We start from the raw sequence: 57,671 nt of genomic DNA on the forward strand, positions 1-57,671 counted from the left end.
CGTAGGTCACGCAAGGTTTGCCGTCTTTGTCTTTGGCAGAGATTCGTCCGAGAAAGTCTTCCACCATCGCATATCCTTCGGCATTGCCGCCGGGCATGATGGATGGGCCCTTTCTGGCACCTTCTTCTCCTCCGGACACTCCCATAGGCAGGAAGTGCATGCCTGATTCATGGAGTCTTGCGACGCGCCGATCCGAATCGAGATAAAAGGAGTTTCCCCCGTCGATCACCAAGTCATCCTTCTCCAGGATCGGGATCAACGCGTCTAGCTGTGCATCAATCGCCGCTCCGGCGGGGATCATCATCAAAATCCGGCGTGGCTTCTCAAGTGAATCCACAAACTTTTGAAGGTCCTCGAAAGCTTGCATATTGGAGAATTCCGGATTTTCATCGACCACCTTCTGAGCGATGCCTTCTTCTTTTCCGGCTACAAATCGGTTGTAAAGTGAAACCGGAACGCCATTTTCGGCGAGGTTGAGCGCAAGGCTTTTGCCCATCACACCCATTCCGATCACTCCCATTTTCATTTTCATAGGTTGAGATTTAAGGTAAGTAAGAGACTCTTCGAGCTGTTCTTCGGGAGTCCCGGAAATGTCAAGTTCGAAACCAAAAAGCGGTTTTTCCCAAACTGCAATCTGGGAATCCAGCATTCCGGCTTTCATGTAATGGTTTTTTCTGGCAAGCATCCGCTCCCAGATCAGATCCCGGGATCCGACCATGTGAATCCATCGGAGATTTTCGGAAACGGATAGTTTCTCCCGATAGGAATTTTTGAGTGCTGAGCATGCCAAGACAGCTCCGCCCTTGAACTCCGATTCTTCCAATTTATCAGCCAAAGCCTGAAGCCAGGGAATCCTATCCAAGTCATCCAATGGGTGCCCTGCACTCATCTTGGCAATGTTTTCGGCAGGATGAAAATGATCTGCGTCGAAAAAAGGAAGCTGAAGCCTTTCGGCCAAAAGAGACCCGAGTGTGGTTTTACCCGTACCCGAGACACCGGTGACGATTACAAGCATGGGGCGAATTTAGCTTTTTTTGTAGTCAACTGACCACTGTCTACGGCCCACTGCCTGTTTTTTTCATTTGATTTAGCTCAATATTAACAGTGAAACGTCAGTATCCTGTCACGGTCCGTAAACAGTGCACCGTCTACTAATTTTCCAACCTTTCAATTTTTCAATTTTCCAATCCCTACCTTTGCACCTTCAATTCCAAGATTCATGATTTCAGTCGATAACGTCTCCGTGATCCACGGCGGCAGCCCGCTTTTCAGCAACATCACCTTCAACATCAACGAAACCGACAAGATCGCCCTTATGGGGAAAAACGGAGCAGGGAAATCCACTTTGCTCAAGATCATTGCCGGGCAAAACAAGCCAAGCTCGGGAGCTGTTTCCGCGCCAAAAGGCTTCGTGGTCGCTTATCTGCCCCAGCATTTGCTGACCTCGGATGACTGCACGGTGATGGAGGAGACGTCAAAGGCATTCGCTTCTTACTTGGGAATGAAAACCGAAATCGAACGGATCAATGAAGAATTGACCGTTCGCACCGACTACGAATCAGAAGACTATTACAAACTTATTGAGCAGGTATCAGAGCTGAGCGAGCTGTTTTATGCCATTGAGGAAGTCAACTACGAGGCCGAGGTAGAGAAAGTGTTGTTGGGTCTGGGTTTCATCCGTGATGATTTCCAGCGCAACACGTCTGAGTTTTCTGGAGGATGGAGGATGCGGATCGAGCTGGCCAAGATCCTGTTGCAAAAGCCGGATTTGATCCTCCTCGATGAACCGACCAACCACCTGGACATTGAGTCCATCCAGTGGCTGGAGGATTTTTTGATCAACAAAGCTAAAGCCGTCGTGGTGATTTCCCACGACCGGGCCTTTGTAGACAACATCACCACCCGCACGATCGAGGTGACAATGGGTCGCATCTACGACTACAAAGCGAAATACAGCCATTACCTGGAGCTGCGCAAAGAGCGTCGTGAGCAGCAGCAGAAGCAGCACGAGGAGCAGAAGCGCGCCATGGCCGACATTCAGGAATTTATCGACCGCTTCAAGGGCACCTATTCCAAGACCCTTCAAGTACAATCCCGGGTGAAGATGCTGGAGAAGATGGAGATCATCGAAGTGGACGAAGTCGACAGCTCAGCCTTGAAACTCCGCTTCCCTCCTTCTCCCCGATCCGGGAAATATCCGGTGATCGTGGACGAGATGAGCAAAAGCTACGGGGATCACGTCGTCTTCAAAGACGCAGCGATGACCATCGAGCAGGGTCAGAAGGTAGCTTTTGTAGGAAAAAACGGGGAAGGGAAATCCACCATGATCAAGGCGATCATGGGTGAGATCGACTTTCAGGGCAAATGCGAGCTGGGCCACAATGCGATGATCGGCTACTTCGCGCAGAACCAAGCCTCTCTATTAGACGAAAGCCTGAGCATCTTCGAAACCATAGATCACATCGCTGTCGGCGAAGTCCGCACCAAGGTCAAAGACATCTTGGGAGCATTCATGTTCAAAGGCGATGACATCAACAAGAAAGTGAAAGTGCTCTCCGGCGGGGAAAAAACCCGACTCGCGATGATCAAACTTCTACTCGAGCCGGTGAACTTGCTGATTCTTGATGAACCGACCAACCATCTGGATATGAAGACCAAGGACATCATCAAGGATGCGTTGAAAGCTTTTGACGGCACCTTGATCCTGGTTTCCCACGACCGGGACTTCTTGGATGGCTTGGCTACCAAAGTCTTTGAGTTTGGCAACAAGCGGGTCAAAGAACACTTCGAGGACATCAATGGCTTCCTGAGAAACAAGAAACTGGAGAACCTGAGAGAGGTAGAGAGGAAGTAATCAGACGCAGTGATCAGTATTCAGTGAACAGAAAAAATCCGAAGTCAACCGCTTCGGATTTTTCTTTTTATCCCAAAACAAAACCCTCCAAGGATCTGAAACCTTGAAGGGTAGTATTTTCTAACGTCTGGATACTTCTGTCTTATATCTTCTTTTACAGTCCAAACATTCTAGGCAGCCAAAGCGAGATCTCAGGGAATATCATGATCAGAGCCAAAGCTACGATCATTGCCAAGAATAGCGGCAGGAGCGGTTTGATCACCTGCTGAATCGAAATCTTCGCAATCCCCACACCGATAAAGAGCACTGATCCCACCGGTGGGGTACAGAGTCCGATGCAGAGATTGGTTACCATCATGATCCCAAAGTGAACCGGATCCACACCCAGCTTGGTCACTACGGGCAGAAATATCGGCGTGAAGATCAAAACCGCAGGGGTCATATCCATAAAGATCCCGACAAACAGCAGGAGCAGATTGATCAAGATCAGGATGACAATCTTGTTGTCACTGAGTGAAAGCAAGGCCGAAGAGATGTTTTGCGGGATATCCTCGCTGGACATCACCCAAGACATCGCCATGGAGGTAGCGATCAGGAGCATCACCACGGCGGTCGTCTCGGCAGACTTGAGCAAAACCTGAGGCAAGTGCTTCCATCCAATCTCCCGATAGAAAAGCGATAATACCAAGCTGTAAACAACGGCGATCGCGGAAGCTTCCGTCGCTGTGAAAACACCACCGACGATACCGCCGATCACCAAGACCAGCAAAAACAAACTCGGCACAGCGTGGAAGAACGTGCTCGTGATCAATTTGAACGAAGTCGGTTCTCCGGCAGGAAGCTTGTTTGCCTTGATCAAAATCGCTGCGGTGATCATCAGCAACAGGCCTATCAGAAGTCCCGGAAGATATCCCGCCACGAAAAGTGCCGCGACAGACACCCCGCCAGACGCTAGCGAATACACGATCAGCACGTTAGACGGAGGAATGATCAATCCAGTAGTTGACGAGGTGATATTCACCGCTGCGCCCAAGGCTTTGGGGTAGCCTTCTTTTTCCATTCTTTTTCCCAAAATCCCGCCCATGGAAGAGGCTGCAGCCACAGCCGATCCGGCGATCGCCCCCATCAGCATGGCCGCCACGACGTTCACGTGCAAGAGACCGCCCGGCAGTCTTCCGGTGAGTGACTTGGCAAACTCGATCAGCCGGTTGGCAATGCCTCCACGATTCATCAGCTCTCCTGCTACGATGAAAAAGGGAATCGCCAAAAGCGAAAAACTGTCCAATCCCGCTCCCATCCGCTGCGCGACGGTGGTAATCGCAGGCATGGTCGCCACCGTCACCATCAGCGTGAACATACTGGACAGGCCCAGACTCCACGCCACCGGAACGCCAAGTCCCAGAAAAAACAAAAAGGTGATAACAAGAATCAACACACTTAGTACTTCCATTATTCGGCGGTTTTGAGGGTTTGCGTGAGGTGGACGATGGAGTAAGCCTGGTAGTAGGTGACCAAGATTCCACTAAAAGGAATGATGCCGTAGACATAGGCCAGCGGAATCTGTAGGGTGGCGGATTTTTGCCCAAGGATAAAGGTGATGTACACCAAGTTGGAGCCGCCGATCATCATCGCCGTCACCGCAAATACCAGGACGCAGACGTTGATCAAGATCATCAGTTTTTGCTGGGCTTTGCCCTTCAGCTTGGTCAAAAGGATGTCCACGGCCAAATGTTCGTTTTTGCCGGCTACGTAGGCCGACCCGAGCATTCCCACCCAGATCAGCATGTACCGCGACAGTTCGTCGGTAAAGGAACTTGGACTCTGAAAGACATAGCGGGAAGTGACCTGCCAGGTCACGTTGAGTACCATCAGTGCCATGAGGATGACCAAGAGGTGGGCAATCACGGCGTCCAATTTGGATTTGGCTTGAATCGAAAACATAAATGGGATCTGTTTTGGGTTGTGCTATTGAACTTCGCGGATAGCTTGTACCACCGCATAGATTTCGGGCTGAGCGACCTTGAGATCCTCGTAGACACCTTCGACCGCTTTGCGGAAAGGCTCCTTGTCCGGACGGAGGATAGTCACCCCTGCGGCCTCAAGTCCGGCCATGGATTCGGCGTCGGATTTTGCCCAGAGCACAGATTCGTATTCGGCGGATTCGTCAGCAGCCTCCTGTATCCACTTTTGCTCCTCGGGAGTAAGCTGGTTCCAGACCTTGGTGCTCATGATGACCACGTCCGGGATGGACGTGTGCTCGTCCAGACTGTAGTATTTGCAGACTTCGTAGTGCTTGGAAGTATAAAGACTCGGCGCATTGTTTTCCGCTGCATCGACGATGCCCTGCTGGAGCGCCGTATAGAGCTCTCCGTAGGAAACCGGCGTCGGCGAACTTCCCATGGCTTTGACCATGTTGGAGGCAGTGGGACTTTCCATCACGCGGACTTTCAGACCAGCGAGATCTGCAGGCGTATTCACAGGCTTGTCTTTAGTATAAAAGCTTCTTTTGCCAGCGTCATAATAGCACAGCCCACGAAGCCAAAACTCCTCTCCATCCAGCAAAAGCTGCTTGCCAATCGGGCCGTTCAGCACTTTCTTTTGGTGGGCATCATCGCGAAAAAGGTACGGCATCCCATACACTTGCATCATCGGAGCGAAGCCTTCCAAGGCAGCTGCGGACACCTTGGTCATCGCCAAGCTGCCCACCTGTAGGAGCTCCACCAGTTCCCGCTCGGATCCCAGCTGCTGATTGGGATAGACTTTGACCTTGATCTTGCCGCCGGATTTCTCCTCGATTTTTTTGCCCATGAACAGCATGGCTTCATGGACCGGGTGATTCACCACTTGCGCATGGCCAAGCTTGATGACTCTGACACCCAGCTGATCCGCGCAGGAGTTCAGCAGTCCGAGGGTCAAAATCGAGAGGAAAACAAGGAGGTATTTATTCATGGGTTTTTGTTTTGCTGAATGAGGCTAACAATATTACTCTTTCCATTTTTAAGGTGCTGAGAAATTACGGAATCGATTTAAAAGCGCTTAGGTCAACTTTTTCTATTGTCTTGAATATTCATCCGGATGAATATTCTGAAGGTTTTTGGCCCCCAATTTTCTCCGATAGTCAGCCAGTCGATACTCGTAGATAGATCCGATCACTCCTCCCAGCCGCTTGTCCTTATAATCACTGAGGCTCGCGATGTAGGTATTTGCCGCGGGAGACGGAGAGAGCAAGACCTCTGTCGGGAGGGTAAAATCGGGAAACATCTTTTTAAAATGCTTCTCTACAAACCTGCTGGTAAACAGGACTCTGCCGATCGTCGGAGTCAGACATTGGAGGATTCCGGCTTTGTTGTGTTCGACGATCTTCAGGTTGACGTCACTGCAGTTGTTTTTTGTCCGGATGACCTTGTAGGCGACATCCGAGAGAGCCAAGCGATTTTGAATACACAAGTCCCGCTTTTGCTCAAGGGTCTGCACCGGCATGCCGAAGGTATCCGACAAAAGCCTCCACAACTCATTTTTCCCGCTTCCGCAGTAGAACCAATCTCCGTAGTCAAGGCCATTGAAGCAGGGAAAGCTTCCCAGAATCAAGGAGCTTGCATCGTCGGGGCAAAAGGGCTCAAAGGGATGGGTTTCGATCTTGGTCATGTCATTTCTCAAAGGGAAATTGGCTGGCCGAGCTGTGAGGATTCGTAGATCGCGCGGATCAATGCGACAGACTTTCGGGCGATTTTCCCATCGACGACGACGGCTTGATCCCTGTCCAAAGCTTCCAAAAACAGTTTCCATTGATCCAAGTGAAGTTGGATACCAATCGCATTTGGATCGGACGAACCACTTCCCGAGGCCGCTTCAGCAGCTACTTCCATCGGAGGCTGTCCCTTCACATTCCATGCGGTGAGTTTTCCGCCTTCGAGGATGGCACTTCCTTCTGTGCCAAAGATCTCGATCCGCTCGGGATATCCGGGATAAAGCGCCGTCGCTGCCGTGATATTTCCCAGAGCTCCATTCTGAAAATTAACCAGCGCAGCGCCCAAATCCTCTCCCTCGATCGGATAAAGTGTCGTCTGCACCTGACCATAGACATTTTTTACCTCACCCATTAGATCCAGTAGGAGATCAATCGTGTGAATGCCCTGATTGATCAGCGCTCCGCCACCGTCGGCTTTGAGGGTCCCTTTCCAAGCGCTGGTGGAGTAATACGCGTCGTTTCTAAACCAGTTCACATACGCATTTCCCATCAGCAACCGTCCGAAAACCCCGGCGTCGACGGCTTGCTTCAGCTTTTGATAATCCGAAGAAAAGCGGTTTTGGAAGATCACGGCAAGCTTGACGCCTTTTTGTTCCGCCGCCTCGATCATCTCGTCTGCACGGTCGGTGTTGATCTCAATGGGTTTTTCCACCACCAAATGTTTTCCGGCCCGAATCGCCTCCAGTCCCGGCTCCAAGTGCTTCCCACTCGGGGTGCAGATGCAGACGATGTCCAGTCCTTCGATCGCCAGAAACTCATCCATGTCCGAAAAAACGGGCTCGGAAAAACGGGTTCTTGCCGCTTCCGCACTCGCAGGATTGGGGTTGAAAAGTCCCAGCAGTTTTGCGCCTTGCAGTTCTGCAATCGCCTGCGCATGCTTGATCGCGATGGCTCCGGTTCCGACGATTCCTATTCCTTTCATATTTCTTCGTTCAGTTCTTTGAGTAGTTTTTTCCAAGTTTCGGATGCCACTGGGACGCCATTTTCGAGGTTTTTGATCCGGGTTTGCAAGGTCTGCTGGCCGGGGTAAAAAATCGATTTCCCAGCAAAAGCTTCCGCTCCAAGGTAGTCGGCAAGGATGGCCTCGGCTTTATCCTCAAACCAATCTTCTAAACCAAGCACGCTTGGATCGAGAGAGATGAAGACCTGCGAAAGCCCGCTTTCAAGCTTCTCTTTTCCGATGTCGTTTGTGCTTTTGCCTCCTGAAAGCAAAGCCGCCAGCAAATCAATCATCAGCGACAGTCCGGCTCCTTTCCAGAGTCCCATCGGCACGGCCGATTGATTTTCCAACACAGTCTGTGGATCGTCGGTCAACTCTCCTGCGGAATCAAAACCCGCCGGAAAGGCTGCCTTTTCTCCCGCTTGCGCCAGTCGACTGAGTTTACCATAGGCAAACTGTGACATCGCCATATCGAGGACCACCGGGCCGATTTTCCGGGGAATTCCGATCACCAGGGGATTGTTGCCCAGCTTGGATTCTTTCGCTCCCCAGGCAGGCATATTGGGCATCGTGTTGGTGAAGCAAATCCCGATCTTTCCCTGATCCACCGCCTGCCAACCATAGCTCCCGCCGCGCATCCAGTGATTCGTATTTGCTAAGGCCACGCATCCGATTCCAGATTCAGCAGCCAGCTCCATCGCTCGGTTCATGGCACACTGCGCGTTCAAATTTCCCGGCCCGAGTTGTCCATCCCAGCGCTCGAAGAATCCGGCTTTGGAAAGTAAGAGCGGACCCTTTTCAGGAAAGACAACGCCTTCGCGGATGTATTTAAGCAGCCGCTCGAAGCGCTCGATCCCGTGAGACCGGACGCCGTCGAGGTCCGTCTTGGCAAAGAGTTCGGCGCACTGCGAAGCCCTTGTGGCAGAGAATCCAACTTTCTCCAGCGCCTCTTGTAGGCTCTGCTTGAGCAAGGGAAACGGAATCAAGACATCAGCCATTGGCAAAAATTGTTTGTGCGAAAGCCAAGATAGGCCCGCGTGATCAATTACACAATCTGATCAGAGACGGATCTCCACCAGATCATTTAGAAAAAGCTCAACATTTGAGTACTCCGAAGCCAAATCAAAACCGGCCGCATCCAAGGGCGATTTCGGGTCGAGTCCTTTGGACTTTTCCCAATCATCCGGCATCCCGTCCTGATCGGAGTCCGCGGGAGCTTCCTTTTGCGACAGCATCGGCCAGCCTCCCACTTGGGTTTGAGAATCGATGATGCCATTTTGGCCAAAAGACTCCTTACCGCTTTTGGCTTCCCCGATAATCCTCAGATCCACGGCATCGCGCGTCAGACTCGCTCCGGCATTTTCCAATACGAACTCAAGTGCTTCTTTTGCAGAGAACGTTTTGGCCTCCGCATATTCAAGCTCCTTTTCCAACAAACCCCAGCCTTCCTTGGTATGGACTACTCCCAGCGAATTATTTTCGGACATCTCCGGAAAGCCCTCCACGATGTTGCCGCTGATAAAGAATTTGCCATAGGGCGCATACGGCTCCAGGATCCAGACATGATCTTCGGGAGTCGCAGGGCCGGGCTTGTAGTAGTTGTTTACCATGTTGTAATTGCCCTCTTCGCCGGCGTAGGAGCTGTTTCCTTTCCAGTTGTAGATCACGTTGTTTCGAAAGTCGCCCAGTTCTTTTTCAGGCATTTTGTGATATCTCGCACCGTTGAACCGGGGATTTCGGCTGTTGTGATCGGAGAGCAGATTGTAGAGAAAAGAGGCTTTCATCCCGCCCCAGATTCCGCCGTAGCCGTGTTCGCCCTTTTCATGGACGGATTGGTTGAGACTTTCCGACAGGATGGAATTTTGCAGAGTGAAGTTTTCATTGTCATAAAACGACCCACATTCGTCCGTCGCCCAGCTGAGCGAGCAGTGATCGATGATCAGGTCTTTGACACGAATCGCGCTGATGGCATCATCCTGTACCTGCCGCAGGTCGCCCATCCGACTTCGGATGTAACGTATGATGACATTGTCGGCTTTGATCTTCAGAGGGAAATTCTTCAGCGTAATCCCGTCACCGGGCGCAGATTGTCCGGCGATGGTAAGGTCACCGTAGTTGATATCCAGCGAAGACTCCAGCTCGATCGTACCCGAGACGGCAAAGACGATGATCCGGGCCTCCTTCTTCTGGATGGCTTTCCTGAGTGAACCTGGCCCGTCATCCGCCAGACTCGTCACCACAAAAACTTTTCCTCCCCTGCCTCCGGTCGTGTATCTCCCAAATCCTTCCGCACCGGGAAATGCCAGACTTTGCGTCTCCTGATCCTGAGCAAAAGCGCCAGTTTGGATGGAAAATGAAAGGAAAAGTAAAAGGAATAGCAAGTAGTTCATTTGAATTTATTTGGGTTGATCCAACATCGGAACAGCTCTTTTGCATAGCTGTAAACACACGCCCCAAGGATCCCGCAACATCACCAAATGCGAGCCATCAGGCAGGAAATCATCGCTGATCTCGACCGCTCCGGCGGCGCAAAGTCGGGCTTTGTCACCAGCAGGATCTTCGGACACCAAGGCCAGATGAACTGCAAGCGGATGGAGTTTGGAGAATTCCAAGGTCTCGCCTTTGGGATTGGAATAAATCTCCAGCATGACTGTACCACTGTCATCTGCGAGAAAAGTCATGTAAGGCGGGTCTGCCATTTTCTTTTTGACTTTCAGCCCCAAATGCTCCTCATACCACAGAGACATGGCTTTGGGGTTGCTTACGTTCAGTGCAAAATGTTCGAATTTCATCGTGTATTGGATAAGTGTTTGTTCAATTTAGCAGAAATCCAGGGATCAGTCTGGAGAGATCAATGAGACAGCCTGTCAAGAAAAAGGTGAGGCAATTGCCCCACCCTTTCTCATCAAAAACCCATGCAATAATCTAAAGTTTTACTCTCCATCTGGGATCTCCGGTATCGTACTTCCCGGCAAATCCAGCGTCTTTGAAGTTGAAGTTGTTTGCATCGGGACTCACCCAAAGGTCACCTTGCTTTTTGGTATAATTACCCAAGGGGAATCCCGGAATCGGTGCTGAAGCGAAGGAGAAGTCGGACGTACTGAACACGTTGACGATGTCAAACACCGTCGAGCCCAGTCCTTCCATGCCTTTGACTGCAAAAGCATCAGCGCCGGCCTCGTCCCATCCGTGGCCAAAGATGCTGTTACGGATCTTGATGCCATTTGCCACGTTGTTGTTGCCGTCTCCACCACGATATCGGAACAGGAAGTTGCTCCCGTTGACAAAGTTGCCAAAGGTGCAGGACTCGATCGTGATCGAAGTCGAGTTGTTTCGGGAAGTGATGCTTCCCTGAATCTTGTTGAAGGTTGAGTTTTCGAACAAGATGTGATTCACACGAGCCGTCGGATCACTTGGCTTAGGATCGGTGTCAGTAGTCAACAAGCCGTAGCCACCCAGGCTGTCCACGAGGGAATTTCGGATGATGTACTGGTCGATCTCTATCGTGCCACGGATTCGGAGGATTCCCCGAAGGGTTCCGATTTCACAGTTTTCAAAAGACAATTCTCCCACCCGAATGTTGTTTGCACTTGGATTGAACACATAGTCTCCGGTATAGTCGGCACCTCTGATCTCCAGATCCACAAAGCGAATGTGGTCGATCTGAGAACCCGCAGCGATATTCCAGTTTCCTGTAGTGTAGAGTTTTGCTTTTTGCGCACCAAATCCATAAGCGGCTTGGATCGTGATGGACTTGGCCAGCGCCTCAGAAGGCAGGTCATAGGTCATGCCTCTTTTCACCAAGATAATCGCACCATCGGGAGCTCCCGCCACCGCATCTGACACCGCCGTTGGACTCGTATTGTCCCGAACGTCGATCACTCCGGGAGCAGTTGGATCTATATCAGCCTTGAGCGTGGTATAGGGCACCCAGCCTCTCAGTGTTTCCCCGCTGTAGATCGCGATTTGATACTTCGTCTCAGGCTCCAGGCCGTTGACAACCGCTGCGCCTTCCAGTTCCTCCTCGGCAGTGACCGGTTGCTCTGGGAGCAGCGGCGTAGTCAGCTTCAGATCATCTCCGGCAAAAACTTTGGTACCGGTGACGGCAGCTCCTGCTTTGACCCAAGATACCCGAGCTGCGATGTCGATCACATCATAGACTGTCGGCTCGTTGATGATGCTGGGGAAGCGCTGCGTACGCACATTTCCCAGATCGGCTACTTTGCTGTCATAGACAGGATCGCTGGCACGGGCAGTCGCCCGGACTTGGTACAGCGTATTCCAAAAGAGGTCTTCGCCCACCAGCGCCTTGTCGACCACGACGTAGCTGGTGTCTGTTTCGATCAGATAGTCAACCGTGGCAAAAGTGTCACGGCTCACTTCAACGGTGTAGGAAACAGCCTCTTTGAGGTTGCCCATGTTGACGATGATCGTGTTCGCCTCAGAGGTCAACTCCTCGTTGAGCACCGGTCTGAAAAGCCGGGTTTGATCATAGATCGTTTCGTCTTCCTGGCAGGCAGTGAGTCCTAGGACTCCCAGCAATGCCAAACCCAAAAGGGAAGGAATATTCAATTTTGATATTTTCATGTGTCTATTCTTTTTTGGCTGTCAGGAATTAAAATCCGTACCCGGAATTGTCCAGGGTCCCTTGACTATTGGCGACGGCACTGGCTGGTATCGGGAAAATATAGCGCGCAACACCAGGCTTGGGACCGTTGTAGTAATTGTTCCAGTCCTTGGTGATCCAGTCAGCATAGGTCTTGGTCTCATCGTGCATACTGAGCAAGAACGAAACCTGAGTCCAGCTGTCATCCGGTGGAGCGACGACTTTCGTGTTTGGATTGAGGATGGTAAAGTCACCTTTCTCATCAAGCTTCCAGTACATGTAATCCGGCAGATCGCCGGTACCATTGTAAGCGTCGTCGGCCATTTTCTTCAGGCCTTCCACGGTTTCTTCCATCTTCTGCGAATAATTTCCCCAGCGAATCAGCTCGTATTTACGGATCATCTCACCGCCAAATTCCCAAGCTCTTTCGTCTACAATTGCTTCAAAGAAGTCTTCCTTGCTTGCGGATACACCGGTGACGTAGGCATCCACTTTCTCCGCCCAAAGCCCCTCATCAAACGCTCTTCTTCTCACCCGCTTCAGATGTTCTTGCGCCGCTGGAGTAGGTCCGTTGAGTTCATTTTCTGCCTCAGCAAACATCAGTAACACATCCGAATAGCGGAGCATCGGCCAGTTGATACCGGTGCCTTTGGCAGAGGATGCTCCCGGAGGATTCTCCAGGAAATGACGGCTCCACTTGCCCTGAGCAATATTGGTACTGCCGTTTACAAACACTTCTTCGAAACTTGAATTGACCTTGTACAGCGCGCACGTGACGTCACGGCGCACATCCAGGGTATCGAAGGAGAAATAATATGTCGGCGGAATCGCCATGTAGTTGTTGCCGGAGCCAAAGGTGTGGGCCGAAGTTGGGCCACCTTCTACGGTGATACCGATGTTCCACGCCACGTCACCGTTACCCAGTGCAAAGGGAATCTCGAAAAGCACATCAGCGTTGACCGGCGAGATGAACTTGGACTGGTTGAGGAATACCTGACGGTAGTCTCTCGGCAGTTCGCGGTCTTTCAGCGCAATCAATTTTGCGGAATAGTCCCTGGCAATCTGATAGTAGTCCAGGTAATCCGTAGCACGTGTCATGTTCAGATCCTCTTTGAGGAAATAGCCTGCGCGCTGCAACGAAAGACGCGCGATCATGCCCAGGGTGTACTCGCGGGTTACCTGCTCGATGCCGTAAGGTGTCTCATCAGCCCACATCATTTTCTCCTCGACCTCGATCATATCGTTGATCACCTCGGTAAGGATGAGATTGCGGTCCGCCTTTGGAAGGAGAAATTCCCCACCTGCCACCGGCGCAAAGTCCACAAAAGGCACATCTCCCCAGTAGAACGTCAGGATGCTGTACCAATAGGCTTTGATCGTGACCGCCTCACCCAAGAGGTGATTCATCGTTCTGGCTTCAGCAGCATCTTCGGATTCGAGTTTTCCACTGGCTTTTAGCCCCTCAATGGATATGTTGGCGTCACGGATCGCCCGGTAGGCATACGTCCAGACGATCTCCAGATCGCGGTTGCTTTCCAGCGCATTGAGATCCCAGATCTGGTATCGATCCCCGGAGCTACTCCATCCGCTTTGGTGCTCGATGTCGGTATTTCCGGCAAAGTTGTTGGAAAGGCGGCTTCGGAAAGCATCCTGTCCAAAGTGGCTGTAGACTGCATTGACACCTTTGCGCGCATCATCGACATTGGAGTAGATATATGCCGCGTCAAATGTGGAAAGCGACTCTGGCTCCAGGAAGTCGTTACAGGACACCGCCAGCATGGAGGCAGCCGCAACTAGTATTGATTTATATGAGTTTGATTTCATTTGTTCAGTTCCTTAGAATGTGACATTTAATCCTACCGTGTAAGAGCGGCTTCTTGGGAAAGAAGAATAATCCACTCCGGGAGTCAGGGACGCATAAGCGCTGCTTCGGGAAGTGCTCACCTCGGGGTCATAGCCGGAGTAGTCCGTCCAGATCGCCAGGTTGTTGCCTGTGCCGTAGATTCTAAACTGCGACAGTCCGATCTTTGAGATTAGATCCTTCGGCAAAGAATACCCCAGCGTGAGCACATTGAGTCGGATAAAAGATCCATCCTCTACCGCCCAGTCGGAGATCACGGCGCCGGCGATGCCGAAGCTGTTGTGAGACCATTGGGTTTTACCCTCATTCAGCTCATTCAGTTGTTGCAAGTCGGTCACTACCTCACCCGGAGTTCCGGTATAGCTGCCATCGACATCGATGTAGGTGAAGCGATTGTCAGAGCTCATCGTAGTCAGCAAGTTGCCATAGGTCACTCTTCGGAATTGATTGTACTGGATCTTTCCGGTGTTGTACACGTCGTTGCCAAACTGGTAATTGAAGAACACCTGCGCGTCAAATCCCTTGAATTGCGCATTTACACCGAAGCCCCCCTGATTTTTAGGAAGGGCATTGCCGATCACTTTTCTGTCTTCTGCATTGATGACACCGTCTTCGTTCAGGTCTTTCAGCTTCCAGTATCCCGGACGGATGTTGGTGTTTCCAACTGCTGCACCGGAGTTTGGCACTCCTTCTTTCAACTCATAGGTACCAGTGGCGGCATTGTAAGATTGAAAGTCATCCGTAGTGTAAAATCCGTCTGACACATAGCCGTAAATGTCACCCAACTTACCTCCTACCTGCAGGTAGTAGTCATTGATGTTGTTTAGATCCGTGCTTGCCCAGTTGGACTGAAAAAAGCGGTCGTTGGTTCCGTCAAGCTCTTCAATCTTGGCCACGTTGATACCGGTGTTGAAGTTGATCGAGAGCGAGAAATCGCCCTTGTCGATCAGATAGGCCTGTAGGCCCAGCTCCACCCCTTTGTTGGAAGTGCTGCCGATGTTGTCCCATTGCGTGCTAAATCCGGTGTTGGCCGGGATCGCAGACTGGAGCAAAAGGTCGCGGGTGGTGTTGTAGTAGGCATCAAAGCTACCGGAGAGTTTGGCTTTCCAGAAGGTAAAGTCCAAGCCGATGTTTCTGTTTACCGTGGTTTCCCACACCAAGTTTGGATTGTAAAGCACCGAGCTGCTTGGGGTATAGTAGACGTTGTCTACGTTGCCAAAGCCTGGACCTCGGAGCGTGGATCCCTGGAACAGGAACTGGGTTGCAGAAGCATCGATTCGGTCGTTGCCGGTTTCGCCGATACTTGCGCGGAGCTTCAGCTCGTCAATAAAACTGGAGCTTTGCAGGAAGTTCTCCTCCGAAATCTTCCATCCCACCGCAATAGCCGGGAAGATACCCACGCGGTTTTCTTCGGAAAATTTCGACGACGCATCTGATCTCACCGTGGCGGTGATCAGGTAGCGGTCTTTGAACTGATAATTGGCTCTACCAAAGAGAGAGAACCGATTGATGTCGGTCTCTTCCAACGTTTCGAAGCGATCCACACGTCCAAAGGTCATGTTGGCAAAAAGCTCCTCAGGAGTGATCGATGCCCGGAAATCTTCCGATCGTACCATCTGATAATCTCCGCCGGAGGAATAAACTTCCTGTCCGACGAGGAAATCTAGCGCGTGGTCTTCGCCAAGTCCTTCGACCTTCCAAGTGATACTGTTTAACCAGCGGAAGTTATCCGAGTTTCTATCGGTCTTCACTCCGACAGGCAAGCTTCCGCCGTTGTTGAAGGATTCTCCTGTCAACGGACCATAGAATCGCAATTCCTCGCGAAACGTCTGGGAAGTATTAAACGTCGACTTGAAGTCCAATCCTTTGCGGATTTTCCAAGTCAATCCGACATTGAACACGTAGTCGTTGTCGGTTCTTTTTCTCCAATCCTGCTTAGCCAGCTCCACTGGGCTGACCAAACTCAAGAGGAAGGATTGAAAATCATCCTCCGAATTCACCTGCGTGAAGTCGATGTCCAGTTCATCCGCAATCCCATTGGTCGGACGGGTTTGGACCGCGTCTTTGATATTAATCTGGGCGTTGCCTGAGGTGCCTGCACCGTCCACGATGGTTTTGGTGATTCTCGCTCCGGCATCGAAGCTCAGGTTTTTAGAGATCTCCTGATTCAACTTGAAGTTGATCACATTACGTTCGTAGGCTGAATTGAGCATCAAGCCCTCATCCGAGTTGTTGGTGAGCGAAAGCATGATCTTCGTCTTGTCCGTACCGCCGGACACCGACAGGTTGTGATATTGAGAAAACTTGGAATCACCGAAAAGCTCGTCTTGCCAGTCAGTGGATGGCTTTTGCTTGTAAAGCTCCAAGTCATCGTACACGCCAAAATAACGTTCGAAATTTCTCACATCCGATTCAGAGCGCAGTTTGGCGTACTCATAGTTTGCCATCACATACTCATAGGCGTCCAACACCTCGTATTTCCTGTCCTTGGGAAGGCTTTTGAACTGGAAAAAGTTATTGTAAGACACTGCTACACGTCCGGCTACCGGCATCTTGGTCGTCACGACGATTACGCCGTTCGAAGCCTGCGCACCATAGATAGCGGTCGCTGCTGCATCTTTCAAGACTGAGATACTCTCGATATCCGTTGGGGGAATGTCGCGGATACTGCTAACGATAAATCCATCCACTACGTACAGCGGAGCATTATCCTGGGTGATAGATCCTCCACCACGTACCCGGATCACGACCTCAGCATCCGGCGAACCGTCGGTAGTCATGACGTTGACACCCGGTAGACGGCCTGTGATCGCAGCCGCGGCACTGGCCACCGGGATCTTGGCGAGCTCACGGCCTGACATGGAAGCCACAGACCCGGTCAGATCTGTCCGCTTCACTGTGCCGTATCCGAAATCTACCACCTCGACTGTCTCCAGATTGGAAAAATCCAGCATCAGCTCGACGTCGATCTTTGTCCTTCCAGCCACCGGAATTTCCTGGGTCACCATTCCGATCATGGAATAGACCAAGGTTCCGTTAGCATCACTGATCGACAGGGTATAGCTTCCGTCGATGTCGGTCACCGTGCCGACTGTGGTTCCTTTGAGCAAAACGTATGCACCTGGCAATACTTCGCCCTCTTCACTGGTCACTACTCCGGAGACTTTCAGCTGCTGAGCATCCGCCCAACCTACCGAAATCCCCATGAAGAGCAGGAGCCCCAAAATGAGTTTGGTAAAATTCATTGCAAATTGATAAGGGTTATAGTTATTAATTGATTTTAAAAGCGAAGGAAGTCCGCATCGGACACTGGCTGTACGGATCAGGCGGAGGATCCACGTACCTCAGGGTATGAGTTTGCTTTACTGACATTGCATTTTGGGTTTAAAGTTTAATCACTGCCAAATCAAAAAATGAAACCGGGATTTAGGCAATCGATTGCATGATACGAATTTCGAATTGAACCACAAACCAATTCAACTTTTTTTACACCAAGTAGCTCAAAAAAAGGATAAGAGTCAGATTTGGAAGATAGAACAGACAAAAATCCTCCTAGCGTGGCAAGCCTTCATTCTGTTCATGTCTTTATTATGAACAATCGATTACATCTTATTGTATAGAAAAATCAGAATACCTCGCCTAGAAATTCAGCGATTAGCTGAGCAGTGGGTTCGAACCAAGGCTCATATAACCAAAACGGATGTGGGCTGTCCGGAAAGGTGTGAATCCGGTGTTTCACCCCCGCATCGCCAAGCTTCTTGACCAACTCATCCCGACCGGCGTGGAACCTCGGATATTGACTGTTGATAAACAGCATGGGAATCAAATCAGGCTCCGCCAAATAAGCCGGAGAAGCCTCATCCCAGATCTCGGGGATTTGCTCATAATATCCTCCCAGCCACTCGGCCGCTACTTTTCCTTCCGCAGATTCAGGATGGTGAAAAGCCAAAATCCCGTCGATATTGATGATCGCCTGTACTTTAGTGCTTGCCAATAGCTCGCTTTCTCCTTCATGGATCGGCAAATCCGAAAGTCCAACCAAGCTCACCAATTGAGCCCCGGACGAACTGCCGGAAACAGCTATCCGACTGCTGTCCAACCCATAGCGTTCGGCATTCATCTTCATCCATCGGATTGCTTCCTTGACATCCTGCACTGCCGCCGGATACTGGGCTTCGGGTGAAAGACGGTACTCCACCGGCACCGCCACAAAACCCAACTCAGCAAGTCGGATCGCCAAGGATCGCTGGAGGATCTTGTCGCCAGATCTCCAGCCGCCGCCGTGAACCAAGAGAATTGTCGGGAGAGATTTCTCGGATGATTTGGGTTTAAAAACATCCAGCCTCAGCTCGCGTGAGCCCACAGATTTGTAGGGCACATCTTCAAAAACTTCCAGGGCATCACCTGCCACCAACCGTACGGGCTGGATCTGAGGGAAAGATTTGACGTCCTTCTTGAATGAGTCGTCCAAGTTGAAGGAATTGTCTTTTTCATAACCAAACCACCGGTTTCCATAGAAATCGGCATCCCGTCCGAGCCCTCCCAGCACGGCAGGTTTTTTATACTTCTCCAAGTCTCCTGACTTCAATTGATGCGACCAAGAAACCCGTGCGGCTGGATTTGCACCGGGGCCGCTACTGTTCGATTCAGCATAGAAAGATCCGGTCTCCGCAGCCTCTCTGCTCCAGTTGTGCCAGCCCTCAGCCAGAATGTGTGGTCCCATCTCGGTATTGATGAAAACCGTCTTTGCGTAATCCCTCCACGGCCTACCGAGGTAGACTTTGCTCACGTCTTCCGCCGCGGTCAAGGTACAGTTCATGAAGACATAACCGTGATCGGCCCACTGGGGTGTGGATGCAGCCGTGATATAAGAATCGGCGAGGGAATGGATCGTGCAATTCTCGAAGTAAGCCGTCGCCGAACCGAAGATAAAGTCGGTCGTACCCTCGATATAGCAGTTTTTGTAGAGCTGTCTCGACCCTTCCCCCGATGCAAACATGGTGTCTTGATTGCCGAGAAAGCGGCAATTTTCGAACACCAAGCGGTCACCTTCGGCGTGCAATGCAACTGCCTGACCTACTGGCCCGGCTGTGTTTTGGATGGTGAGATTTTTGAAGATCAGATCACTTCCCAAGACCTTCAGCGTGTGGGTTTCGAAAGTTCCCATGTTGTCCTTCGAGGCAAAATCCCCAAAAGAAATGACGGTCGTCTCGGGACTTTCACCCTCAAAAGTCACATGGGTCAGCGTGCCGTCAATGGCAACTTTTTCCTCATACAAACCGGCTTTGATAAAGACCTTGATCGGTTTGGGCAGATAAACCCGAATGGCTGTAACCGCCTCGGAAATCGTCTTGAAATGCCCGCTTCCGTCCTGAGCGACGACGATGTCGTGTTCGATCTTGCCCTTGAGCCCCTCTGCATCGAGCGGCTTTATTTCGTTTTGCTGCGGAAAAGCAAATCCTGCCCAGAGACTCAGAAGGATTGCTAAAAACGCTTTTCGGATCGCAGACTTCATTTTTTGCTTTCGGCTAAGTTCTGTTCAAGTAGTCCTCTCATCACAAGCTTGGCTACTTCCTTGGCTCCTTCGGTCACGAAGTGCGTGTTGTCTTCCTTCCCATCCGGATAGTTCGGGTACTGCCCCGGCTTCATATTCATGAAATAATTAGCGGTGACATACTCTTCCCCTTTCTCTTCGAAAAATTCCATGGATCGCATCGTCAGGTCGATCATCGCGACCTCCAGTTCTTCGGATACTTCCACAGCTGCGGTGTAGTAGTCCCCGTGTAGATTTTCCAGTCGACCGTCTTTCCACGGCTCGTTTCTTGAGACCGGCGTAATCACGATCGGGATCGCTCCCTTTTCCCGGGTTTGGTTGACATAAAGGCGGATGAATTCCTTGTACGCCGCCGGAGTCACATAGCGCAGAGGCCGCTCCAAGGTTGCGTCATTGTGCCCAAACTGGATCATCACCAGATCTCCGGCCTGCAGGTCGTTATACACTTTTGCCCATCTTCCCTCTTCGAAAAACGAACGGGTACTACGTCCACCGATGGCTCGGTTGTCGACCAACACCGAATCGGTTTTGATCAACGTCCCTAGAGAAGCGATAGTCTCTGCATCAAACAACTCCTGAAAATACTGCCCCCAACCAGACAGCGGGTAAATCGAGGTCTTGTAGTCCTCCCGGTACTTGTCGTAGTCCATCATCGTGGAGTCGCCGATGAGGTAGATCTTGGTGACTTTTTGGGGAAAAACAAAGGACATCAGGCCTGCTGAAAGCAGCGTTAACGCCGCAAAAATCAGGATGCTGTTTCGGGTAGTTTTCATGGAGAATGGCCTTACTAATACACTCATTTCAAATCCAGCATTCCTTCCAGCACCAATTGGGCCACAGCTTTTGCTCCTGCAGGCTGAAAATGAGTGTTGTCCTTGCTTCCATCTGGGTAATTCGGATACGCGCCCGGTTCGAAATTCATGAAATAATGGGCTGTGACATACTCTTGCCCTTTTTCTGAGAAAAAATCCATCGACCGCTGGTTCAAATCTATCATCAAAGCACCCAACTCTGCAGCGACTTCCTTAGCTGCCGCGTCGTATTCGCCATGCACATTTTCCAAACGACCCTCCTTCCACGGGTAATTCCGGGCCACCGGAGTCAGCACAATCGGCGTTGCGCCCTTCTCACGGGTTTGATTGACAAAAAGCCGGATGTACTCCTTGTATCCCTCCGTGGCCACGTAGCGCTCGGTCTTTTCCTTCGCCGCGTCATTGTGTCCAAACTGCATCAACACCACGTCTCCGGGCTCAAGATCTTGGTAGACAGCCGCCCATCTTCCTTCTTCGAAGAAAGTCCGCGTGCTGCGACCTCCACGGGCGCGATCATCCACCAAGACCGAGTCTGTTTGGATCAGATGAGAAAGAGACACAAGGGTTTTCGCATCGAAACGCTCCTGAAAAACCTGTCCCCAACCCATCAGCGGGTAGCGCTTGTTCATATAATCCTCCCCCTCATACGTGGAATAATCCGCCATCGTGGAGTCGCCGATCAGGTAAATGGTGGTGACATCCTTCCGGGAAATAAACGCCGACGTGACCAGCAGCAGCGCGGTCAACAATAAGTTGAATCTGTTTTTTCGCAAGAAATTCATCAGATAAGGCTCAAGGTTTTAGATAGGGAACCAACTCAGGCAACTCGCGCTTCAGTTCTTCCACCGCCAAATCGGCGACCTTAAAAGCTCCGGTTGGACTGAGGTGCGTGTTGTCCTCGGTTCCCTTCGGAAACTTGTCGTAGTCCCCCGGCTTGTAGTGAAGAAAAAGCTCCTTGGATTTCTCCTGTCCAAACTGCTCTATCACCTCCACAGTCTTGGCGTGAAGGTCAAAAAGTGGCACGTCCAGCTGCTCGGCGACTTCCCGCACCACCACCGAATAGCGGCCGTGACTGTCGGTCAGGACTCCATTTTCATCAAAGCTCCTGCGGGAAATCGGCGTCGCCAAGACAGGTTTTCCACCCTTGGCTCGAACTTCCTCCACAAAGCGGGTGAGGTTGTCCCGATAGTTCGAATCCGCAAAGGCATAGCGATCTTCTGAATTAATCTTTTGATCGTTGTGCCCAAACTCTATGATCACGTAATCGCCTGGCTTGAGTCGCTCCATCACGGTATCCCAGCGTCCTTCTGCACGGAAACTTTTGGTGCTGCGTCCGTTCATCGCATGGTTTTCGAAGCGGATTCCTGCTTTGAAATAAAGCGGAAAAACCTGTCCCCAGCCTTTTTCAGGGTTGCTTCCGGTGTAAGGTTTGTCAGCCATCGTCGAATCTCCCACCAGGAAAAAAGTGATCTCCCCTCCAACTGAATTCCAATAAAGCAACGAAGCTGAAAATAGCAAACTCAACAAAAGCCCCTTCATATGAATACAACTTGTTTTTTAAAGGCCATATAGCCTGTCCCGATTTTTCTTCGGGAGAATCTCGCATGGCTGATGCTGATCCAATTGTGAAACGGGTTCGTCATGCTCGATTTCATCTTACTTGAGTTTGACTTCGCCTTCCAATCCTTTTCCGATCGAGACCTTCGCCGGATCAGAAAAGTCTTTTTGATCCAGTTGGACATTGGAAGACCTGCCCAAGACTTTGACCGCAGGCTTGCCGTTTTCTCCGAAAGAGAATCCTTCTACCTTGATATCCTGGCTATTGTAGATCGTCAGCGGCGTGTCTTCAGAGATCACGCGGACGTTCACAAACTCAAGCCCTTCCCCATCGATTACAGTGATGCCTTTTTTGGCCTGCAAAAGCGAATTTTCCAGACGGACATTCTCCAGCTTCATCTCCGGCAAACCCATAAAAGACGCCGAAATCTCCGAATTCGTCACCGTGATGTTTTTCATAAAAATGTTTCTGAAAACAGGCGTTTCCTCGGTCACAGGCACCAAATTTTCCTGTCTGGCCTCGTCGTCCGCACTTTGGTCTTCCTCGATCACCGGGCTGTTCCCGGTGTAAAACATATTGAATCCGATCGCCTCGGTTGGGATGTTGATCATGTTGATGTCCGAAATCCAGATGTTTTCGACCACGCCGCCACGACCGCGGGTGCTCTTGAAGCGAAGGCCGATGTCGGTTCCGATGAAGGTGCAGGCCGACACGTGCATGTTTCGCACGCCGCTCGACATCTCACTTCCAACCGTCACGCCGCCGTGGCCGTGATAGACGACGTTGTTTTTGATGATCACATTTTCGGTAGGAATCGCGCGGTCGCGGCCGTCTTTGTCCTTGCCGGACTTGATGCAGATCGCATCGTCACCGACATCAAAGGTATTGTTGTAGATCAATGCGTTTTTGCAGGATTCCAAGTCCAAGCCGTCACCATTTTGGGAAAACCATGGATTGCGAACGCTCAGATTGCGGATGATCACATCCTCGCTCATCAGCGGATGGATGTTCCAGGCCGGGGAGTTTTGGAAAGTCGGCCCGTCGAGCAGCACGCGTTTGCTTTCCCGGATGCTCACCATGACAGGACGAAGGAAATCTTTCATCTTCTCCAGCTCCGCGCGGTCTTTGGTATCCGGCACGTTGAAGGAAGAACTTGCTTTGTATCCATCCAAAAATGATTGAGACGGGTACCAATTGGAGCCCTCGACGATCCCACCGGACTTGACCAACTTCTTCCATTGATCCTCGGTCATCTTGCCTTTTTTTACACTTCTCCACGCCTCGCCACTTCCGTCAATCGTCCCTTTGCCAGTGATGGCAATGTTTTCGACTTGGTAGGCATTGATTGGCGACTGGCAACGAATCGTATTCAGGCCTTCAAAGCTGGTTTCGACTAGCGGATAGTCGTCTTTGTCCTTGGAGAAAATGATCAACGAGCCATCCTCCAGATGCAGGTTGACATTACTTAGAAGCGTGATCGGCCCGGTAAGCCATACCCCTCGCGGCACGACAACTTTCCCGCCGCCTTTGCCATTCACTGCCTCGATCGCAGCTTTGAAAGCAGCAGAGTTTTTGGTCATGCCATCGCCTACTGCCCCGTATTCCTCGATGCTTTTCGACAGATCGGGAAAGCTCGTCTCCTTGACCTTCGGCATGTCAAATTCGATTCCTTCGTAAACCTCTTGGTCAGAAATCTGGGCTTCTGCTGTAAAATTTAAAAGCAAGGCCATCCCCAAGGCGGCTCCCAGCTGAATGATTCTTTTCATGATATCTTGAGTTTATTGTTGTCTATTTTTCAAATCGAAACCAGTCCACATCGGCAAAGCCGCTGTCGTTCGTTTGGGTATTTCTTGTCGCAAAAAGGCCGACTTTGGCTCCAATCCACTTGCCCGGAACTGCCTTAAAGGTCTCTCCGATCTCGGTGAACTTCACGCCGTCCTCAGAAAAAGAAAAGCTGCAAGCAGCACCCTTGCCTACTTTGATCCGAAGCTGTACTTCATTGCCATCCAATTTCGTGATTTGCTTTTTGGATTCCGTCTTGCCGTGTTCTGCATCCAGACAGGTGACATAGTTTAGATAAATCCCGTCTTCCCCACTTTCCAAAGCCAGATAGGCATAACTCATGCCCATTACGATCAACCCTGCCTGCTCATTTTTTAGCTTGGGATTTGGGGTAAATTTCAGTGAAGTAGTTGTCGTAAATTCCTGAGCGGGAAACTTCTGGAGCAGTAGATTTGGTGCATACCAGAGATTTTTGGCTCCTTCGGGAAGCTTTGCCGTAAAGAGCCTCAGCTTTCCCTCAGCCGGATTGGCAAAGGCCCAAGTCGCCTCGGGATTGGCTTGCCACTGCCACTGCAGCCCGATATCCTCTCCATCAAACTCATCGGAATCGGGAGGAGTAGCGATGCCAGCTTTGGCACTTACGTTTGGTTTCTTGCGCCTAAATACCGGCTGCCCAGTCCCATCCCCATCGGGATCTTCACCCATGGTCGGCCAGTCGTTTTTCCAAACCATCGGCTGTAAATGTGTGATCCGCCCGTAAGCCTCCACGTCCTGAAAGTGCACAAACCAATCCTCTCCCTGACCCGTATCGATCCAGGCGCCCTGATGCGGGCCGTTGATTTGAGTATTTCCTTGTGCCAAAGAAATGTGCTCCTCGTAGGGCCCGTAAGGGGTTTTGGAACGTAAGATCAGCTGCCAGCCTGTGGCAACTCCTCCCGCCGGAGCAAAGATGTAGTAGTAGCCGTTTCTCTTGTAAAACTTCGTCCCCTCCACAGTCGGATGGGCGTCGTGTCCGTCAAAGACCATCTTGCCTGCTCCGGTCGTCTTGGTTCCTTCCCAATTCATCGGCTTCACCACAAGAACGCTCTTAATACCGGCGCGACTTCCCGCAAAAGCATGGGATAAGTAGGCCTTCCCGTCTTCATCCCAAAGCGGGCAAGGATCGATCAGGCCCTTTCCGGCCTCCACGAGTACCGGCTCGTCCCATTCCCCAAGCGGATCTTTGGTTTTCACCATGTAAATCCCAAAATCCGGATCACCCCAATAGATATAATACTCGCCCTCATGATAGCGGATGGACGGAGCCCAAACTCCATTTCCATGCTGAGGTTTGGAGAAGTGATCCAACGGCACCTGCCTCGGAAGGGCATAATTCACCAATGTCCAGTTCACCAGATCCTTGGAATGCAAGATTGGTAATCCCGGCACGGCATTGAAACTGGAGGCGGTCATGTAAAAATCCTCTCCCACGCGTACCACGTCCGGATCGGAGTAGTCTGCATGAAGAATGGGATTGATGTAGGTGCCGTCGCCTTGGTCGGCTACCCAGACTTGGGAGATTTGTTGATTTTGCTGCGCAAAAGCTTGGGGCGCAAAGGCCGCCGTCAAACTGAGCAAAGCTGCGCATGGAATGGTACTGAACTTCACTTTTTACTTGTTGTATTTTTTGATAATCGCCAGAGGATCCCATTGGTCTGCCCCAGACAAAACATGCTGAATCGTATATTTTTCCGCTTCCACCGCGGAAAGCTGATGAGACCAGCCCACCCGGGTAGAAGGAGAAGCTCCCTGCCCGGTTGAATTAAACTCCGCATAGAAAGCGGTCTTCTCAGCATCGGGCTTGCTCCAATTGTGCCAGCCTTCCGGCTTGATGTGGGCGCCCATTTCTGTGTTGATTAAAACCGTCTGCGCAAAATCACGCCAAGGTCGGCCGAGGTACACGGAGTTTTCGGGAGAATCCCCGGTCAGCTTGCAGTTCAAAAACACAAAGCCGAAAGGGGTTCCCTCATTGGTTGATGCCGCGGTCACATAGCCTGAAGGGCCTTTGGAGTAGATTTCGCAGTTTTCGAAAAAAGCCGTCGACCAACCGAAGATAAAATCAACCGTGCCCTCAATGTAGCAGTCTTTGTAGTACTGGCGGCTTCGGTCTCCCTGAGGATAAAGTGTATCCTGAAAACCCAGAAAGCGACAGTTTTCGAAGACGACTTTGTCGCCTGTTACCCGAACTGCCACAGCCTGGCCGACTGGGCCTGCGGAGTTTTCAAAGGTGATGTTTTTTGCAAAAAACCCATCGCCAAAGACGAAGAAACTGGTAGAACCCGTGGTTCCCATTTCCTCACCAAACCGGTTTTTCTTCTGGGCAAAGTCATCGTGGGTCACGATCGTCGTCTTCGGATCTTCTCCGATCAAAGTCACGTTTGTCTTGGACGAAGCCAAGACCAATTTCTCTTTGTAAACACCTGGCTTGAGCAGGATCCGCGTCTCGTTTTTGCGGAAATCCGGCACTGCATCAAAGGCCTCTTGCACAGTTTGGAAGTCACCCGAACCATCTTTTGCCACTGTAAAATCAAAATCCTGACTTTGCGCCAGCAATGACGCCAGGCACAAAGCCAGAACAAGTATTATTCTATTCATGGGTTACTTTTTGATTGCCTCGTATTGCAATGAAGCGAGAATAAACGGGCCGACGCCTTTGGGGTCGTTGTCTCGGATGATCTCACCGACATAGTATTCGTAGCTGCCGTCCCGGTACGGAGTGCCACCCAACCCTGCGACACCGCAGACTTTCGTGATAGTCAGGCTGCCGTCAGGATTCTCCACGATGAATTTCTTGATCAAACCTTCGTATGCTTTGAGTCCATTTTGCAGGTCTTCCTGATCCAGATATCCTTTGGCAGCGCCTTTGAGTAGGAAATAAGTAAACATGGACGAAGCCGAGGCTTCCAGATAATTTCCCTCCCGAGTACCCTGATCTACGACCTGGTACCACACGCCTTCAGGCGACTGATACCGGGCGATTCCTTTGGCCAATTTCTGAGCTATGGTGATGATTTCGCCTCTCTTTGGATGATCCGCCGGAAGAAAATCCAGCACATCGACCAAAGCCATGGCGTACCAGCCAATGCTTCTACCCCAATAGTTGGTCGAAAGACCCGTGGCGGGATCGGCCCACTTTTGGGATTTGCTCTCGTCGTACGCATGGTGGTAGAGACCTGTCTCCGGGCTGTAGCCGTACTTATCCATCAGCAAAATCTGATTGGCTACATCATCGAAAAGTGCAGGTTCATCAAACGTGGCCGCATACTGCGCCAAAAACGGGGAACCCATGTAGAGTCCATCCAGCCACATCTGATGCGGATAGACCTTCTTGTGCCAAAAGCCGCCCTCGGAATTCCTTGGATGATTGCGCATCTGATCCCGGAGCTCGTCGATGGCCAGTTTGTACTGAGGTTCGCTGGTTTCCTGGTACAGGTTGATCAGAAACTTGCCGCCATTCACGCGGTCTATATTGAAATCGGTCTTCTTATATGTCAGGATATTTCCAGCCGAATCCACCATAAAATCTGCGAAACGCTTGGTGTACTCCAGGTATTTTTTATCGCCGTATTGCTTGTAGACAGCCTGCATCGAGTTCATGATCAGCCCGTGGGTGTATTCCCATTTGGGCTTTGCGTTGAAGTCGAGCGACCAGCCCTCGGGATTTCGGGCGATTTCAGAATCCGCCATTCGTTCGGAATAGGGCTTGACTTCTTCGGCTTCTGGGACTTTCTCCTCCTGCGTCTTTTGACCACAGGAACTCAGCCAAAACACTGTGATCAGAAGCAAGAGCGATTGAATGGGGATAGTTGTTTTTTTCATAGCGCTGAAACAAAAAGGCAAATTAGTAAAATGACCCTGCAAACGATGCAGGGTCGATATTTAAGGATTTAGGGGCGAATTATCAGAGATATCCTTCGTTTTGGGTAAATTCATCTTTGTTTGAAATGGCATCCAGTTGCGCCTGTGGAATGGGCCGCAGGTTGTGGAAAGGCTGGATATTCGCCGCTGCGTCAGGGTTATAGAGTTTGACTCGTTCCACAAGTTTTCCGGTTCGCTTCAGATCAAACCATCGGATTTGCTCACCGGCAAATTCCCGGGCTTTTTCATCCAAGATCAGGTCGATGGTCATCTCTCCCGCTTCCACCTCCATGTCAGCTTCATGCCCCGGATAAGCCGCTCTTCTGCGGATCGCATTGAAATATTCGACAGATTCGGAGGCATTGCCCAGATTAAGCTCCGCCTCTGCCACGATCATATACATCTCAGCCAAGCGGATGACAAAAGCATCCCGCAATCCCTGCTGCTGCGCAACCGTCTGGCGGGTAGGCTCGAGAAACTTCTTCAAAGAGATGTATCGGTCTCTGACACGCGGAGATCCGTCTGGATTGTAGGTTCGGTTACGGTCAATTATCGTGTACGGAAGCGCATCTTTCTCTGCATCTGTGAGCGGATATTTGGTAGCGAAGATAGCCGTATCCCCTGCGGCGAATGTGACCGATTTGGTCTCAGATCCGGTGGTAAGAGGAAGATTGTAGGTGCCTGGTTTATTGCTCTTCCATACGGTCTGGAAGGTCGTATGATAGCGACTGTCCATGGTCTCGTCAAATAAATCCAACAGGAAAGTCGTAGGCATAAATCTGGCAAAAGGCCTTCCGTTTTCGATATCACGTGACATTCCCGGCAATTGATCATAGGTCATCAGGTAGAACAAGTGAGAGTTGTTTCCGCCGTCTCTCAGGAGAATATTGCCATCAGGAGATTCCAACTCCCGGTTCAGAATCAGATCCGCAGTGAAGTTAACCACCCAGATAGCTTCTGAATTTCGGACATTGGAAATATCCCACAGCTCCTCGTAGGAATCTACCAGAGAAAATCCATAGCTGTCAATCACCTTTTTGGCCAGCTGTGACGCTTCTTGGTTATTGCCACGGGTTAGATGCATCCGGGCGGTGAAAGCCTCGGCTGCGGGCTTGGTTACTCTACCGTACTGGCCGGTCGTCTCAGGCAGATTATCAATTGCAAACTGCAAATCGGCAAAAATCTGCGTGTAAAAATCCTCAACAGAACTTCGGGTGGCCGTCGTCTGCACCTCCGTCACTTCCTCAAGAGACAAATGCACACCGCCCCAAGTTTCTACAATATGCCAGAGATAAAACGCTCTCAAAAACCGGACTTCAGCAAGTCGCAGTGTCTTTAGCTCATCTGAAAGCGGAGACTCAGGGATCCTGCCCACGGCAGCATTTGTGGCATTCAGCGCGGAATAGAGACGGGTCCAATAGAAATTTATCTGGCCATTTTGACCACTTAGATCCGCGTTGTACAAGGCCAGCGGAGGATTTTCCATGCCATTGGCCCGAGTGAAAATATCCGTACCCAGGTCGGACAGGGTGATTCCGTGTTCTTTCCCATACCAAAAACGCATCGGTGTATAGCAGGAGTTGACCAGTGCTTCGATCCCTTCACCAGTCACGTAATAGCCGTCGGCGGTGAGGCCTGTTTTGTTATCCTCTTCGAGAAAATCCGAACAGGAAGTCATCCCGGCGGTCATGCTCAGGGCGAGTAGTATTTTGCAAATATTCTTCATGGTTTTCAAATTTTGGGTTTTAGAAAAAATCAGAGATCCACGTTGATTCCAAACAGCAACTGTCGGGTCATAGGGAAGCTCAGGTTTCCGCCCCGCTCTGGGTCATATCCTCCCAAATCACTCCAAACGAAGTAGTTTTTGGCGGTAGCATAGATGCGCAGTCTCGAGATCGAGAGTTTTTCCAAGATCGTCGCAGGCAGATTGTAGCCCAGCGTGATGTCTCGGACTTTGACAAAAGATCCGTCGGCGTATCGAAGCGTTGAGAAGTAGCGGGAATTTCCGGTACTGGTCCCGGCATTTGGTCGCGGATAGGCATTGGTCGGATTCTCCGGTGTCCAATAGTCCACTCGAGGGCCATTTTCACGGGCATCGATCTTGTAAGATCCATTGGCCTCGCTGATAATCATATTTCCCTGACGGGCAAAAACAAACACACTCAGCTCAAGGCCTTTATAGGAAAATCTGTTATTCACTCCAAGGTTGAACTTTGGCACATTACTACCCAAGATCACCCGATCGTCTGGAGTGATTACACCATCTCCGTCATGGTCACGGACCCGTATTTCGCCCACTTCCTGTTGGTTGGCTTCAGCGAGGTCTTCCTCACCCAATTGCCAGATTCCGATCTTCTCATAATCGAAATAGGATGAAATCGGATAACCTACAAACCAGTTGTTGGCAAGGTCTCTATCGCCTTCTACCAGTTCGACGATTTCTTCACTGTTATGGGTAAAAGTAAAGTCCGAAGTCCAGCTAAATCCCGTTGGCCGATCCAAATTGATGGTGCTTAACAAGACCTCAACGCCTCGGTTTCGGGTTTTGCCTACGTTGTCCCAGGAGCTGGTGAAGCCGGATGTGGCAGGAACCGCACGCTCCATCAGCAGGGCGCTGGTGTTTTGCTCGTACAGATCCAATGTTCCGGAAATCCGGTTGTTGAAAAATCCAAAATCGACACCAAAATTGACGGTGGCTGTCTCCTCCCAGCCCAAATTCGATGCAGCAATCAGGGAAGGGTAGTAGCCGAAAGCTGGTACTTCCGAGGAGCCTTCATCCCATGCATAGGTGCTTTTGCTCAACCCACCGAGGGTCTGATAGGGAGATACAGCAGAATTGCCGGAGACTCCATAGCTCAGTCTAAACTTCAGCTCACTGATGGTCGAGTTGTCGACTAGGAAGCCCTCCTCCTTGGCTATCCAAGATACTGCGGCGGAAGGGAATAAGCCCCACTTATTTTCCTCAGAAAGCACCGAAGACCCATCCGCCCTCAAGACTGCGTTAAAGAGGTATTTATTTTTGAACTTGTAGTTTATCCGGGTAAAGAAAGATGCCAGTGCGCTTTCAGAAAGTGAACTGTTGATCCGGATTCCTTCCTGGGCAGCTCCCAAATTATGAAACAACATGGTAGGAGACAGTAAATCCAGTCCTTCGGCAAAATATTCCTCGCTGGTGTTTGACCAGCTGCTTTGGCCCAAAAGAATCTGAAAATCATGATCACCGGAAGCCTTGCTGTACGTGGCAAAATTCTCCCAAGTCAGCCGGGAAAACATGTTGTTCGTCGCGCGGGCGACGGTCATCCCATCAGCTCCCACGTCTATCGTATTCTGACCCAAAAACACCCCTCTTCTGGAATTGGTATTATCAATTCCCAGGCGGGAGGTAAAGGTGATTGCAGTGGTCGGTCTCCATTCAACGCTAACATTCCCAAAAAATCTACGGTTATTCTCATTGTCCACAAATGCTCCCGGAATCTCATCATTCAGCGGATTCACGGTAGTAGCATCGCCTAATGGAAGAATGACAATATTTCCCTCCTCATCATAGGCTGGACCCAGTGGACTGATTTTATTTGCCCAGTTGAGCGGGTCGCGGCGACGGTCCTGATCCTTGACAGTATACATTACATTGGTAGAGATCTTGAGCTTTTTGGAGGCGTTGTAGTCCACGGCTATCCTACCACTGTAGCGCTCCAGCTCGTCATTCTTGAACAAACTCTTTTCGTCGAAATATTCCATGGAGACATAGTAGGTCACTTTCTCATCGGCACCTGCAACACTCACCTGGTAGTTTTGTTGGGAACCTGTTCCAATCACTTCATTCGCCCAGTCTGAGTAGATTCCATTTCGGAAGTTTTCAAGCTGCTGCGGAACGAAAATATTCCCATCGTCATCGGGGCTGCTCCATTCTCCGACAGTTCTCCGGGATTCCCGTCTGAAGTCTACCCATTCAGGACCGGTCATGATGTAGTCATAGTCATCAAGACTTTGGGTGCTGTAGTAGCTGTTCAAAGAGACTTTTGCTTTTCCTTTAACTCCTCTCTTGGTGGTGATCAGGATAACGCCGTTGGCTCCCAAAGTCCCATAGATCGCAGTCGATGCCGCATCCTTCAGTACCTCGATGGAGGCAATATCATTTGGATTGACGTCCATGGTCGTACCATAGATAATACCATCGACCAACACGAGCGGCTGATTGCTTGCATTCAATGAGCGGTTGCCTCTGAGTCGGATATTCAGTCCGGCACCGGCCTGCCCGCTGGTCTTGGTCAGATCCAATCCCGGCACTTTTCCCTGCATCACTTCGAGCGCATTGGTGACCGGAATAGCAGTGAGGTCCTCATCACGCACCGATACGACTGAGCCGGTCAGGTCAGATTTTTTCACTGTGCCGTAGCCTACGACTACCACTTCGCCGAGGTCCTGCATGTCGAGCTCCATTGCTACATCGATGACGGAGCGATTGTCCACAGGGATTTCCTGAGTGGTAAATCCAATGAATGAAAAAACGAGTGTATTGGACTGTCCTTCCGGTAGGGTAATCTCATACTTTCCGTCGAGATCGCTGGTTGCACCCCGGGTAGTTCCTTTAACCAATACTGTGACACCGGGAAGAGGTGTGCCGTCATCGCCTGAGGTGACTGTCCCAGAAACTGTTCTAGTCTGCGACTGAGCAATCGATTGCACTGTCAGGCAAAAGAAAATACTCCATAGCCACAACATCCGTGGCAGGTTTCTGAATCTGTTGCGAGCGGATGAAACCGTCCCACAAAAGGGTAAATTGTTCATCATATTTCGGGATTTATAGTTAGTTGTTTTTCATTTCTCTCGATACCTATTGAGTACCCCTGTATTCACGAAAGCATTTTTTGCGAGCTTTTACAAAAGACTTCAGTCGATCCCGACTACGGGATTGGAAAGTTCTAGAACCATCCGATCCAAATAGGCTACAAAAGTGGCTTTATCCTTTATTCCTTCCGGTTCTTGTTCCCAAGCAGCTAGAAAGTAATAAGTCAATGCCTTTCCTCCTTCTGGCTTTAAGACCACGACATGGCTTAATTCGTCTTCCGTAATTTCCATCAGTTGATCTGTGGGATAGAGTACAGCAATTCCCAACTGATCGCCAGCCAAACTTTGTGGACCAAACGTGGCGATGTAGCTAAACCGTTGGCTTTGATCGCTGGCAATCAATTCCGCCTTTGAATCCTTGATCAACCCCGTTGCGAGATTGGGCAGAGTCTCTGAAGAGCTCAGCTCCATCTTTGACATCCGAGTACCAGCATGGATGGAGATTTTCGACGCCAGATCTGTCTTCAATCCTCCGATTTGCCAACCATAGTATCGCGTGGTTATCGCCGAATAGATTGAACCGTTTTCAGCGACTTCAGCATATAAACTGTCAGTGATTTCCACACGCTGGGCTTTGCCATCAACCCAGTGGGCAATACTTCCAAGTCCTAGCGTCTTGCCTACCTTTAAGATATCCATTCCCCAGGATGCAGGTTCGTGATAGGAATCAAATCCATCCTGTCCCACTTCCTGTAGGACCGGAGTAGCTACTTTTTTCCCAAAAACATCGATTCCGTTTCTCCAGTCAAGGTAAAACCGGTATCCGACCATGTCAGACTCCCAACCCGGACCTTCGTATCTGATAAACCAAGAGTGGTCGGTATGCTCAGCCGGAACATGAAGGGAATCCACATTCTGGAATTGGCCTCCTATATATTCCCTGTTTTCAAAATGTCCCCCTGTTTTATGAGACAGTTCGGCTTGGGTGCGCTTGGAATAGGTGGGTTGTTCAACAGACGAAACTATCCGCAATTCAATCGTTTCATCCGCTTTTACATTTTCAAGAAGGCAGGTAAGTTGGCGCTCACCTTTGTTGGACAGGAACTGGGATGGAATTTCTTTCTCCCCATTGTAGACTCTAAAGAACATGCCGTCCAAAACAGCTATCCTTTCGCCGGGAATCGTAAAAAGTACAGATTCCCTAGATTCGGAAAGAGGATTTGTGACTTTAATAGTTACCTCCTCAGCAATCGCATCATCCTTTTTGGAAGAGCATGATAGTACCAAGCCAAATAAGACGATCAAATACGCGATATGTGAAAGACTCGACTTTCGCATGAAAACAATACAAGTTAAAGGGTTTATTGATAGGTAAGTTCAAGCAAGTTTAGCGAGTCTCTGTCGGAGTATCGGACCTCATTTGAGCAAACGATTGCATTTTAAAAATAATAATGGAATAAAAAAACATTTTTCTCCAAAAACTAGTCGTTATACTATTAGAAAAGAGTTTTGAAAACATTCTATATTGTCAAATCCCTATTTGGAGAAATTTCATAGAATACCCAGCGGGTATGTTTTTTATTGAAAATAATTATATTGCGCAAACGATTACATCAAACTCATGATGACAAACCCTGTTTTGACCCGGTATTCTACCCATCCGGAGGATTTCAAAAAATACCCCACCCAAGAAATCAGAGAAAAATTCCTGCTGGAGAATATTTTCAAGCCGAACCAGCTTACGGGAGTTTACACGCTCGAAGACCGCCTGATCGTCGGAGGAATCCATCCCACAGACCATTCCGTCAAGCTGGAAACGATCGACCAGCTAAAGGCGGAGTATTTTCTCGAAAGGCGGGAAATCGGGATCATAAACGTAGGTGCGCCGACCCAAATCACCGCTGACGGGGTAGATTACGATCTCGGACACAAGGAAGCTTTGTATATCGGCCAGGGAACCAAAGAGGTGGTCTTTCACCCAAGTACTTCAGGCGCGACCTATCTCTATTTCAATTCTGCTCCCGCACACCGAAACTATCCTACTAAAAAGATCACCACGAAAGAAGCAGACGTCGTGACGCTTGGATCTCTGGAAAACTCCAACCACCGAACCATCTACAAGCTCTTGGTCAATTCCGTCTTGGACACCTGCCAGCTGCAGATGGGCATGACCGAACTGAAGCCGGGATCGGTCTGGAACACCATGCCGAGCCATACCCATGACCGTAGAATGGAGGCTTATTTTTACTTTGATCTCGACGAGCCAAACGCAGTGGCACACTTCATGGGACAACCCAATGAAACCCGTGTGATTTGGATGAAAAACCATCAGGCGATTATCTCTCCACCCTGGTCGATCCACAGCGGTGCCGGCACGTCCAATTACACGTTTATCTGGGGAATGGCCGGAGAAAACATGGACTACGGCGATATGGATGTCGTGAAGGCCAATGAACTGAAATAAGCATGAAACCAAATTTCGACTTATCTGGTAAAGTTGCTCTGGTCACCGGAGCCACTCACGGACTGGGAATGGCAATGGCCAAAGCACTTGCGAGTCAGGGAGCGACCTTGGTCATCAACGGGCATACCCCATCCAAGATGGAGCTCGCGCTGGCAGAATATCAAGCCGCAGGAATCACCGCACATCCCTATCTCTTCAACGTCACGGATGCGCTCACAGTGAACACGGCCATCAGCCAAATCGAACAGGAAATCGGCCCGATCGACATCTTGGTCAACAATGCCGGGATGATTCAAAGGACTCCAGCCATCGAGATGGATCCCCAGGATTTCCGGAAAATTCTTGACATTGATCTGGTCTCGCCTTTTATCATGTCACAGCGGGTTGCACAGTCGATGATAAATCGTCAATCTGGTGGAAAAATCATCAATATTTGCTCCATGATGAGTGAATTGGGTCGAAACACAGTCAGTGCATACGCGGCCGCCAAGGGCGGCCTGAAGATGCTCACCCGAAACCTGGCTACAGAATGGGCAAAACATAATATTCAGGTCAATGGAATCGGCCCCGGCTATTTTGCGACCGAGCAGACAGCTCCGATCCGGGTGGACGGGCATCCTTTCAACGAATTCATCATTAACCGGACGCCGGCAGCAAGATGGGGCAACCCGGAAGATCTGGGCGGTGCTGTGGTCTTTCTGGCCAGTGAAGCGAGTAACTTCGTGAACGGCCAGATCGTCTACGTGGATGGAGGAATCCTTGCCACCATTGGAAAACCAGCAGGGGAATAACCCTAAGCCATTTTTTGCACTGACAATAGCCCAACCTATCTGAAATGAAAAACAACAAAGCCACCATCCATGACATCGCGGCCAAGCTGAACATCACAGCAAGCACGGTGTCAAGGGCTTTAAACAACAATCCGCGGATCTCGGATGAAACCAAAAAGAAGGTACTGAAAGTCGCAAAACAGATCAACTACCAGCCCAATCACATTGCCTCAGCTCTGCGTAGTGGGAAAAGTAAACTGATCGGGGTCATCGTCCCCACCGCCAACCGAAACTTCTTCTCGTCCGTCATCCGTGGAATCGAGGATCTCGCCAACAGTCTCAACTATAAGGTCATCATCTCCCAGTCCTACGACGAATACGACAAAGAAGTCCAAAATATCGAGGCGCTGATCAACGCCCGCGTGGATGGGATCATAGCTTCTTTTGGGAAGATGACTGAGAACTTTGACCATTTTCACAAGGTCATCGAAAAAGGCATTCCTCTGGTGCTATTTGACCGGACAGCTGATGTGCTGGACGTCAGTCATGTGATTCTGGATGATTATTTGGGTGCTTATCAGGCGGTGGACCACTTGATCAAAAACGGCTGTAAAAGGATTGTCCACTTCACCAACGTACAGCGAATCAACATCTACAGAGAAAGAAAAAGAGGCTACGAAGACGCGCTGAAGGCAAATGGGTTGGAAGTCGATCCCGCTCTGATCCTGTATGGCAACATGCAGCTCGAGGATGGCAGAAAGCTGACTGAGGAAATCATCCAAAATAAGGTTGATTTTGACGGAATCTTCTCCTCCGCGGACTATGCTGTCATGGGTGCTTTGCAAGTCCTCAAAGAGCATGGTATCGCAGTCCCAGGACAGGTGAAACTCGCCGGATTCGGCAACGAGCCCTTCACCTCGTTCTCAGATCCGACCATCACCACAGTCGATCAAAAAAGTATCTCCATGGGCAAAATCACCGCTGAGATGTTCTTCGAGATGCTCAATGGCAACACCAACGGACAGGTGGCCGTCGCCAAAAAAACCATCCTGAAGCCTGAGCTGATCATCCGGGATTCTTCGAAGTAAATCCAACAACTTCTGAAATCAAAAATGGCAACTACCCGAAAGCAGTTGCCATTTTTTATTGTAAGCTGTTGGAGAGTTACCTCGCGTAGTTGACTGCGCGCATTTCGCGGATTACGGTGACTTTGATCTGTCCCGGATACTGCATTTCTTTTTCGATCTTTTGGGAAATATCGAAAGAAAGCTGTCCTGCTCGCTGATCGTCGACATTGTCGGCATCGACCAAGATACGCAACTCACGACCCGCCTGCATGGCAAAGCACTTGTTAACTCCGTCAAATCCAAGCGCCAATTCCTCGAGTTCCTTCAGACGCTTCACATAGCTATCCATGATCTCACGACGTGCGCCTGGTCGGGAACCGGAGATCGCATCGGAAGCCTGTATGATCGGCGAGATCATCGAGGTCATCTCGATTTCGTCGTGGTGAGCACCGATGGCATTGCAGATTTCAGGATGTTCCTTGTAGCGTTTAGCCAGCTCCATACCGAGGATGGCGTGAGGCAGTTCCTGTTCTTCAGGCCAGACTTTCCCGATGTCGTGAAGCAAACCTGCACGCTTGGCAAGCTTGGCATTCAGGCCCATCTCAGCCGCCATGGTAGCCGCCAACTTGGCAACTTCTCTGGAGTGCTGCAGGAGGTTTTGACCATAAGAAGACCGGAATCTCATACGACCAACCATCCGGATCAACTCCGGATGAAGACCATGGATTCCCAAGTCAATACAGGTTCGCTCACCGATTTCGACGATTTCCTCTTCGATGTTTTTCTCGGTTTTGGCGACCACTTCCTCGATACGGGCCGGGTGAATTCGTCCATCCTGAACCAATCGGTGAAGAGAAAGTCGTGCTATCTCTCTTCTGACCGGATCAAAGCCCGAAATAATGATCGCTTCAGGTGTGTCATCTACGACGATTTCCACTCCGGTTGCTGCTTCCAGCGCGCGGATATTTCGACCTTCCCGACCAATGATTTTTCCTTTGATGTCGTCGCTTTCGATGTTGAATACGGACACGCAGTTTTCGACCGCATGCTCGGTAGCAGTTCGCTGGATGGTGTCCAACACGATCTTTTTTGCCTGCTTGGTGGCAGTCAGTCGCGCTTCATCGAGTATGTCTTTGATTTGGGAAGAAGCTTTGGTTTGTGCCTCCTCTGTGAGCATGGTCACGATCTGCTCCTTCGCTTCCTCACGGGTCAAACCGGCCACTTTCTCCAGATCGGCGATCCGCTGATTGGTCACCCGGTCGAGTTCTTCCTTCTTGACCTGAACGGAATGAAGCTGGGCGGTCAGATTTTCCTTCTTGCTGTCGAGTTCGGCCTCGCGGCGTTTTACCGCTTCTTGCTCTTTTGCAACCTGCTGCTGAAGTTGCTTGACCTTGTTTTCGTTGGTGATGATGATGTTTTTCTTGTTGTTGGTTTCCTCATCAAACTCCGCCTTCAACTTCAAAAACTTCTCTTTTGCCTCAAGCATCCGGTCTTTCTTGATCGACTCAGCGTTGAGTTCCGCCTCTCTGAGCATGGAACTGACCTTCAGTTTGGTCTCTTCTTCCAGCTTTGCATTTTTATTTTTAATGAAAAATCCCGCCAATGCGGCACCCCCGCCAAGCCCCGCCAGGGCTGCTAGGATGATAAATAGTACGTCTGCCATAGGTGTTTATATAGTTAAACTCCCTCGCGGCTCCGAAAATCCCAGAAACAAATGGACATCAATAATCAAACGGCCCTGGTAAGCAGGGCTGAAATATGGGAAATGCTTTTGCGGATGTGTTCGCTGTCTTCAGCATTGACCTCATTAGTCTCCAGGGACTCCACCATGCAATCAAACGCAACCATGGCAAGCAAATCCTGAACGTCATCCAGACCAAATTCGGCTTTGTATTTCCTCAATTTTTCATTAATCAATTTCCCCGCATGTCTGATTTTAGCCTCGTCTTCAGGCTTGACACGCATAGGATATTCCCTTTCTCCGATTTTCACTCTGATGGCCAGCGTCTCCATTTCTATTCGGAAAGGTATGTGATCAAATGATCGATTTCTTGTATATAATTATTGATTAAGTCACTCATTTCAGTGGCATCCTCTGGATTCACCGGTCGGTTGTCCACAATGTTACTAATTTTAATCTTATTTTTAAAATGATGGATTTCCTGCTCTTTTTGCTGGATTTCTTGCTCTAGAAGCGCCAATCGAACCCTTAGTTGCTCATTATCAGCGCTAATGGACTCCATTTTTTTACCGGCTTGTACCGCCAGCTTCTCCAGTTTTTGCAGTTCCTCGTGAATCATTTTTAGCTTCTAATGATGGCGCCTACCTGATCCTGGAAGGCCTGAATCAATTTACTCATAGTTTTCTCAATTACCTTATCAGTCAATGTATTTTCCTGATCCTGTAAGTGGAAGCTCAAGGCGTAGGCCTTCTTGCCAGCTTCGATCTTGTCGCCCTGATATACATCAAACACGCCGATCTTCTGCACCAGCTTGCCTCCGGCTTTCTCCGCGACAGCTTTGACCTGATCATAAGTCACCGCCTTGTCGATCACCAGGGAGAGATCTCTGCGAACTTCCGGAAACTTGGAGATCTCACTGTATTTCTTCAAGCCTGAGGCTTTCTTAAACAACAGATCCCAATCCAGCTCCGCAAACCACACCTCTTGGCGAACTTCGGCGAGCTTCAGAATCTTTTCATCGACCAAACCGATGCTGCCCAGCACTTTTTCACCCAACTTCAGCTCCAATGCGTAAGCAAAAGGCGCAGACTCCTGGATGGACACTTGGCCGACTTCCACATTCAATCTCTCCAAGATTCGCTCTACTGCCGCATAGATGTCCGAAAATCCAAAGGGCTTCTCCGTCTCAATCCAGCTCTCAGAAGAACGGTTTCCTGAATGGAAAATTGCAAGTCGGCGACCTTCTTTGTAGCCTTCCCCGGTCTTTTGATAGACTGTCCCAAACTCAAAACACTTGAGATCGGTCTGGCGTCGATTGATGTTGTGCGCCAAAACTTCCAGTCCGCTAAAAAGCAGTGTCTGCCGCATCACACCCAAGTCCTCGCTCAACTTGTTGAAGATTTCCACATTCAATACCGGATCAAGATAACCTGATTTCTCCGCGTAAGCCGGCTTGGTCAGGCTGTTGGTGATCAGTTCAAAATAGCCCTGTGCGGCAAGCATCTCCGTCGTTCGATATTGCAGCTTGTTTGGATCTTTGACCGGATGCTCCGCGAGAAAGTCTGTTCGGAGGTTTTCAGAAAGGGTTACTTGGTGAAAGCCGTGGATTCTTAACACCTCCTCGATGATATCCGCTTCGCGGGTCACGTCTACACGGTACGGCTTCGCAATCGCGGTAAAACCTTCCGGCGTTTCGTTGATCACTTTGATCTCCAAGCTTTCCAGAATAGTCTTCACCTCCGCAGGAGCGATTACTTTTCCGATCAATCGATTGATATGCCCATAGGTCACTCCGATCTCAAAATCCGCCACAGGCGCCGGATAGAGGTCAATGATCTCCGAACTTACTTTTGCGCCAGCGATCTCCTGAAGCAAAGCCACCGCTTTCTTCAATGCGTAAACTGGCATATTAGGATCTGTTCCCCGCTCGAAGCGGAAGGAAGCGTCGGTCTTTAGCCCATGAACCTGCGATCCTTTTCGGATCACATCTGGAGAGAAATAGGCCGATTCCAGGAAGATGGAAGTTGTTGAATCACTTACTCCGGAATGATCTCCTCCAAAAACCCCGGCGATACACATGCCACCTTTGGGATCGCTGATCATGAGTTCCTCACCGGAAAGCTTTCTTTCCTTTCCGTCCAAAGTCACAAATGGAGTTCCTTTTGGCAGTTTGCCGACGATGATTTTCCCTTCGGAAATCTTATCCGCATCGAATGCGTGAAGCGGCTGCCCTAGATCATGCAGGATAAAATTGGTGATATCCACCACGTTGTTGATCGGCTCAAGATCGAGGGAGCGCAGGAAGTTTTGAAGCCACTGCGGAGACGGAGCGACCTTAATGTTGGTCAATACTACTCCTGCATATCTTGGGCAATCCACCGCATTTTGAACCTCCACAGAAATAGCTGGGCCGGACTTTTCAACAGTCAGCATACTCTCTTCGGACAGGTTGATCTCTCTGCCCAAAAGTGCTTTCAAATCTCTGGCAACTCCTAAATGCGAGGCCGCGTCCGCTCTGTTGGGAGTCAGCCCGATCTCGAGGATAGAGTCGGTTTCAACTTCAAAATATTCTGCAGCCGGGGTTCCGTTTGGCAGATCTGTATCCAACACCATGATGCCAGCATGGGAAGACCCCAAGCCGATTTCGTCTTCGGCGCAGATCATTCCTTCGGAGGCTTGACCGCGGATCTTGGCTTTTTTAATCTCAAAAGGCTCCCCTTCCGACGGATAAAGTTTAGCTCCTACGGTTGCAACTACGACTTTTTGGCCTTTGGCTACATTGGGAGCGCCGCAGACGATGGAGACAACCGCTGATCCTGTATCCACGGTCGTAACGCTCAGTTTATCGGCGTCGGGATGTTTTTCACAGGTCAAAACCTCACCGATGACTACGCCCTCAAGCCCACCGGGCACGGAAACAAACTCCTCGACTCCTTCCACCTCCAGGCCAGAGCGCGTCAGTAAGGCGCCGATTTCTTCCGGACTTTCGGAAAGCGTGATGTAATGTTTGAGTCTATTGATTGAGATTTTCATTTCGGTAATTTTTACGGGAATTCACTCCCGGATATCAACAAAAAAGGTGCGATGGCACCTTTTCAAATCAGAAGAACAAATTTAGAAGAATTGCAGGAGGGCTTGCCTATTTGGAGTAATTTTTCTCTCCGGCGAGGATCGGGATATCGAGCAGGTTTTCCTTGGGAGGAATCGGGCAGGCAAAATCCGGATTGTAGGCGCAATACGGATTGTAGGCCAGATTAAAATCGATGGTGATGCTGTTTTTGCCATCCTGTCGTACGTTGATGTAGCGTCCGCCGCCGTAGGTTTCCCGTGCGCTGGTCTCGTCGGCAAAAGCCAAAAAGAAGTTTCGCATGTCGGTCTCTTCTTTTGACTGTAGCAGGAGCAGTTTGTTGGTTTTTCCTCCCAGCTCAAATTCCGCGTAGGAATGCTCAATGTACCGCTGCACGGAGCCGTCTGTCAACGGTACTTCCCGTATTGTTTTGTTTTCGATGGGCACCAACCTAGCCTTCACCCTATAGGCCGGATCGATCTCGTAAAAATCCAGTGTTTTGAAATTCCGCTTTTGTTCTTCGGTCAAGGGTGATTCGACGTTGTACCGGATATACTTAAACTGGCGTTCGCGTTCCTTTTCGATTTTCTCCAGATAGGCTTCAGGACTTTCCGCGGCAGTGAACATATAGCCCACTGCGGCCAAAACGACGATCCCGATTGCTATTAAAATTACCTGACTTGATTTCATCTGTTTATAATTGATTTTTTATGGCCAGATAGCCTGTCCCGAACTTGATTCGGGAGAATGCCCTGGATATTCATCCCCATATGTAAAAAGCTTTTCTCATGGGCATTTCATGAATTAGAGTATGCCTTCATCGGCGAAGCTAAAGTAGCCACGATCTGCAAAAATCACATGGTCCAAGACCGGCAAATCCAATTCCCGCCCAACTTTGACCAATCTAGCGGTCAATTTCCTGTCCTGATCCGAGGGGCTGGTACTGCCACTTGGATGATTGTGGACAAGTATCACTGATTGTGCCATGTTCTCGAGGGCGACTTTGAAGACAATCTTGGCATCTACTACCGTTGCGGTCGTTCCCCCTACGCTGAGGAGTTGTTTTTTGATAACAAAATTGGATCTGGACAACAGGATCAGGTAAAAATGCTCCACGATCTCATCATAGAGCTCCGGTCTCATAAAATCGTAGATATCCTTGGAACAGGTGATCTTACTGCGCGCCTGAGGCTCCTGCTCTTTCCGCCGTCTGCCGAGCTCCATCGCTGCTACGATGGATATAGCCTTCGCCTCGCCGATTCCTTTGAACTTCATCAGATCTCTCACGGACATTTTTGCCAAGGCGGCCAGATCGTGACCGGCATCTCGCAGGATCATCCTCGACAGGTCCACTGCGCTCACAGTCGGTGTCCCCGAACCGATCAGGATGGCGATCAATTCGGCATCGGAAAGCGAAGATTTTCCTTTGAGCAATAGTTTTTCCCGAGGGCGATCTTCCTCTGCCAGTTCGGATATTTTGATCGAAGTAGCCTGACTCATAAGCAGTTCTTGAAAAAATGTAACTAAAACTACTTATAAAAATGTAATAAAAAAACCCTGCTTTTGGGCAGGGTTTTTAGAAAGAAAGTCTTGCAGATATTAAGCTATAGCACTTACGAACTTAGCCAATCTTGATTTCTTGTTGTTAGCGTTGTTTTTGTGAATTACATTCTTCTTCGCCAATTTGTCCAGCATAGAAACAACCTTCTTGTAAAGCTCCATCGCTTCCACTTTGTCAGTTGCAGCTTTCAATCTTTTGATGAAAGTTCTAGTGGTTTTAGCTTGATATCTGTTTCTCAAACGCTTCGATTCGTTGGCACGAATTCTCTTAAGAGCTGATTTGTGATTTGCCATATCTCGTTTTTAAATAAATTCTTTACGTTCCCCTATTCCGAATTGGAGTGCAAAGTTATTGTAAATAATTAATTCTGCCAAAGGAATTTCAAACATTCCTTGCTGTCAATACTTTTTCCAAATCAGAATATTTGGCTTTGGTGTTAAAACAGGCTGCAAATATAGCCTTTTTCTACTTCGAAAAGATAAATGTTTTGGCTATTTTCATGAATGAGATTTTTTATGATTTGGGCATTCCCCATTCTTTTTTGGTCCCAACCTGATGCGCCTTGGGGATTCTATGCCCATTCGCTTATCAATCGGCAGGCTGTATTTTCCCTTCCTCCTGAGATGATCCGCTTTTACAAGCCTCATATTGAGTTAATTACCGAAAAAGCAGTCAATCCCGATAAACGGAGATACGCGGTAGAGGGTGAAGCTGAAAAACATTTCATCGATCTGGATAACTATGGAGACAGCGCTCTTTTGATTTTGCCAAAATACTGGCCGGAAGCCGTCGAGAAAATTTCCGAAGATTCCCTCCGGGCAAATGGAATTGGCCCTTGGTCGGCCTACCTGACGATGCTCAGCCTGACCAAAGCTTTTGAAGAAAAGAACTCTGCCGCCATTCTCAGACTTTCCGCAGACCTCGGGCATTATCTCGGAGATCTCAATGTTCCGCTTCACACCACCAAGAATTACAACGGTCAGTTGACGGGGCAAGAAGGAATTCATGGCTTTTGGGAAAGTAGAGTGCCGGAGTTGATGGCTACCGATTATTCTCTTTGGGTGGGAAAGGCAGAATATGTGGAAAAGCCCCAACTCGCGATTTGGGAGGCGGTTGCAGATGCTCACTCCCAGGTAGACAGCGTGCTAGCGATAGAAAAGCAACTGACAGAAGACTTTGCAGAGGATCAGAAATACAGCTACGAGGAGCGAAACAAGTTGACCGTTCGGGTTTACTCTAGGGAATTTACCGAAGCCTTCGCGCTCGCGCTGGATCATCAGATCGAGCGGCAGATGAAGCGGTCTATCAAGATGATTGCGGACTTCTGGTACACAGCTTGGATCAACGCCGGCCAACCGGACTTGACTTTGCTGGATCAGGCAATTTCCGATGAAGACGAAAAAACAACTCCAGACGCCAAAATCAAAGTCAGAAGTCATGATAATGAGTAGGAAGCGACCATGATTCGTCAACGGTCGTGCTAATCACACATTTCGCGAGAGCGCGATCAAAACAACTCCAATAAAATCTCCCAATTGGAGCAACTGTTTTTGGCGCGGCGGTGTTTCACCTGTTTAATTTCCCACTTCAACCCACCTACAAATGAACTACAATTATGTTGGAAACACCGGCCTGATGGTCTCGGAACTCTGCTTTGGCACCATGACTTTTGGAGCACAGGAAACCGGGATGTGGGCTCAGATCGGCCGGTTGCAGCAGAAGGAAGTCAATCAGATGATGAGCGCAGTCTTAGAATCAGGTATCAACTTCATCGACACCGCCAATGTCTATTCCTTTGGACAGTCGGAGCAGCTCCTCGGCCAGTCGCTCGTGGATCTGGGTGTAAAAAGAGACGAAATCATCATCGCAAGCAAGGTTCTAGCCCGAATGAATGACTCGCCAAACAGCTCGGGACTTTCCCGTTATCATATTTTCAATTCAGTAGACGCCAGCCTGAAACGCCTTCAGTTGGACTATTTGGACATCCTCTATGTGCACGGTGTGGATGCTAAAACTTCTCTGGAGGAAATCCTGCGATCATTGAATGACATCGTCGAAAGCGGAAAAGTACGCTACATCGCCATCTGCAACTGGCCGGCATGGATGGTCGCCAAAGCTCAAACCATCGCCCAATACCGTGGTTGGCACAAGTTTATCGGACTTCAATATTATTACTCCACCGTGAGCCGCGACATCGAGCACGAACTCGTGCCGATGGCTGCAGATCTTGACTTGGCGATATTCCCTTGGAGTCCTCTGGCGGGCGGTTTTCTTTCCGGAAAATTCACCCGAGCGGGAGACGCGGCGGACGGCTCCAGACGAGCTTCCTTTGATTTTCCTCCCATCGACAAAGAAAAAGCCTACGATCTGGTGGAAGTGATGCGGAAAATCAGTGAAGCGCACGGAGTCACCGTTGCGCAGGTTGCTTTGGCCTGGGTGCGCCAGCAGCCGGGAGTCACCAGCACGATCATCGGCGCAAAAACACTTCCTCAGCTCCAGGCAAACATCGCCTCGACCAAGATCAAACTCACCGAAGACGACCTGGTAAAAATAAACGAAGTGAGTCCACTCCCACCTCTTTACCCAGGCTGGATGGTCAAAAGACAAAGCGCCTACCGGAAATAATCCTCCATACCCCGACGCAAAAAAGGCTGTCCAAACCAACTGGACAGCCTTTTCTATTGATAGCCGAGGAGATCAACTTTTGCAGGGATTAGTCGGGGTGCTCGACATACCGCTCGAAGAATTCCACGATCCTGCCAATCCTGTCCAAGCGTCTGTGTATGGCTCCTGATCGTGAAAGTTCGTGACCTTCTTCCGGATAGCGGATATACTCAACCGGCTTGCCAAGGATTTTCAAACTTTTGTAAAGCAACTCAGACTGACGAACTCCGGTCCGGAGGTCATTGTCTCCGTGAAAGATCATCAGGGGAGTCTGGATATTTTGCACGTAGGTCTGAGGACTGTTGTAATCCAGGATTTCTTTTGCGCCTTCTTCCCACGGATAACCGAAGTAGTTTGGCACCAGTCTCCAGGCATTTCCTTCGCCCATGAAGAACGTCAGCTCATACACGCCACGCTGTGTCAAAGCAGCTTTGAAGCGGTGATCATGTCCGACAATCCAAGCTGTCAAGTACCCTGCGTAAGAGCCGCCGGTAAGAACCAGTTGATCCTTGTCAATCCAGCTATAGCCTTCTACAGCCTTGTCCAAGGCAGTCAATACATCTTTGGCCGGACCGTCGCCCCAGTCCTGGTAGTTGCCTCTTTGGAAGTCTTTGCCATATCCCCCACTACCGCGCGGATTGGCATAGACGATACCATATCCCCTGCCGGCCAGCACCTGAAACTCATGCCACATGCTCCCCTCGCCTGGCCCCCACATGGCGGTTGGCCCGCCGTGCATCTCGAGAAGTGTAGGATATTTCGTACCTGATTTCATTCCAAACGGAGGCATCACCCAATAGTCTACCGTAAATCCATCCTGCTGAAAATGATGCGCTTCCGGCTGCGAAACCCAACGCTCAGCCAGCCAAGCGGTATTAAAACCTGTAAGAATTTGCTCGCTTTTTCCTTGGATATCGGACTTATAGAGTTCACTTGGGTTGGCCACTTTCGTCAGTGCATACACCAACTGATTGCCATGAATATCAAAACTTCCTACTCCGACAGGACCGGTGATCACAGGAGTGACCTTTCCGCTGGTAGCTTCTGCAGCATACAGGGTCACTCCACCCTGATTTGCTCCGGAGAAATAAATCATCTTGCTGTCGTCCGACCATTTTGCCCCGTCAAGCCTTCTATCCAGCGATTCGGTCAGCCACTTCAAGCCAGAGCCGTCGACGTTGACTGTACCAATCAGGCTTTGGTTGAAAGCACGATCCTCCGTATTCTGGCCCGAAATCATAATCAGTTTACCGTCGGGAGAAAAAGCAGCTTCTCCGAACCGATAATTTTCTTTGGTCAAAAAGACAGAAACCGATTTGTCTGCAAGCGTGATTTTGTAGATATCTGAGTTCAATTCCCAGGTAAGATCTGGGTGCTCCTCGCTCTTCACACTGCTGGTGAGGATATACGATCCATCCGGCGACCAAGCACCGCTGCCAAAGTTTTGATAACCCGACGTCAGCACTTGCGATTCTTTGGTTTTTAGATCAAATACCCCCAGATGTCTGAAGCTAATATCTGTGGAAAGGCCCCGCTCGCCTAGGAAGTTAAGACGGTCGATGACTCTTGGGTCGTTTTTGGAAGCGTTTTTGGCAAGCCAGGCCCGCAATTCCTCCACACTTCCATCCATGTCCGTTTTTACGGTTTCTTTGGCTTTGCCTGCCTTGATTGCCTCGTAGTTGGGCTCATCGCCATAAGTCCTGCCCGGTCGCGGATTCGCCCAGGTGGGATTCCCTTCCATTTCTCCGAGTGGCACGGAAAAAGAGAAAAGGATCTTTGAGCCATCGGGTGACCAGACGGGCGACGAAGCCCCGCTTTTCTCCGATGTAATGACCTGCGCTTCTCCGCCATCCAGCGGCAAGATCCAGATTTGGGATTTCCCCTCCCAGCCTTTGACAAAGGCTAGTTTTTTCCCGTCAGGAGAAAGGCTAAAGCTGGAGAGATCATACGTCGGACTGTTGAGCACCTTCGTCTGTGAAGGATCTGCCAGATCCATCTGGATCAACTGACTCTTGTAGTCGTATTTGCCATCCTTGTCAGCTTCCATGTAGTTTTTTACAAAGATCACCTTGCCGTCCGGCGTGATTTCAGGATTAGATACCGTGATGATCTTGGTCAGATCGCTCAGCTGGATGGGTTTTTTCTCCTGGGCCTGGATCGCTAAGCTCCACAGCAACAGGGTCAACAAAAGTAAATTTCTAAGTTTCATAAGGCAAGTTGGTTTTCAAAAGTAGGACAAGTACCTAACCTAAGAAATCCCGGTCTCATGGGAAAATAAATCCAGCCTAATCGGAGTGAATATGAGAAAACAGGCAAAAATTTGGGTTTAGCGGAAAGGGGCAATCTCAGTGATCAGAATGCAGTCACGAGGCCGATCACTGATTGATTACTGAACGGTCCCCACCGCCAACTGGGACACCGAGTTCAGGTAGGTTCCAATCGCTTTGCCCAACCTCCTAAAGGTACTTTTGAACACTTCCTCATTTTCCTCCAAGAGTGTCACGCGGAATCCTCTCAGGTCGGAGCAAAAAGATGAAATCGGCACCACGCAGATCCGCTCAGCGGCAAGTAAGTAATACACAAATCGCTTATCCAGTGGCATCTCTGAATCATTCAGCCACGAATCCAGCAGCGATTGCAGTTGGGGATCGTCGATTGGCAGATGCTGCTCGGGCGAAAGGAGCGCCTCATCAAAGACTATCGTGTTGTAAAATGCACCCTGGGTCGGATTGAATTTGATTCCGGGGATATCTCCCAAGATTTCCCGCATCCAGTCCGAGCGCTTTCCGATTTGCTCATTGGCTTCAATCCTGTAGGCGTGATATGCCGGATGGCTCATGATTTTTGGGATGGCCAGTTGAGGCAAAATGGTAGAGCAAACCTCGATCATCTTGGCATTTTCCAAGGTCTGGCAAAGCTTCGCAAATTCCTTGGAAGACTCCCTGTTGTAAAACTCCATCCAGCCGCAGCGCGATCCTGGCCAAGGAAATTCCTTTGAAATACCTTTCAACGAAATAGCAGGCCGATTGCCGATCACTTCTGACAGAGCGACGGCCTTGATCCCGTTGTAGGTGATATTCTGATAGATCTCATCCGCGATCAGCAGGAGATTGAACTCCTCTGCAATCTTCACAAAATCCTCCAAAACCTCCTTCGGATAGACCATGCCGGTCGGATTGTCCGGATTGATGATCAAGATCCCGACGATCGATGGATTGTACTTGACCTTCATATAGAGGTCTTCCATATCCGGAAGCCACTGATTGTCAGGATCAAGCTTATAGGTGATCGGAGCGGTATTGGCGTGGGCGGCTTCCGCCGAAGAATGGGTAGAATAGGCCGGTGATGGGCCGATGATTCTGGCCGTCGGAATCAGGAATTGGTACAGCTTGGCGATGGCATCTCCCAGCCCGTTAAAAAACAAGATATCTTCCGCAGTGATTTGGGTGCCGCCTTTTTGGTTGTTCAGGCCGGCGAGAAACTTGCGGGTTTCGAGCACGCCTTTGGAATCAGCATAGCCATAGGTCTTGTCCTCTTTGAGCAAATCAGCGATGATGGACTTCATCCAGTCAGGCACATGGTTACTCTTCTGGATGGGGTCTCCGATGTTTTCCCAGGTCATAGGATAGCCCAATGCTTCGATCTGACGGGCTTTTTTTACGATCCCGCGGATTTCATAGCTTAATTCTTCGGCTCCGGGTCTGAGGAGTAGCTGTCTCATAGATGAATAGGTTTGGAAAAAATTCCGCTGCAAAGAAACAAAAAAGCCAAAGGAAAGCGCCCTGAGTTTCTGAAAAAATGGAAGATCCTTTGGGCGGAAAAACGGCAAAAACAGGATTTGCCTTGAGTTTTTTACAAGACTATTTTTAAACGGCCGAAATTTTAACAGTACGTGGATAACATTATCCGCAACAATGTTGCGTATTTATCCCGGGTTTTCTACCTTTATTTTTTAAAAGATTAAAGATGGACCAGCGCAAATTTGACGTAATCATCATCGGTGGAAGCTATGCAGGACTTTCGGCAGCCATGGCCTTGGGGCGGTCCCTGCGGCGAGTTTTGGTCATCGACGCGGGAAAACCCTGCAACCGACAGACGCCTCATTCGCATAACTTTCTCACTCAAGACGGGAAGACTCCGTCCGAAATAGCTGTCATCGCCAGAGAGCAAGTTGAGAAGTACGACACTGTGAGTTTCCTTTCGGATTATGCAGTCCAAGGCCGAAAAACCGATCAGGGCTTTGAGATCAGCACGGAGAAGGGAGAAGTCTTCGAAGGGACAAAGCTCATCTTCGCCACCGGAGTCAAGGACCTCATGCCTCCTATTCCCGGCTTTGTCGAGTGCTGGGGCATTTCGGTGATCCACTGCCCCTATTGCCATGGCTACGAAGTCAGAGGTGAAAGAACCGGAGTTTTGGCAAATGGGGAGTTCGCCTTTGAATACGCCAAGATGATCACCAACTGGACGAAGGATCTGACGCTTTTCACTCAGGGTGAATCAAGCTTGGCCAAAGAACAGGCGGAGAAATTGATGGCCAAAGGCGTGAAAATCATCAAGTCCAAGATCGCCCAAATAGAACATGCAGACGGGAAACTCACTCAGGTTCATCTCGAAGACGGCTCCAAGGTCCCCTTAGCTGCGCTCTATGCAAAAACTGATTTCGTCCAAAGTTCTGACATTCCCCTGGCTCTTGGCTGCACCATTGCCAAAAACGGATATTTGGAAGTCGATTTTGTACAAAAGACCAATATACCCGGCGTATTTGCATGCGGTGACAGCACCAATATGTTTCGGACCGTCTCCTACGCGGTATCGGCAGGTACGATGGCCGGTGCAGCGTGCAACAAGGAACTGATCGACGAAGAGTTTTGAATTTCCCTCCCAGGAGTGTGCCAATGTAACTTCTCAATACCCAAACATCTCTATTTAGAGACTGGTATCTATCGAAAAACCCCTGAGATCTCTGCGATTTTTCAGGGGTTTTTCAAATTTAGATTTCTATAAAAGCTTACGCCTTGAGAAGAAACTTATCCGTTGGGAATGACATCTCAGGGTTTTTTGATCATTTCAGATTCTTATACCGGATCCTTTTCGGCGTCACATCGCCCAAGCGTTTCTTTTTGTTTTCCTCGTAGTCGGAGAAGTTGCCTTCAAACCAAACCACCTGAGAATCGCCCTCAAAGGCGAGGATATGAGTACAAATCCTGTCCAAGAACCAACGGTCGTGGGAGATGACTACTGCACAGCCGCCAAAGTTCTCCAGCGCTTCTTCCAAAGCACGAAGGGTGTTGATGTCCAAGTCGTTGGTCGGTTCATCCATCAGCAGCAAGTTGCCGCCTTCTTTGAGCATCATGGCCAAGTGAACGCGGTTACGCTCCCCGCCGGATAGCACGCCGACTTTTTTCTCCTGATCCGCTCCCGCAAAGTTGAATTTGGAAACATACGCTCTCGCATTTACCTCCTTATTCCCCAATTTCATCAGTTCGTTGCCGTCTGAGATGATCTGGTAGACCGTCTTGTTCGGGTCGAGTCCGCCGTGCTCCTGATCCACGTAGGATAGCTGCACAGTCTCGCCCACTTCGAAATTGCCGGAATCGGGCTTTTCCTGTCCCGTGATTAGTTTGAACAGCGTGGACTTACCGGCACCGTTTGGCCCGATGATCCCGACGATTCCGCCTTGGGGAAGCGAGAAGCTGAGGTTTTCAAACAGCAACTTGTCGCCGTATGCTTTGGATACGCCATTTACTTCGATGACTTTGGCACCCAATCGCGGTCCGGGAGGGATGAAGAGTTCGAGTTTGGCTTCTTTCTCTTTCGCCTCTTCGCCGACCAGCTTGTCGTAGGCACTCAGACGAGCCTTTCCTTTGGATTGACGGGCTTTTGGAGACATGCGAATCCACTCGAGTTCGCGCTCCAGAGTCTTCTGACGTTTTGATTCGGTCTTTTCCTCCTGCTTCAGACGGCTTTGTTTTTGATCCAACCAGGAAGAATAGTTTCCTTTCCATGGAATCCCTTCGCCCCGGTCCAGTTCCAGGATCCATCCGGCTACGTTGTCAAGAAAGTATCTGTCGTGAGTCACGGCGATGACCGTGCCCTTGTAGTTTTGCAAGTGTTGCTCCAGCCAATGCACGGACTCGGCATCGAGGTGGTTGGTAGGTTCATCCAGGAGTAGCACGTCCGGCTCTTGCAGAAGCAGGCGGCAAAGTGCGACGCGTCTTTTTTCCCCTCCGGAAAGGTGCGCGACATTGGCGTCCGCGGGGGGCAGCCGAAGTGCATCCATGGCTTTGTCCAGCATGACGTCCAGTTCCCAGGCATTCAGCGCATCGAGTTTTTCCTGCACCTCTCCCTGACGAAGGATCAGCTTATCCATGGCGTTTGGATCTTCCATGATCTCCGGATCCATGAACTTCTCGTTGATTGCATCAAATTCCCGGAGCAGATTCACGGTATCGGCGACAGCCTCTTCCACGACTTCCTTGACAGTTTTGGTTGGGTCGAGCTTGGGCTCCTGCTCGAGCATGCCGACGGTGTAGCCCGGAGACCAGACCACTTCTCCCAAAAACTCTTTGTCCAATCCGGCAATAATTTTCAGCAAAGAGGATTTTCCGGAGCCGTTGAGACCCAAAACGCCGATTTTGGCGCCATAAAAAAACGAGAGATAGATATCCTTGAGAACTTTCTTTTGCGGGGGGTAAATTTTTGAAACCCCGGCCATGGAAAAGATGATTTTTTCTGCACTCATACTTGTATTTTAATCGTTAGGTATCTGATTGGAGCAAGATGGCAAAAATATACCTTTCTTAGGATAAGTGAGGGCTAAATGATTATTTTGCGGAAAATTGGAGACGACCACCTATAACCTATTGTATTGAAATGGAGCATCCTTATGGATATATCAAGGACGGCAAAGTCTATTTGAGGGGGTTTCTCGGGCGAGATGACCGGGAGATCGGAGAGGTAAAAGAAGACGAAGCCTCCACCATCAGCTATTTTGAGGCCCGTTTTGAGCAAATCAAAGATAAAGTAGCCAAGCTAAAATCAGACATCGCGGAAAACCAAAACAAGGGTTCCTTTCTGATGAAGCTGATCCATCTCCGCGATTCCCTCTATCAGACTGATGCCTTGGGGGATTTCATCCCGCTGATCGAGACACTCAATGAGCAAGAGGCCTTTTTGAACGAAATTATACAGGTCAATCGGTCCAAAAACCTTGAAGTCAAGCGAACCCTGATCGTAGAAGCGGAGGGAATGAGAGACGATACGGACTGGAAAAATACCGCGGAGTTTTTCAAAGAACTCAAAATGCGCTGGATCAAAACCGGCCCCGTAGAAAAAGAAATCCACGAAGAACTCGAGCAGGAATTCAACGATTCGATCCAGACTTTCTTCGAAAACAGACGGCATTTCTACGAGGGGATGGCGCTCCAAGCGGAGGAAAATATCAAAGTCTATGAAGCTTTGGTCGTGCAGGCGAGAGAAGCACATGACTTTCCCGATGCCAAGATGGCCTTTGAGATCAGCAAGCGAATCCAGCGGGAATGGAAAGAAGCAGGAAAAGTACCCGCGGAAAAGCGTCAGCCACTTTGGGATGAGTTTTCGAAGTTGAACAACCGGATTTTCTCCCGCTATAAGCGCACCCTCAATCCCGGCCCAACCATGCATCCACGTGAGGTCTTGCGCAAGATCGAGACGATGGTCGATGAGTTGAAGAAAATGGCCCACCAACCGACGGCCTACGCGGTGACCACCAGAGCCAAGGCGATTCAGGAAGAGTGGAAGAAACTTCCCGCTCACAAGCCTAAAGAAGCCAATCTCCCGGCGAGATCGTATCAGTTTTTCATGGACATTATCTTCGAAAAAGCCTTCCTGGAAAAACTGGCCTACGGCAAATTCCCGGGGTATGACACGATGCCCATCGAGGAGCAAAACCAGATTAAATCCGGCATTCTCAAGGACTTACTTCACCGGGATCAAAGCGAGCTGGACACCATGCAAAACAATTCGGATAACTTCCGCGTGCAGACTCCTGATTTTGAAATGATGATGCGAAAAAAGTTATCAGGGCTCAAGCGAAAAGTAGACGTAAAAAACTATATTTTGAAGCAACTTTCTCCTCGAATATGAGTAGAACCTACTTATCCAAAAATTCACTAATCTTGCACCTTTAAAATTCCGCAATTCCTTTTAAAATAAATACTATGTACTGGACACTTGAATTAGCTTCCTATTTGGAGGACGCACCCTGGCCAGCGACCAAGGATGAGCTTATTGACTACGCTATCCGCTCCGGCGCTCCACTCGAAGTAGTGGAAAATCTCCAAGAGCTCGAAGACGACGGAGAGCCTTACGAGACCATCGAGGAGATCTGGCCTGATTATCCTACCAAGGATGATTTCTTCTTCAACGAGGACGAATACTAAAAAATGAAAGTCCCGCCGGTGCGGGACTTTTTGGTTTTCGGGAAATCTTCTAGTGGATTGGGCACTTGACCAGTACTACAACCCCAACACCTGTCGCAGCCTTGCATATCCAGTTTTGCTCACGGGAATCCGCTCCCCACCTCTTAGCTTGACCAGGTAGGCATCACGCTCGTAGGGTTCGATGCCCGTGATTCCGTTTAGATTGATGATAAAAGAGCGGTGAACCCGCGCAAACTTACCGGCATCCAGACTTTCTTCGAGGGTTTTCATCGTCATCTTTTTTAGGTATTTGCCGCCTGAAGTATGGATCGTCACATAGTCGTCCTCTGCTTCAAAGAAGTTCACCTCCTGGACCGGGATGATCTTGATATCGTTTTTGACCCGCACGACCAGTCGATTGCTTTTCTCAGCCAATAGATTCCGTTCGGAATCCGGAGCTTCGGCTTTATTTTCGTTCCCCACGCTATCCAGAAACCGATCAATCGCCTGCTTAAATCTCGCTTGTGAAAATGGTTTCAGCAGATAGTCCATCGCTTTGGCGTCAAAAGCTTTCAGCGCATATTGATCAAAGGCAGTCGTGAAAATCACCGCAGGTGGCTCGTCTAAGAGCTCGAGCATCTCAAAGCCGGTGATCTTGGGCATCTGTACGTCCAAAAAGATCAGGTCGGGCTTATGCTGCTGGATGGCTTTCATCCCCTGAAATCCATCCTGACAAACCTCCAACACCTGAAATTGGGCAAAGTCAGCCAAATACTCTTGTACTATTCCGGCCGCCAGTGGCTCATCGTCTATGATAATTGTCCGAATCATTGAAATTGAGGGATTTTGAGTTTGACCTTAAATTGCGTCCCGTCTGCTCCAGACTCCAGCAGATCGGTTCGTCCAAATAATAAAAACAGCCTCCGTCCGACAGAACTCAGACCAAAGCCGGTGCCTTCAGCAGGCGTCGATTCCGGGTCGAACGGATTTTTCACTTCCAACACAAAATAATTCCCCTCCCGCTTTCCCGATACTTCGATCTTCACCTCTCCGGTCAGTCCGTAAAGCCCGTGTTTGATGGCATTTTCTACCAGCGGCTGGATCAAAAGCTGTGGCAATTTGACCGCCTCGGCTCCCTCCTCTACCTGAAAATCAACCAGAAGCCGGTGGCCAAATCTCACCCGCTCGATATCCAGATACATCCTCAGGTAGTTTAACTCCTCACTGAGTGAAATCCAGCTCTGGGAATCCCTTCGGATCGTTCCCCGCAAAAACTCCGAAAGCTGCAATACCATCTCTCTCGCTTTTTGGGGCTGCGATCCGACCAAGGCATTGATCGAATTGAGGCTGTTGAAGAGAAAGTGCGGCTGCAGCTGCTGGCGTAACTGAGCCAGTTCGGCATCTTTGGAGAGCTGAAGCATCTGAGATTCGCGTTGGTTGAGTTGCTCTTGATCCTGCAGCTTGGAGGCTAGCAAAGCGAGGACTGCAGAAAGTACTTCCACTCCCGCCAATACCGCCAGCCTTAAATAAAAAGTGCTGCGAAGAAAGTCCAGATACTCCGACTCCTCCGAAAACCACCAAGAGAGCAGATATCGATGTGCTACAACACCGAGAACGCTCAACATCAGCGGAATCCCCACAAGTTGTCCCAAGTTTTCCTTTTTGGGAAGAAAGTAGCTAAACATGCTTTGGATGACAGAAAGGCTCACGATGACGATGACCCCAAACACCAAGCTGTCAGCGGCAGCCGTTTCGATTTCTAATCCTTGTTGGATCTGTAAAAGAAAACATCCCAAGAACCAGACAATTCCGGTTCCGGGGATGATCCATTTTCCTGTTTTAGGATTTGAAAAAGCGTTGAAAAGCAAAGCGGTAGCGTTTTGAGTTGGTTTTAATATCGTTAATAGGATTTGATTTCCAAGCCACCGAAGAGGATCGTACCCTTGAGCACGACTACTTTGCTGGTGTCGACGCCGCCGTCGCGGAAAAACCGCTTATCCTCTAGGCCTGCAGCGATGTTGGACACTTCGGTGCGGATATCCCAGTGAGGTGGTACGATCAGTTTGACGCCCCCAAAGATGATATCCACTTGGATGGTCACCACGCCTGTGAAATCAGATTGGCTCAGATCAAGATCCACCCCGCCGAATGCCGCTGTGATCTTTCCACCCTGAAAATCCTTCGTCATCATTCTCCGATTGACACCGCTGAAGACCGCGTCGATATTCACCCGATCCGTGAAGGAAGTGCCCGTAGTACGGGTAAATCCACTTCCTGCTCCCGCAGCGCCGGACTGATAATCATCCGACTCGCCTACGATCTTGGCATCTTCTACGGTGGACGAAAACGTGTCCTTCTTCACCTTTGGATCTTTGAACTTCTGTTCCCAGTTCGTGCGGATCTCGTCCAACACGTGGTTTTCTCTTCTTTTGTGTACAATCAGATAAATCCCCACGGCAATGAGTCCAAGTGGCCAGACGTATTGTCCGAGGCCGAAATCCAAATCAAATTCATTTCTCAGTAGGAAGTATGATCCGATGAACAACATCACAAATCCGAAGAAACTCCTGAACTCATGCTTGATCACTGCAAATACACCGATCACGATCAGGATCATGGGCCAGGTAAGTACCCAGCTGGGGATGAATATGCCCATTTTTCTAAGCAGAAGAATGACTCCTATTCCAAGGATAATAAAGCCGAAGGCGATATTTCCGTCGTTGTTTGGTCTTTTAAATTTGTTCATGGCTTGGTGCGTTAAAGTTGATGATCAAATGTAGACCAGTCAACAATCCCGGAGAACAGGCGATAGGCAGAGTCGGGCTAAAAGTCGGTAAACAGGGAGAAATGGTCGGTGAAAATGCAGCGGGAAATTTCGCCGATTCGACTTTTACCTGGAAAGCAGAAATTCCGCATATTCCAAATCCTCGGGCGTGGTGATCTTGATGTTTTCCGGATTGCCGGGAATCAAAGTCACCTGCCATCCCTGGTACTCATAGACGGTGGCGTCATCAGTGAATTGCGGCATCTCTGCCACCTGAAACGCTTGCCTGATCTTCCCGATTTGAAAAGTCTGCGGTGTCTGTACCAGTCTGAAATACTGTCTTTCCTGAAAAGTACTTTTGCCATCCTCACCAACTTTGCGAAGCGAATCCTTCAAATCCACTACAGCGATTGCGCTTCCTGATTTTTCTGCCTCAGCGAAACTCTCAAGAATCACATCCTTCTTGACAAAAGGTCTCACTCCGTCGTGTATTGCCACCAAGCCCTCCTCAAAAGGGAGATTGTCCAGTCCGTTTTTCACAGATTGAAATCGGGAATCGCCCCCGGCAACGAGCTGGTGAGGAATCGAGAAATCATACCTGAGACACAGTTCTTTCCAGAAGGAAAAATCATCCGCCGGCAATACCAACAGTTGGAAAATATCCGGTTGGGAGGCCGCAAAAACTTCCAGGGTATGCATCAGCACCGGCTTCCCGCCTATCGGCAAATACTGCTTGGAGACGTCTCTTCCCATTCGGGTCCCTTTACCTCCCGCTACCAGAATTGCAGCTTTTCTCATGGACTAAAATTTGATTTCTACCTATTTCTGAAGATT

46 protein-coding genes (1 of these 46 only partly in view) are annotated in these 57,671 nt (G+C 49.7%); 9 read left to right on the top strand and 37 right to left on the bottom strand.

Features of this window, described 5'->3' with window-relative positions:
- Positions 1–1,015, bottom strand: the 5' portion of a protein-coding gene (gndA, locus tag G459_RS0110455; RefSeq protein ID WP_026967611.1) for an NADP-dependent phosphogluconate dehydrogenase. Its footprint begins 884 nt before the window's first position; only the first 1,015 of its 1,899 coding nucleotides appear in the window; the start codon lies at positions 1,013–1,015; its stop codon lies beyond the left edge, outside the window.
- Positions 1,016–1,219: 204 nt separating this feature from the next.
- Between gndA and G459_RS0110460 the strand changes: the two genes are divergently transcribed.
- Positions 1,220–2,854: an ABC-F family ATP-binding cassette domain-containing protein gene (locus tag G459_RS0110460; protein ID WP_026967612.1), complete on the top strand. Its 1,635-nt coding sequence runs from the start codon at positions 1,220–1,222 to the stop codon at positions 2,852–2,854.
- A 154-nt stretch (positions 2,855–3,008) separates the two neighbouring features.
- Here the strand turns inward: G459_RS0110460 and G459_RS0110465 are convergent, their stop codons facing one another.
- The 22 genes from G459_RS0110465 to G459_RS27230 all read right to left on the bottom strand — a co-directional run bounded on the left by G459_RS0110465 (position 3,009) and on the right by G459_RS27230 (position 33,738).
- Positions 3,009–4,304 (bottom strand): TRAP transporter large permease, encoded by a 1,296-nt coding sequence (locus G459_RS0110465; RefSeq protein WP_026967613.1) that lies wholly within the window; start codon positions 4,302–4,304, stop codon positions 3,009–3,011.
- Complete coding sequence (locus G459_RS0110470) at positions 4,304–4,795, bottom strand: TRAP transporter small permease (protein WP_026967614.1); 492 nt, start codon at positions 4,793–4,795, stop codon at positions 4,304–4,306. The genes G459_RS0110465 and G459_RS0110470 overlap by 1 nt, the downstream gene beginning before the upstream one ends.
- A gap of 24 nt (positions 4,796–4,819) precedes the next feature.
- The gene (locus G459_RS0110475; protein ID WP_026967615.1) at positions 4,820–5,803 is read right to left on the bottom strand and encodes a TRAP transporter substrate-binding protein; all 984 of its coding nucleotides are present in this window, start codon (positions 5,801–5,803) and stop codon (positions 4,820–4,822) included.
- Positions 5,804–5,905: 102 nt separating this feature from the next.
- The gene (locus G459_RS0110480) at positions 5,906–6,499 is read right to left on the bottom strand and encodes a uracil-DNA glycosylase family protein (RefSeq protein ID WP_026967616.1); all 594 of its coding nucleotides are present in this window, start codon (positions 6,497–6,499) and stop codon (positions 5,906–5,908) included.
- Between the two features lie 8 nt (positions 6,500–6,507).
- A complete protein-coding gene (locus G459_RS0110485; protein ID WP_026967617.1) occupies positions 6,508–7,524 on the bottom strand; it encodes a Gfo/Idh/MocA family protein in 1,017 nt (338 codons plus the stop codon).
- The gene (gene yiaK, locus G459_RS0110490; protein WP_026967618.1) at positions 7,521–8,540 is read right to left on the bottom strand and encodes a 3-dehydro-L-gulonate 2-dehydrogenase; all 1,020 of its coding nucleotides are present in this window, start codon (positions 8,538–8,540) and stop codon (positions 7,521–7,523) included. The genes G459_RS0110485 and yiaK overlap by 4 nt, the downstream gene beginning before the upstream one ends.
- A 60-nt stretch (positions 8,541–8,600) precedes the next feature.
- Positions 8,601–9,932: a pectate lyase family protein gene (locus tag G459_RS27225; protein WP_035455651.1), complete on the bottom strand. Its 1,332-nt coding sequence runs from the start codon at positions 9,930–9,932 to the stop codon at positions 8,601–8,603.
- Positions 9,933–9,938: 6 nt separating this feature from the next.
- Positions 9,939–10,334, bottom strand: coding sequence for a VOC family protein (locus tag G459_RS0110500; protein ID WP_026967619.1), 396 nt, complete (start codon positions 10,332–10,334; stop codon positions 9,939–9,941).
- 133 nt (positions 10,335–10,467) lie between these two features.
- Positions 10,468–12,129, bottom strand: a complete 1,662-nt coding sequence (locus G459_RS0110505; RefSeq protein ID WP_026967620.1) for a DUF4957 domain-containing protein — start codon at positions 12,127–12,129, stop codon at positions 10,468–10,470.
- Positions 12,130–12,157: 28 nt separating this feature from the next.
- Complete coding sequence (locus G459_RS0110510; RefSeq protein ID WP_026967621.1) at positions 12,158–13,972, bottom strand: RagB/SusD family nutrient uptake outer membrane protein; 1,815 nt, start codon at positions 13,970–13,972, stop codon at positions 12,158–12,160.
- A 12-nt stretch (positions 13,973–13,984) separates the two neighbouring features.
- Complete coding sequence (locus tag G459_RS0110515) at positions 13,985–17,254, bottom strand: SusC/RagA family TonB-linked outer membrane protein (RefSeq protein ID WP_026967622.1); 3,270 nt, start codon at positions 17,252–17,254, stop codon at positions 13,985–13,987.
- Between the two features lie 380 nt (positions 17,255–17,634).
- Positions 17,635–19,524, bottom strand: coding sequence for a pectinesterase family protein (locus G459_RS0110525; RefSeq protein WP_026967623.1), 1,890 nt, complete (start codon positions 19,522–19,524; stop codon positions 17,635–17,637).
- A complete protein-coding gene (locus tag G459_RS0110530; RefSeq protein WP_035455653.1) occupies positions 19,521–20,336 on the bottom strand; it encodes a rhamnogalacturonan acetylesterase in 816 nt (271 codons plus the stop codon). Before G459_RS0110530 ends, G459_RS0110525 begins: the two co-directional genes overlap by 4 nt.
- 23 nt (positions 20,337–20,359) lie before the next feature.
- A complete protein-coding gene (locus G459_RS0110535) occupies positions 20,360–21,157 on the bottom strand; it encodes a rhamnogalacturonan acetylesterase (protein ID WP_026967625.1) in 798 nt (265 codons plus the stop codon).
- A 10-nt stretch (positions 21,158–21,167) separates the two neighbouring features.
- Positions 21,168–21,914 (bottom strand): rhamnogalacturonan acetylesterase, encoded by a 747-nt coding sequence (locus G459_RS0110540; protein ID WP_026967626.1) that lies wholly within the window; start codon positions 21,912–21,914, stop codon positions 21,168–21,170.
- A gap of 117 nt (positions 21,915–22,031) precedes the next feature.
- Complete coding sequence (locus tag G459_RS0110545; protein ID WP_051315173.1) at positions 22,032–23,663, bottom strand: glycoside hydrolase family 28 protein; 1,632 nt, start codon at positions 23,661–23,663, stop codon at positions 22,032–22,034.
- A gap of 58 nt (positions 23,664–23,721) precedes the next feature.
- Positions 23,722–25,332, bottom strand: coding sequence for a glycoside hydrolase family 43 protein (locus G459_RS0110550; RefSeq protein ID WP_425393745.1), 1,611 nt, complete (start codon positions 25,330–25,332; stop codon positions 23,722–23,724).
- Positions 25,333–25,365: 33 nt separating this feature from the next.
- Positions 25,366–26,349: a pectinesterase family protein gene (locus tag G459_RS29840; RefSeq protein ID WP_026967629.1), complete on the bottom strand. Its 984-nt coding sequence runs from the start codon at positions 26,347–26,349 to the stop codon at positions 25,366–25,368.
- Positions 26,350–26,352: 3 nt separating this feature from the next.
- Positions 26,353–27,573: a glycoside hydrolase family 88/105 protein gene (locus tag G459_RS29845; RefSeq protein ID WP_026967630.1), complete on the bottom strand. Its 1,221-nt coding sequence runs from the start codon at positions 27,571–27,573 to the stop codon at positions 26,353–26,355.
- An 82-nt stretch (positions 27,574–27,655) separates the two neighbouring features.
- Positions 27,656–29,338 (bottom strand): RagB/SusD family nutrient uptake outer membrane protein, encoded by a 1,683-nt coding sequence (locus G459_RS0110565; RefSeq protein ID WP_026967631.1) that lies wholly within the window; start codon positions 29,336–29,338, stop codon positions 27,656–27,658.
- Positions 29,339–29,367: 29 nt separating this feature from the next.
- Entirely contained in the window at positions 29,368–32,334 is a 2,967-nt protein-coding gene (locus tag G459_RS0110570) for a SusC/RagA family TonB-linked outer membrane protein (RefSeq protein WP_026967632.1), read from the bottom strand.
- 168 nt (positions 32,335–32,502) lie between these two features.
- Positions 32,503–33,738 (bottom strand): DUF4861 domain-containing protein, encoded by a 1,236-nt coding sequence (locus G459_RS27230; protein ID WP_035455659.1) that lies wholly within the window; start codon positions 33,736–33,738, stop codon positions 32,503–32,505.
- Between the two features lie 286 nt (positions 33,739–34,024).
- Here G459_RS27230 and kduI point away from each other — a divergent pair, with 286 nt between their 5' ends.
- Genes kduI through G459_RS0110590 form a run of 3 tightly spaced genes read left to right on the top strand, consistent with a single transcriptional unit; the run spans position 34,025 to position 36,722 of the window.
- Positions 34,025–34,864, top strand: coding sequence for a 5-dehydro-4-deoxy-D-glucuronate isomerase (kduI, locus tag G459_RS0110580; protein ID WP_026967633.1), 840 nt, complete (start codon positions 34,025–34,027; stop codon positions 34,862–34,864).
- 2 nt (positions 34,865–34,866) lie between these two features.
- On the top strand, positions 34,867–35,655 hold the full coding sequence (locus G459_RS0110585) for a gluconate 5-dehydrogenase (protein ID WP_026967634.1): 789 nt from the start codon (positions 34,867–34,869) through the stop codon (positions 35,653–35,655).
- Positions 35,656–35,699: 44 nt separating this feature from the next.
- Positions 35,700–36,722, top strand: coding sequence for a LacI family DNA-binding transcriptional regulator (locus tag G459_RS0110590; RefSeq protein ID WP_026967635.1), 1,023 nt, complete (start codon positions 35,700–35,702; stop codon positions 36,720–36,722).
- 76 nt (positions 36,723–36,798) lie between these two features.
- Here the strand turns inward: G459_RS0110590 and rny are convergent, their stop codons facing one another.
- From rny to rpsT, 7 genes are all read right to left on the bottom strand, one after another.
- Positions 36,799–38,364 carry a ribonuclease Y gene (rny, locus tag G459_RS0110595; protein WP_026967636.1) on the bottom strand — a complete coding sequence of 522 codons (1,566 nt, stop codon included), beginning with the start codon at positions 38,362–38,364 and terminating at the stop codon, positions 36,799–36,801.
- Between the two features lie 65 nt (positions 38,365–38,429).
- Positions 38,430–38,714, bottom strand: coding sequence for a cell division protein ZapA (locus tag G459_RS0110600; protein ID WP_026967637.1), 285 nt, complete (start codon positions 38,712–38,714; stop codon positions 38,430–38,432).
- Positions 38,715–38,716: 2 nt separating this feature from the next.
- The gene (locus G459_RS0110605) at positions 38,717–39,001 is read right to left on the bottom strand and encodes a hypothetical protein (RefSeq protein WP_026967638.1); all 285 of its coding nucleotides are present in this window, start codon (positions 38,999–39,001) and stop codon (positions 38,717–38,719) included.
- A 2-nt stretch (positions 39,002–39,003) separates the two neighbouring features.
- Complete coding sequence (pheT, locus tag G459_RS0110610) at positions 39,004–41,415, bottom strand: phenylalanine--tRNA ligase subunit beta (protein ID WP_026967639.1); 2,412 nt, start codon at positions 41,413–41,415, stop codon at positions 39,004–39,006.
- A 106-nt stretch (positions 41,416–41,521) separates the two neighbouring features.
- On the bottom strand, positions 41,522–42,139 hold the full coding sequence (locus tag G459_RS0110615) for a DUF1684 domain-containing protein (protein ID WP_026967640.1): 618 nt from the start codon (positions 42,137–42,139) through the stop codon (positions 41,522–41,524).
- Between the two features lie 114 nt (positions 42,140–42,253).
- The gene (radC, locus tag G459_RS0110620) at positions 42,254–42,949 is read right to left on the bottom strand and encodes a RadC family protein (protein ID WP_026967641.1); all 696 of its coding nucleotides are present in this window, start codon (positions 42,947–42,949) and stop codon (positions 42,254–42,256) included.
- A gap of 99 nt (positions 42,950–43,048) precedes the next feature.
- Positions 43,049–43,303, bottom strand: coding sequence for a 30S ribosomal protein S20 (gene rpsT, locus G459_RS0110625; RefSeq protein WP_026967642.1), 255 nt, complete (start codon positions 43,301–43,303; stop codon positions 43,049–43,051).
- Positions 43,304–43,513: 210 nt separating this feature from the next.
- Between rpsT and G459_RS0110630 the strand changes: the two genes are divergently transcribed.
- Entirely contained in the window at positions 43,514–44,461 is a 948-nt protein-coding gene (locus tag G459_RS0110630) for a zinc dependent phospholipase C family protein (protein WP_026967643.1), read from the top strand.
- 151 nt (positions 44,462–44,612) lie between these two features.
- Entirely contained in the window at positions 44,613–45,635 is a 1,023-nt protein-coding gene (locus tag G459_RS0110635) for an aldo/keto reductase (RefSeq protein ID WP_026967644.1), read from the top strand.
- An 88-nt stretch (positions 45,636–45,723) separates the two neighbouring features.
- Here the strand turns inward: G459_RS0110635 and G459_RS0110640 are convergent, their stop codons facing one another.
- Positions 45,724–47,883 (bottom strand): S9 family peptidase, encoded by a 2,160-nt coding sequence (locus G459_RS0110640; RefSeq protein WP_026967645.1) that lies wholly within the window; start codon positions 47,881–47,883, stop codon positions 45,724–45,726.
- A gap of 177 nt (positions 47,884–48,060) precedes the next feature.
- Positions 48,061–49,395 (bottom strand): pyridoxal phosphate-dependent aminotransferase, encoded by a 1,335-nt coding sequence (locus G459_RS0110645; protein WP_026967646.1) that lies wholly within the window; start codon positions 49,393–49,395, stop codon positions 48,061–48,063.
- Between the two features lie 245 nt (positions 49,396–49,640).
- Between G459_RS0110645 and G459_RS0110655 the strand changes: the two genes are divergently transcribed.
- Positions 49,641–50,546, top strand: a complete 906-nt coding sequence (locus G459_RS0110655) for an NAD(P)/FAD-dependent oxidoreductase (RefSeq protein WP_026967647.1) — start codon at positions 49,641–49,643, stop codon at positions 50,544–50,546.
- 190 nt (positions 50,547–50,736) lie between these two features.
- Here the strand turns inward: G459_RS0110655 and ettA are convergent, their stop codons facing one another.
- On the bottom strand, positions 50,737–52,416 hold the full coding sequence (gene ettA, locus G459_RS0110660) for an energy-dependent translational throttle protein EttA (RefSeq protein ID WP_026967648.1): 1,680 nt from the start codon (positions 52,414–52,416) through the stop codon (positions 50,737–50,739).
- A gap of 131 nt (positions 52,417–52,547) precedes the next feature.
- Between ettA and G459_RS0110665 the strand changes: the two genes are divergently transcribed.
- The gene (locus tag G459_RS0110665; RefSeq protein ID WP_026967649.1) at positions 52,548–53,798 is read left to right on the top strand and encodes a DUF349 domain-containing protein; all 1,251 of its coding nucleotides are present in this window, start codon (positions 52,548–52,550) and stop codon (positions 53,796–53,798) included.
- Between the two features lie 74 nt (positions 53,799–53,872).
- Positions 53,873–54,094, top strand: coding sequence for a DUF2795 domain-containing protein (locus G459_RS0110670; protein WP_026952747.1), 222 nt, complete (start codon positions 53,873–53,875; stop codon positions 54,092–54,094).
- Positions 54,095–54,169: 75 nt separating this feature from the next.
- Here the strand turns inward: G459_RS0110670 and G459_RS0110675 are convergent, their stop codons facing one another.
- The 4 genes from G459_RS0110675 to G459_RS0110690 all read right to left on the bottom strand — a co-directional run bounded on the left by G459_RS0110675 (position 54,170) and on the right by G459_RS0110690 (position 57,635).
- A complete protein-coding gene (locus G459_RS0110675; protein ID WP_026967650.1) occupies positions 54,170–54,904 on the bottom strand; it encodes a LytR/AlgR family response regulator transcription factor in 735 nt (244 codons plus the stop codon).
- Positions 54,901–55,941 (bottom strand): sensor histidine kinase, encoded by a 1,041-nt coding sequence (locus tag G459_RS0110680; RefSeq protein ID WP_245588162.1) that lies wholly within the window; start codon positions 55,939–55,941, stop codon positions 54,901–54,903. The genes G459_RS0110675 and G459_RS0110680 overlap by 4 nt, the downstream gene beginning before the upstream one ends.
- A 32-nt stretch (positions 55,942–55,973) precedes the next feature.
- Positions 55,974–56,819 carry a LiaF transmembrane domain-containing protein gene (locus tag G459_RS0110685; protein WP_026967652.1) on the bottom strand — a complete coding sequence of 282 codons (846 nt, stop codon included), beginning with the start codon at positions 56,817–56,819 and terminating at the stop codon, positions 55,974–55,976.
- Between the two features lie 144 nt (positions 56,820–56,963).
- A complete protein-coding gene (locus G459_RS0110690) occupies positions 56,964–57,635 on the bottom strand; it encodes a 2-C-methyl-D-erythritol 4-phosphate cytidylyltransferase (RefSeq protein ID WP_026967653.1) in 672 nt (223 codons plus the stop codon).
- Between the last annotated feature and the right edge of the window lie 36 nt (positions 57,636–57,671).

Source organism: Algoriphagus terrigena DSM 22685 (assembly GCF_000429445.1).
Lineage (GTDB): Bacteria > Bacteroidota > Bacteroidia > Cytophagales > Cyclobacteriaceae > Algoriphagus > Algoriphagus terrigena.

What these genes read in the sequence shown, in the direction of transcription:
- G459_RS0110460 (WP_026967612.1), top strand. Translation starts at nt 1,220, where the DNA reads ATGATTTCAGTCGATAACGTCTCCGTGATCCACGGCGGCAGCCCGCTT.
- G459_RS0110465 (WP_026967613.1), bottom strand. Translation starts at nt 4,304, where the DNA reads ATGGAAGTACTAAGTGTGTTGATTCTTGTTATCACCTTTTTGTTTTTT.
- G459_RS0110470 (WP_026967614.1), bottom strand. Translation starts at nt 4,795, where the DNA reads ATGTTTTCGATTCAAGCCAAATCCAAATTGGACGCCGTGATTGCCCAC.
- G459_RS0110475 (WP_026967615.1), bottom strand. Translation starts at nt 5,803, where the DNA reads ATGAATAAATACCTCCTTGTTTTCCTCTCGATTTTGACCCTCGGACTG.
- G459_RS0110480 (WP_026967616.1), bottom strand. Translation starts at nt 6,499, where the DNA reads ATGACCAAGATCGAAACCCATCCCTTTGAGCCCTTTTGCCCCGACGAT.
- G459_RS0110485 (WP_026967617.1), bottom strand. Translation starts at nt 7,524, where the DNA reads ATGAAAGGAATAGGAATCGTCGGAACCGGAGCCATCGCGATCAAGCAT.
- yiaK (WP_026967618.1), bottom strand. Translation starts at nt 8,540, where the DNA reads ATGGCTGATGTCTTGATTCCGTTTCCCTTGCTCAAGCAGAGCCTACAA.
- G459_RS27225 (WP_035455651.1), bottom strand. Translation starts at nt 9,932, where the DNA reads ATGAACTACTTGCTATTCCTTTTACTTTTCCTTTCATTTTCCATCCAA.
- G459_RS0110500 (WP_026967619.1), bottom strand. Translation starts at nt 10,334, where the DNA reads ATGAAATTCGAACATTTTGCACTGAACGTAAGCAACCCCAAAGCCATG.
- G459_RS0110505 (WP_026967620.1), bottom strand. Translation starts at nt 12,129, where the DNA reads ATGAAAATATCAAAATTGAATATTCCTTCCCTTTTGGGTTTGGCATTG.
- G459_RS0110510 (WP_026967621.1), bottom strand. Translation starts at nt 13,972, where the DNA reads ATGAAATCAAACTCATATAAATCAATACTAGTTGCGGCTGCCTCCATG.
- G459_RS0110515 (WP_026967622.1), bottom strand. Translation starts at nt 17,254, where the DNA reads ATGAATTTTACCAAACTCATTTTGGGGCTCCTGCTCTTCATGGGGATT.
- G459_RS0110525 (WP_026967623.1), bottom strand. Translation starts at nt 19,524, where the DNA reads ATGAAGTCTGCGATCCGAAAAGCGTTTTTAGCAATCCTTCTGAGTCTC.
- G459_RS0110530 (WP_035455653.1), bottom strand. Translation starts at nt 20,336, where the DNA reads ATGAAAACTACCCGAAACAGCATCCTGATTTTTGCGGCGTTAACGCTG.
- G459_RS0110535 (WP_026967625.1), bottom strand. Translation starts at nt 21,157, where the DNA reads ATGAATTTCTTGCGAAAAAACAGATTCAACTTATTGTTGACCGCGCTG.
- G459_RS0110540 (WP_026967626.1), bottom strand. Translation starts at nt 21,914, where the DNA reads ATGAAGGGGCTTTTGTTGAGTTTGCTATTTTCAGCTTCGTTGCTTTAT.
- G459_RS0110545 (WP_051315173.1), bottom strand. Translation starts at nt 23,663, where the DNA reads ATGGCCTTGCTTTTAAATTTTACAGCAGAAGCCCAGATTTCTGACCAA.
- G459_RS29840 (WP_026967629.1), bottom strand. Translation starts at nt 26,349, where the DNA reads ATGAATAGAATAATACTTGTTCTGGCTTTGTGCCTGGCGTCATTGCTG.
- G459_RS29845 (WP_026967630.1), bottom strand. Translation starts at nt 27,573, where the DNA reads ATGAAAAAAACAACTATCCCCATTCAATCGCTCTTGCTTCTGATCACA.
- G459_RS0110565 (WP_026967631.1), bottom strand. Translation starts at nt 29,338, where the DNA reads ATGAAGAATATTTGCAAAATACTACTCGCCCTGAGCATGACCGCCGGG.
- G459_RS0110570 (WP_026967632.1), bottom strand. Translation starts at nt 32,334, where the DNA reads ATGTTGTGGCTATGGAGTATTTTCTTTTGCCTGACAGTGCAATCGATT.
- G459_RS27230 (WP_035455659.1), bottom strand. Translation starts at nt 33,738, where the DNA reads ATGCGAAAGTCGAGTCTTTCACATATCGCGTATTTGATCGTCTTATTT.
- kduI (WP_026967633.1), top strand. Translation starts at nt 34,025, where the DNA reads ATGACAAACCCTGTTTTGACCCGGTATTCTACCCATCCGGAGGATTTC.
- G459_RS0110585 (WP_026967634.1), top strand. Translation starts at nt 34,867, where the DNA reads ATGAAACCAAATTTCGACTTATCTGGTAAAGTTGCTCTGGTCACCGGA.
- G459_RS0110590 (WP_026967635.1), top strand. Translation starts at nt 35,700, where the DNA reads ATGAAAAACAACAAAGCCACCATCCATGACATCGCGGCCAAGCTGAAC.
- rny (WP_026967636.1), bottom strand. Translation starts at nt 38,364, where the DNA reads ATGGCAGACGTACTATTTATCATCCTAGCAGCCCTGGCGGGGCTTGGC.
- G459_RS0110600 (WP_026967637.1), bottom strand. Translation starts at nt 38,714, where the DNA reads ATGGAGACGCTGGCCATCAGAGTGAAAATCGGAGAAAGGGAATATCCT.
- G459_RS0110605 (WP_026967638.1), bottom strand. Translation starts at nt 39,001, where the DNA reads ATGATTCACGAGGAACTGCAAAAACTGGAGAAGCTGGCGGTACAAGCC.
- pheT (WP_026967639.1), bottom strand. Translation starts at nt 41,415, where the DNA reads ATGAAAATCTCAATCAATAGACTCAAACATTACATCACGCTTTCCGAA.
- G459_RS0110615 (WP_026967640.1), bottom strand. Translation starts at nt 42,139, where the DNA reads ATGAAATCAAGTCAGGTAATTTTAATAGCAATCGGGATCGTCGTTTTG.
- radC (WP_026967641.1), bottom strand. Translation starts at nt 42,949, where the DNA reads ATGAGTCAGGCTACTTCGATCAAAATATCCGAACTGGCAGAGGAAGAT.
- rpsT (WP_026967642.1), bottom strand. Translation starts at nt 43,303, where the DNA reads ATGGCAAATCACAAATCAGCTCTTAAGAGAATTCGTGCCAACGAATCG.
- G459_RS0110630 (WP_026967643.1), top strand. Translation starts at nt 43,514, where the DNA reads ATGAGATTTTTTATGATTTGGGCATTCCCCATTCTTTTTTGGTCCCAA.
- G459_RS0110635 (WP_026967644.1), top strand. Translation starts at nt 44,613, where the DNA reads ATGAACTACAATTATGTTGGAAACACCGGCCTGATGGTCTCGGAACTC.
- G459_RS0110640 (WP_026967645.1), bottom strand. Translation starts at nt 47,883, where the DNA reads ATGAAACTTAGAAATTTACTTTTGTTGACCCTGTTGCTGTGGAGCTTA.
- G459_RS0110645 (WP_026967646.1), bottom strand. Translation starts at nt 49,395, where the DNA reads ATGAGACAGCTACTCCTCAGACCCGGAGCCGAAGAATTAAGCTATGAA.
- G459_RS0110655 (WP_026967647.1), top strand. Translation starts at nt 49,641, where the DNA reads ATGGACCAGCGCAAATTTGACGTAATCATCATCGGTGGAAGCTATGCA.
- ettA (WP_026967648.1), bottom strand. Translation starts at nt 52,416, where the DNA reads ATGAGTGCAGAAAAAATCATCTTTTCCATGGCCGGGGTTTCAAAAATT.
- G459_RS0110665 (WP_026967649.1), top strand. Translation starts at nt 52,548, where the DNA reads ATGGAGCATCCTTATGGATATATCAAGGACGGCAAAGTCTATTTGAGG.
- G459_RS0110670 (WP_026952747.1), top strand. Translation starts at nt 53,873, where the DNA reads ATGTACTGGACACTTGAATTAGCTTCCTATTTGGAGGACGCACCCTGG.
- G459_RS0110675 (WP_026967650.1), bottom strand. Translation starts at nt 54,904, where the DNA reads ATGATTCGGACAATTATCATAGACGATGAGCCACTGGCGGCCGGAATA.
- G459_RS0110685 (WP_026967652.1), bottom strand. Translation starts at nt 56,819, where the DNA reads ATGAACAAATTTAAAAGACCAAACAACGACGGAAATATCGCCTTCGGC.
- G459_RS0110690 (WP_026967653.1), bottom strand. Translation starts at nt 57,635, where the DNA reads ATGAGAAAAGCTGCAATTCTGGTAGCGGGAGGTAAAGGGACCCGAATG.